General features: G+C 74.8%; 41 protein-coding genes (2 of these 41 only partly in view). 24 read left to right on the top strand and 17 right to left on the bottom strand.

Features of this window, described 5'->3' with window-relative positions; all coding sequences use genetic code 11:
• On the top strand, positions 1 to 60 hold the 3' end of the coding sequence (locus ACPCK6_RS01900) for an NUDIX hydrolase (RefSeq protein ID WP_396881660.1). Its footprint begins 453 nt before the window's first position; the window shows 60 of its 513 coding nt (coding positions 454-513); the start codon falls outside the window, past its left edge; the stop codon is at positions 58 to 60.
• Positions 61 to 103: 43 nt separating this feature from the next.
• Positions 104 to 1,318: a hypothetical protein gene (locus tag ACPCK6_RS01895; RefSeq protein ID WP_423480161.1), complete on the top strand. Its 1,215-nt coding sequence runs from the start codon at positions 104 to 106 to the stop codon at positions 1,316 to 1,318.
• Here ACPCK6_RS01895 and ACPCK6_RS01890 read toward each other — a convergent pair.
• The 11 genes from ACPCK6_RS01890 to ACPCK6_RS01840 all read right to left on the bottom strand — a co-directional run bounded on the left by ACPCK6_RS01890 (position 1,264) and on the right by ACPCK6_RS01840 (position 31,367).
• Complete coding sequence (locus ACPCK6_RS01890; protein ID WP_423480160.1) at positions 1,264 to 2,916, bottom strand: DUF885 domain-containing protein; 1,653 nt, start codon at positions 2,914 to 2,916, stop codon at positions 1,264 to 1,266. The two genes, ACPCK6_RS01895 and ACPCK6_RS01890, sit on opposite strands and share 55 nt — an antisense overlap.
• Positions 2,917 to 3,011: 95 nt before the next feature.
• Positions 3,012 to 8,498 (bottom strand): non-ribosomal peptide synthetase/MFS transporter, encoded by a 5,487-nt coding sequence (locus tag ACPCK6_RS01885; RefSeq protein ID WP_423480159.1) that lies wholly within the window; start codon positions 8,496 to 8,498, stop codon positions 3,012 to 3,014.
• Complete coding sequence (locus ACPCK6_RS01880) at positions 8,498 to 11,623, bottom strand: non-ribosomal peptide synthetase (RefSeq protein ID WP_423480158.1); 3,126 nt, start codon at positions 11,621 to 11,623, stop codon at positions 8,498 to 8,500. The genes ACPCK6_RS01885 and ACPCK6_RS01880 overlap by 1 nt, the downstream gene beginning before the upstream one ends.
• Entirely contained in the window at positions 11,620 to 11,808 is a 189-nt protein-coding gene (locus tag ACPCK6_RS01875; RefSeq protein ID WP_135239827.1) for an MbtH family protein, read from the bottom strand. Before ACPCK6_RS01875 ends, ACPCK6_RS01880 begins: the two co-directional genes overlap by 4 nt.
• A gap of 1 nt (position 11,809) precedes the next feature.
• Positions 11,810 to 12,763 (bottom strand): TauD/TfdA family dioxygenase, encoded by a 954-nt coding sequence (locus tag ACPCK6_RS01870; RefSeq protein ID WP_396881655.1) that lies wholly within the window; start codon positions 12,761 to 12,763, stop codon positions 11,810 to 11,812.
• Positions 12,764 to 12,796: 33 nt separating this feature from the next.
• Entirely contained in the window at positions 12,797 to 18,241 is a 5,445-nt protein-coding gene (locus tag ACPCK6_RS01865; RefSeq protein WP_396881654.1) for a type I polyketide synthase, read from the bottom strand.
• A gap of 29 nt (positions 18,242 to 18,270) precedes the next feature.
• On the bottom strand, positions 18,271 to 21,774 hold the full coding sequence (locus ACPCK6_RS01860) for a non-ribosomal peptide synthetase (RefSeq protein WP_423480157.1): 3,504 nt from the start codon (positions 21,772 to 21,774) through the stop codon (positions 18,271 to 18,273).
• The gene (locus tag ACPCK6_RS01855; RefSeq protein ID WP_423480156.1) at positions 21,771 to 24,074 is read right to left on the bottom strand and encodes a lantibiotic dehydratase; all 2,304 of its coding nucleotides are present in this window, start codon (positions 24,072 to 24,074) and stop codon (positions 21,771 to 21,773) included. Before ACPCK6_RS01855 ends, ACPCK6_RS01860 begins: the two co-directional genes overlap by 4 nt.
• A complete protein-coding gene (locus ACPCK6_RS01850) occupies positions 24,071 to 27,181 on the bottom strand; it encodes a thioesterase domain-containing protein (protein ID WP_423480155.1) in 3,111 nt (1,036 codons plus the stop codon). Before ACPCK6_RS01850 ends, ACPCK6_RS01855 begins: the two co-directional genes overlap by 4 nt.
• Entirely contained in the window at positions 27,178 to 30,645 is a 3,468-nt protein-coding gene (locus ACPCK6_RS01845) for an AMP-binding protein (protein ID WP_423480154.1), read from the bottom strand. Before ACPCK6_RS01845 ends, ACPCK6_RS01850 begins: the two co-directional genes overlap by 4 nt.
• 329 nt (positions 30,646 to 30,974) lie before the next feature.
• Complete coding sequence (locus ACPCK6_RS01840) at positions 30,975 to 31,367, bottom strand: DUF2267 domain-containing protein (protein WP_423480153.1); 393 nt, start codon at positions 31,365 to 31,367, stop codon at positions 30,975 to 30,977.
• A 137-nt stretch (positions 31,368 to 31,504) separates the two neighbouring features.
• On the opposite strand from ACPCK6_RS01840, the gene ACPCK6_RS01835 reads away from it, so the two are divergent.
• Together ACPCK6_RS01835 and ACPCK6_RS01830 are read left to right on the top strand one after the other, a co-directional pair.
• Positions 31,505 to 33,619 (top strand): molybdopterin-containing oxidoreductase family protein, encoded by a 2,115-nt coding sequence (locus ACPCK6_RS01835; RefSeq protein WP_423480152.1) that lies wholly within the window; start codon positions 31,505 to 31,507, stop codon positions 33,617 to 33,619.
• 94 nt (positions 33,620 to 33,713) lie between these two features.
• On the top strand, positions 33,714 to 34,418 hold the full coding sequence (locus ACPCK6_RS01830; protein WP_423480151.1) for a CBS domain-containing protein: 705 nt from the start codon (positions 33,714 to 33,716) through the stop codon (positions 34,416 to 34,418).
• 47 nt (positions 34,419 to 34,465) lie between these two features.
• On the opposite strand, the gene ACPCK6_RS01825 is transcribed toward ACPCK6_RS01830, so the two are convergent.
• The 3 genes from ACPCK6_RS01825 to ACPCK6_RS01815 are packed head-to-tail and all read right to left on the bottom strand — an operon-like array spanning position 34,466 to position 37,655.
• Positions 34,466 to 35,803: an MGH1-like glycoside hydrolase domain-containing protein gene (locus ACPCK6_RS01825; protein ID WP_423480150.1), complete on the bottom strand. Its 1,338-nt coding sequence runs from the start codon at positions 35,801 to 35,803 to the stop codon at positions 34,466 to 34,468.
• Positions 35,800 to 36,618, bottom strand: coding sequence for a sugar phosphate isomerase/epimerase family protein (locus tag ACPCK6_RS01820; RefSeq protein ID WP_396881643.1), 819 nt, complete (start codon positions 36,616 to 36,618; stop codon positions 35,800 to 35,802). The genes ACPCK6_RS01825 and ACPCK6_RS01820 overlap by 4 nt, the downstream gene beginning before the upstream one ends.
• Positions 36,618 to 37,655: a zinc-binding dehydrogenase gene (locus ACPCK6_RS01815; protein ID WP_396881642.1), complete on the bottom strand. Its 1,038-nt coding sequence runs from the start codon at positions 37,653 to 37,655 to the stop codon at positions 36,618 to 36,620. Before ACPCK6_RS01815 ends, ACPCK6_RS01820 begins: the two co-directional genes overlap by 1 nt.
• A 121-nt stretch (positions 37,656 to 37,776) precedes the next feature.
• Here ACPCK6_RS01815 and ACPCK6_RS01810 point away from each other — a divergent pair, with 121 nt between their 5' ends.
• Genes ACPCK6_RS01810 through ACPCK6_RS01790 form a run of 5 tightly spaced genes read left to right on the top strand, consistent with a single transcriptional unit; the run spans position 37,777 to position 42,253 of the window.
• A complete protein-coding gene (locus ACPCK6_RS01810) occupies positions 37,777 to 39,168 on the top strand; it encodes an ABC transporter substrate-binding protein (protein ID WP_423480149.1) in 1,392 nt (463 codons plus the stop codon).
• Positions 39,165 to 40,124: a carbohydrate ABC transporter permease gene (locus ACPCK6_RS01805; protein ID WP_423480148.1), complete on the top strand. Its 960-nt coding sequence runs from the start codon at positions 39,165 to 39,167 to the stop codon at positions 40,122 to 40,124. The genes ACPCK6_RS01810 and ACPCK6_RS01805 overlap by 4 nt, the downstream gene beginning before the upstream one ends.
• Positions 40,124 to 40,990: a carbohydrate ABC transporter permease gene (locus tag ACPCK6_RS01800; RefSeq protein WP_013285935.1), complete on the top strand. Its 867-nt coding sequence runs from the start codon at positions 40,124 to 40,126 to the stop codon at positions 40,988 to 40,990. The genes ACPCK6_RS01805 and ACPCK6_RS01800 overlap by 1 nt, the downstream gene beginning before the upstream one ends.
• Positions 40,991 to 41,012: 22 nt before the next feature.
• Entirely contained in the window at positions 41,013 to 41,615 is a 603-nt protein-coding gene (locus ACPCK6_RS01795) for a phosphatase PAP2 family protein (protein WP_423480147.1), read from the top strand.
• 32 nt (positions 41,616 to 41,647) lie between these two features.
• A complete protein-coding gene (locus ACPCK6_RS01790) occupies positions 41,648 to 42,253 on the top strand; it encodes a class I SAM-dependent methyltransferase (RefSeq protein ID WP_423480146.1) in 606 nt (201 codons plus the stop codon).
• A 57-nt stretch (positions 42,254 to 42,310) separates the two neighbouring features.
• On the opposite strand, the gene eccB is transcribed toward ACPCK6_RS01790, so the two are convergent.
• Positions 42,311 to 43,702: a type VII secretion protein EccB gene (eccB, locus tag ACPCK6_RS01785; protein ID WP_423480145.1), complete on the bottom strand. Its 1,392-nt coding sequence runs from the start codon at positions 43,700 to 43,702 to the stop codon at positions 42,311 to 42,313.
• Positions 43,703 to 43,960: 258 nt separating this feature from the next.
• Between eccB and trxA the strand changes: the two genes are divergently transcribed.
• From trxA to ACPCK6_RS01710, 15 genes are all read left to right on the top strand, one after another.
• Positions 43,961 to 44,311, top strand: coding sequence for a thioredoxin (gene trxA / locus ACPCK6_RS01780; RefSeq protein WP_128137484.1), 351 nt, complete (start codon positions 43,961 to 43,963; stop codon positions 44,309 to 44,311).
• 53 nt (positions 44,312 to 44,364) lie between these two features.
• Positions 44,365 to 44,634, top strand: coding sequence for a metal-sensitive transcriptional regulator (locus tag ACPCK6_RS01775; RefSeq protein WP_013285930.1), 270 nt, complete (start codon positions 44,365 to 44,367; stop codon positions 44,632 to 44,634).
• A gap of 172 nt (positions 44,635 to 44,806) precedes the next feature.
• Positions 44,807 to 46,207, top strand: coding sequence for a rhodanese-like domain-containing protein (locus tag ACPCK6_RS01770; protein ID WP_423480144.1), 1,401 nt, complete (start codon positions 44,807 to 44,809; stop codon positions 46,205 to 46,207).
• A gap of 86 nt (positions 46,208 to 46,293) precedes the next feature.
• A complete protein-coding gene (locus ACPCK6_RS01765; protein ID WP_135239808.1) occupies positions 46,294 to 46,878 on the top strand; it encodes a rhodanese-like domain-containing protein in 585 nt (194 codons plus the stop codon).
• Complete coding sequence (locus ACPCK6_RS01760) at positions 46,875 to 47,771, top strand: sulfite exporter TauE/SafE family protein (RefSeq protein ID WP_318333797.1); 897 nt, start codon at positions 46,875 to 46,877, stop codon at positions 47,769 to 47,771. Before ACPCK6_RS01765 ends, ACPCK6_RS01760 begins: the two co-directional genes overlap by 4 nt.
• Entirely contained in the window at positions 47,710 to 48,318 is a 609-nt protein-coding gene (locus tag ACPCK6_RS01755; RefSeq protein WP_423480143.1) for a class I SAM-dependent methyltransferase, read from the top strand. The genes ACPCK6_RS01760 and ACPCK6_RS01755 overlap by 62 nt, the downstream gene beginning before the upstream one ends.
• 82 nt (positions 48,319 to 48,400) lie before the next feature.
• Complete coding sequence (locus tag ACPCK6_RS01750; protein WP_396881634.1) at positions 48,401 to 49,111, top strand: polyamine aminopropyltransferase; 711 nt, start codon at positions 48,401 to 48,403, stop codon at positions 49,109 to 49,111.
• A gap of 72 nt (positions 49,112 to 49,183) precedes the next feature.
• Entirely contained in the window at positions 49,184 to 49,363 is a 180-nt protein-coding gene (locus ACPCK6_RS01745; protein ID WP_318333794.1) for a hypothetical protein, read from the top strand.
• Positions 49,364 to 49,463: 100 nt separating this feature from the next.
• Positions 49,464 to 51,143 carry a long-chain-fatty-acid--CoA ligase gene (locus ACPCK6_RS01740; RefSeq protein ID WP_396881633.1) on the top strand — a complete coding sequence of 560 codons (1,680 nt, stop codon included), beginning with the start codon at positions 49,464 to 49,466 and terminating at the stop codon, positions 51,141 to 51,143.
• A gap of 87 nt (positions 51,144 to 51,230) precedes the next feature.
• The gene (locus ACPCK6_RS01735) at positions 51,231 to 51,410 is read left to right on the top strand and encodes a hypothetical protein (RefSeq protein ID WP_423480142.1); all 180 of its coding nucleotides are present in this window, start codon (positions 51,231 to 51,233) and stop codon (positions 51,408 to 51,410) included.
• A 67-nt stretch (positions 51,411 to 51,477) separates the two neighbouring features.
• Entirely contained in the window at positions 51,478 to 52,569 is a 1,092-nt protein-coding gene (locus ACPCK6_RS01730) for a DNA glycosylase AlkZ-like family protein (protein WP_396881632.1), read from the top strand.
• 15 nt (positions 52,570 to 52,584) lie between these two features.
• Positions 52,585 to 53,139 (top strand): P-loop nucleotide/nucleoside kinase family protein, encoded by a 555-nt coding sequence (locus ACPCK6_RS01725; protein ID WP_396881631.1) that lies wholly within the window; start codon positions 52,585 to 52,587, stop codon positions 53,137 to 53,139.
• Positions 53,136 to 53,906, top strand: coding sequence for a maleylpyruvate isomerase N-terminal domain-containing protein (locus ACPCK6_RS01720; RefSeq protein ID WP_423480141.1), 771 nt, complete (start codon positions 53,136 to 53,138; stop codon positions 53,904 to 53,906). The genes ACPCK6_RS01725 and ACPCK6_RS01720 overlap by 4 nt, the downstream gene beginning before the upstream one ends.
• Before the next feature lie 32 nt (positions 53,907 to 53,938).
• Entirely contained in the window at positions 53,939 to 54,706 is a 768-nt protein-coding gene (locus tag ACPCK6_RS01715) for a class I SAM-dependent methyltransferase (RefSeq protein ID WP_423480140.1), read from the top strand.
• A gap of 253 nt (positions 54,707 to 54,959) precedes the next feature.
• Positions 54,960 to 56,423: a PepSY-associated TM helix domain-containing protein gene (locus tag ACPCK6_RS01710; RefSeq protein WP_423480139.1), complete on the top strand. Its 1,464-nt coding sequence runs from the start codon at positions 54,960 to 54,962 to the stop codon at positions 56,421 to 56,423.
• 141 nt (positions 56,424 to 56,564) lie between these two features.
• On the opposite strand, the gene ACPCK6_RS01705 is transcribed toward ACPCK6_RS01710, so the two are convergent.
• Both ACPCK6_RS01705 and ACPCK6_RS01700 read right to left on the bottom strand, forming a co-directional pair.
• On the bottom strand, positions 56,565 to 57,209 hold the full coding sequence (locus ACPCK6_RS01705; RefSeq protein ID WP_423480138.1) for an alpha/beta fold hydrolase: 645 nt from the start codon (positions 57,207 to 57,209) through the stop codon (positions 56,565 to 56,567).
• 39 nt (positions 57,210 to 57,248) lie between these two features.
• Positions 57,249 to 57,671: the end of a DUF1152 domain-containing protein gene (locus tag ACPCK6_RS01700; RefSeq protein ID WP_396881625.1), read on the bottom strand. The gene runs 552 nt beyond the window's last position; the window shows 423 of its 975 coding nt (coding positions 553-975); its start codon lies off the right edge, out of view — the gene reads right to left on this strand; its stop codon occupies positions 57,249 to 57,251.

The raw sequence follows: 57,671 nt of genomic DNA, 5'->3' as shown, positions 1-57,671 counted from the left end.
CTGCTGCCCGCGTTCCTGGCCGGGACGGAGATCGACGAGCCGTTCGAACTGTGGTCCTGACGCGGGGCGTGCCGGGGAGCGCGCCGGCGGGCAGAGTGGAGCCGTGACTCCACTGCGCGCACCCCTGGCCCGTTACGCCGAGCGGCTGCACCGCGCCGCCGGTGACACCCACCATGTCGCCTCGCCGCTGGGCGCCTGGCTGCTGCTGGCGCTGACCGGCCCGGCCGCCACCGGCGACGCCCGCGCGGCGCTCGCCGAGGCGCTCGACGCCGACCCGGACGACGCCGCCGCCGAGGCCCGGGCACTGCTCGCCGCGCCGCACCCGATGGTCGCCGCCGCCACCGCGCTGTGGGAACGCACCCCGGCCGCCGAGCTGGCCGCGTGGCGGGCCGCCCTGCCGGAGGACACCGAACGCGGTCCGCTGCCCGACCAGGCGGCGCTGGACGCCTGGGCCCGGGAGCGTACCGGCGGGCTGATCGACCGCTTCCCGGTCGACGTCGCCCCGGACACCCTGCTGATCCTGGCCAGCGCGCTCGCGACCCGGGTGTCGTGGGCCGACCCGTTCGACACCGCCCCGGGTACGGAGCTGGGCGCGGGCAGCGCCTGGTCCGGCCGGCTGAACCGGGTGCTGCGGACGCCGCCGGTCGGGCACCGTTGCTGGGTGGCGGCCACCGACCGGGCCGGTGACGTGGCGGTGCACGCGGTGCCGGCCCGCACCGGCGACGACGGCGCGGGGATGCTCGTGGTGTCGGTGGCCGCCGCGCCCGAGGTGCCGGCGACCGACGTGCTGGCCGCCGCGCAGGAGCTGGCGAGCGCCGCCGCGCTCGTCCCGGACTCCATGCCGGGCTGCCGGTCGCTGTTCGACCTGCCGCTGGGCGAGACGCCGCTGTGGGCGCTGCGGGAGGAGCCGACCCGCACGTACGCCGCAGACGGCCGGGAGGAACGCGCCACTGCGGTGCTGCCGTGCTGGTCGGCGCGCAGCCGGCACGACCTGACCGCGCCCGGGTTCGGCTTCGACGCGGCGGCGCGGGCGCTCGGCGAACTGCTGGGCCTGGCCGGGCCGGAGTTCGCCGCCGCGCAGTCGGCGGTGGCCAGGTTCGGTCGCTACGGCTTCGAGGCGGCCGCGGTGACCGCGTTCGGCCGGGCGACGGCGCTACCGCCGGAGGGGATCGCGCGCGTCGCCGAGCTGCGGTTCGGTCACCCGTACGCGGTGGTCGCGGTGACCACCGACCCGGCCGGCGGCCCGTGGCACGCGCTGCCCGTCTACTCCGCCTGGGTGGCCGACCCGGAGGAACTGCCCGCCGGCGAGGCCGGGTAGGCGGCGAGCGCGCTGCTGAGCTGGTCCAGGCCCAACGAGCCGAGTTCCAACGCCCGGTTGTGGAACGCGCGCCGGTCGCCGGGGAACGCCGCGCGGCCGTCCCGCCACACCCGCTCCCCCACCTTGTAGGTCAGCGCCTGCCCGGGCCGGCCCAGGTAGCGGGCCAGTTCCAGTGGCGCGTACGGGCCCTGGTGGCAGCGGTCGCGCAGCAGCTCCAGCGCGGCGTCCGGCGTCCACGGCTCGCCGCCGCCGGAGGGCGTCGGCAGCTTCAGGTGCAGGCCGATGTCGAGCACCACCCGGGCCGCCCGCAGCAGCTGCATGAACAGGTGTCCCAGCCGGGCGCCCGGCTGCTCGTAGAGTCCGAGTTCGTCCATGAACCGCTCGGCGTACAGGGCCCAGCCCTCCTGGGCGGCGGAGAGCCCGCCGAGCAGGTTCAGCCGCTGCCCGGGGCCGCCCCGGCACGCCTCCGAGCCGAGGTGCAGGTGGTGGCCGGGGACGCCCTCGTGGTACGCGGTGCTGTACGCCCACCAGGTGGAGAAGTGCTCCTGCCCGTCGGGCAGCAGCCACGAGACCCGGCCCGGCCGGGTCAGGTCCCGCGACGGCGCGATGTAGGCGGTGCCGCCCGACGTGGTGACCCGTGACTCGATGCGCCGTAGCGGCGCGGGGATGTCGAAGTGGACGCCGTGCATCCGCTCGGTGGTGGCCTCCAGCAGCTCCTGGAGCCAGCCGGCGAACTCGTCCCGGCCGCGCAGCACGCCCGGCGCGTCGGGGCGGTCGAGCCGTTCCCGCACCTCGGGCACGGTGCCGCCGAGGGTTCTCGCCTCGGCGGCCAGTTCCGCCTCGATGGCGGTGAACTCGTCCCAGCCCCACGCGTACAGCTCGCGCAGGTCCGGTTCCGCGCCGAGGAAGGCCCGCACCCACAGGGCGTACCGCTGTGGACCGAACGCCTCGTCGTCGTGCGCCCGGGGCGCCAGGTCCGCGGTGAGCGTCGCGGCGAACCTCCGGTACGCCTCCCGCGCGCCCTGCGCCGCCGCCTGCAACGAGGCGCGCTGCGGGCCGTCGCCGTACCGCCGCACCAGGGCGAGGTCGTCGTCGAGCCAGGTGCGGCAGCGCCGCGTCACCAGCTCCACCTGACGCCGGGCCGGCAGGTGACCGCGCGCGGCGGCGAGCAGCAGGCTCCGGGCGTACCCGTCGAGTGTGGCCGGGATCGCGGCCTGGCGCGCGCCGACGCGGGCCCAGCCGTCCTCGGAGGCCGCGCGCCCGGCGTCGCGGCCCGGCACCGCCGACTCGACGCACTGCCGGATGAGCTGGAGCGGGCCGGTGGCCGCGGCGTGTAGTTCCCGCAGGTTCTCCCCGGCGTCGTGGAAGGCGATCCGGGCGCGCAGCCGTTCGGCGAGGTGTTCGTGCAGCGGGGTCGTGGCGGGAAGCGCCTCGATCCGGCGCAGGGCGCGGGCGGCGAGGTCGGCGCGGGCCTGGTGACCGTCCGGGCTGTAGTCGGTGAGCCCGTCGACGTCCTGCTCACCGGCCTCGACCACGGCGGCGCACGGATCGAGGCGCCCCATCTCCCGCAGCAGCGCGTCGGTGACGTCCTCGCTCATCGCACCGATGCTAGCCCCGGCGATCAAGGAGTTCGTGCCGGTCGGAAGGCCCGGAACGGACACGAACTCCTTGATCAACCGGAGGGTAGGCGGGGTCAGACCGAGGCGAGTTCCTTCTTCTCGGCCTTGGCGGCCAGGCGCTTCTCGCGCTCCTGGGCACCGATCAGATCGTCCGGCAGGGAGTCCTCCACCTCCAGGTCGAACCGGCGCAGCAGCCGGATCGCGAAACCGCCGAGCGTGATGAGGATCAGCGCCGCGCCGAAGCAGATGTACGCGAAACCGATGCCCCGCCCCGGTCCGGTGCCGATCACCGCGCCCACCGAACCGGCGAGCGCCCCACCGGGTGCGAGCATCGGCTCGAACAGCGCGGTGGCGCCCGGCGCGAGCAGCGCGAACCCGATCGGCAGCGTCGACCAGGAGATGGTCTGGTTCAGGCTGAACACCCGGCCGTGGAAGCGCTGCGGCACCTTCACCTGGACGATCGTCGCGTAGATCGACTGCGCGGTGGTCATCGACATGGCCAGCCAGCAGAAGCCGACGCAGATCATCGCCACCGACGCGTCCAGGCCGATCAGCACGCAGCCGATCGCGGTGCCCAGGTTGCCGATCAGCACGCCGATCATGCGGCGCTTGCGCGGGCCGCCCCACAGCGACATGAGCACGCCGCCGAGCACCGCGCCGACCGCCTCGGCCAGCGCCACCTGCGCCACCTGGGTCGGGCTGCCGAACGACAGCACCAGCGGCGTGATGAGCACCAGCGCGGGCGCCAGGAAGATGTTGCCCAGCGCGAAGTAGCCGAGCATCAGCCGGAACCCGCGGTGCCGCCACGAGTAGCGCATGCCGTTGGCGATGGCCACCAGCAGGCGTTCCCGGGGCCGCCAGCCCAGCGCGTCCGGGAAGCGGACCACGGCGAGGGTGAGCACCGCGAACACGTAGCTGGCCACGTCGACCAGCAGGATGCCCTTGAGCTCGATGGTGGCGAGCAGGCCGGCCGCGAACGCCGGCATGAGCAGCGTGGCCACACCGGTGGAGAGCTGGGTGATGCCCATGGCGTGCCCGAGGTAGCGCTTGGGCACCAGCTGCGGCACCGCCGACTGGAACGCGATCCGCTGGAACGAACCGGCCACCGAACTCAGCGCCACCAGCATGTAGATGTGCCAGAGCACCAGGTTGTCGGTCCACAGCAGCGTCGCCAGCACGAGCTGGACGGACCCGGCGAAGCAGCTCGCCGTCATCATGATCCGCCGCCGGCTGACCCGGTCGACCAGGGCGCCGGCCACCGGCAGCATGAGCACGCCGCAGATCAGCGCCAGCGCCCAGAGCAGGCCGAGGTTCGCCACCGAGCCGGTGCGGTTGAACAGCCAGATCGGCAGCGCGAACGCGGTCAGCGCGGAACCGGTGCTGGAGATGAGCTGGCCGGTCGTGATGGCCATGAACCGGCCCATGCTCGGCTTGACCGTCTTGGTGGGCTTGCGGTCCTCCCCCACCCGCAGCGTGTCGGCCACCACCCAGCCGGCGTCCTCGCCCCGGGCCTCCGGCGTCAGCGCGCTGACGTCACCGGCGACCACCGCCGGGTGCACCTGTGTGACGATCTCGGCCAGTTCCTCGGCCCGGTACTTGAGGAAGAAGTGCCCGGCCTGGTCGAGGACGACGAGGCCGAGCGTGTCGCTGAGGAACTGCCACTCGGCGTACCGCTCGCGGTAGTAGTCGGTCACCGGGTCCTCGGAGCCGACCACCGAGATGATCGGCGTCCGGAGCTTCGCCGCCTGCTGGTCCAGCAGCCGGGTGAAGTACTCCTCCGAGGCGCGGGAGTCGGCCCGCATGTTGCTGATGATCCGGTCGGCCTGCTCCGGGTCCAGCTCGTCGGTGTCCACACCCATCGACTTGAGCCAGCTCGCGGAGTGCCTGTTGCTGCTGAGCCGCTCGAGGCGGTCGCGGAGCGCCGCGATCACGCCCTTCGGGCGGGCGAACGGGAACATGGCGCCGATGTAGACGGCCTCCAGGTTCCGGCCGGCCGCCTCGACCTTGCGGGCCACGTCGGCGAGGATGGCGCTGCCCACGCCGCAGTGGCCGTACAGGGCGATCGGTCCCTCGACCCGCTCCAGGATCTCGTCGGCGACTCGGCTGGTCAGCTCGTCGAACGGCAGCGCGTCCTCGCTCAGACCCACGTCGTGGCCGGGGATCGCCAGCGACCACAGCCCGTACCCGGCCGGCAGCGCGTCGGCCAGCGGCTGGTAGACGATGGCGCTGCCGCCGCCGTACGGGACGCAGACGTACGTCAGCACCCGCCTGCCCGCCGGGATCGGCTTGGTCAGCTCGTAGAGCAGCCGGCGCGGCCCCTCCTGCGTGGCGTCACCGGAGATGAACGCGGCGAGGTCCCGGATGGTGCGCTGCTGGAACAGGTCCATCACGCCGACCGCCCGGCCGCCGAGCTCCGCCTTGCGGATCTTCGCGACCACCTGGGTGGCGAGCATCGAGTGCCCGCCCAGGTCGAAGAAGTCGTCGTCGATGCCGAGCGTGTCCACGCCCAGCACCTCGGACCAGATCGCGGCGAGCGCCCGCTCGGTGTCGTCACGCGGCTCGACGAGCGCCACCGACGCCTCGCGGGTGACCACCGGCGCTGGTAGCGCCTTGCGGTCCAGCTTGCCGTTCGGGGTCAGCGGCAGCGCGTCGAGCGTGACGAACGCGGCCGGCACCATGTATTCGGGCAGCGTGTCCTTCAGCGCCGCCTTCAGCGCGGCGTGCTCGGCCTCCCCCACCAGGTACGCGGTGAGCCGCTTGTCGCCCGGGCTGTCCTCGCGGACGATCACCGTGGCCTCGGTGACGCCCGGCTGCTCGCGCAGCGCGCTCTCGATCTCGCCCAGCTCGATGCGCAGACCACGCAGCTTGACCTGGTGGTCGATGCGGCCGAGGAACTCGATCACCCCGGCGCCGTCCGGGCCGACGACCCAGCGGGCCAGGTCACCGGTGCGGTAGAGGCGGGCACCCGGCTCGACGGAGAACGGGTCGGGGACGAACTTCTCCGCGGTCAGCGCCGGTCGGCGGTGGTAGCCGCGGGCCAGCCCGACACCGCCGATGTGCAGCTCCCCGGCCACCCCGACCGGGCACTGCGCGCCGGACGGGTCGAGCACGTGCAGCCGCAGGTTGGCGATCGGCGCGCCGATCGGCACGCTTGTCACCTGCGCCAGCCGGTCCGGCTCGCACGCCCAGGCGGTCACGTCGATGGCCGCCTCGGTCGGGCCGTACAGGTTGTGCAGGCCGCACCAGGGCAGCCTTGCGGTGAAGTCGGCCGCCGACGCCAGTGGCAGCTCCTCGCCGGAACAGATCACCCGGCGCAGCGCGGTGGCCGCCTCCACGCCGTCCTCGGCGAGGAAGACGGTCAGCATCGACGGGACGAAGTGGGCGGTGGTGATCCGCTCGGACACCAGCAGGTCACGCAGGTAACCGGCGTCCTTGTGGCCGCCCGGCTCGGCCAGCACCAGGCGGGCGCCGGTGCGCAGCGGCCAGAAGAACTCCCACACCGACACGTCGAAGCTCGCCGGGGTCTTCTGGAGCACCGCGTCGTCGGCGCCGAGGCCGTACGTCTTCTGCATCCAGTCGAGCCGGTTGACGATGCCCCGGTGCGTGTTCGGCACGCCCTTCGGGCGGCCGGTGGACCCGGAGGTGTAGATGACGTACGCCAGGTTCTCCGGCCCGGCGGCCGGCGTGGGGTCGGACTCGGGCTGACCGCTCCACACGGTGGCGTCGTCCAGTTCGAGCACGGTGGCGCCGGTGTCGGGCAGCACGTCGCGCAGGTGCGACTGGACGAGCACCACCGGCGCGTCCGCGTCGCCGACCATGAACGCGAGCCGGTCGGCCGGGTACTCCGGGTCCAGCGGCAGGTACGCGCCGCCGGCCTTGAGCACGCCGAGCAGGCCGGCGACCAGCTCCACCGACCGCTCCGCGCAGACCCCGACCAGGGTCTCCGGGCCGACGCCGGCCGCGCGCAGCCGGTGCGCGACGCGGTTGGCCTGCGCGTTCAGCTCGGCGTACGTGCGGCTGAGCCCGTCGATGGTGACCGCGACCGCGTCCGGGGTGGCGGCGGCGCGCTCCTCGATCGGGCCGTGCAGCGTCTCGGCGCGCGGGAAGTCGGCGGTGGTGTCGTTCCAGGCGGCCAGCAGATCCCGCTCGGCGGCGGGCAGCAGCGGCAGCCGCGACACCGGGGTGTCCGGCGCGGCGACGACCGCGTCCAGCAAGGTGGTCCAGCGCTGCGCCATCCGCTCCACCGTGGCCCGGTCGAACAGGTCGGTGTTGAAGACCAGCTTGCCCCAGAGGCCGTCGACGGTCTCCACCGCGTGCAGCTCGAAGTCGAACCGGGTGGCCTGCAACTCCATCGGGGTCCAGGAGAACGTGACCTCGTCGGTGCGGGACACGCCGGTGAACCGGCCCATCTCGTAGTTCTGCAGCACGAACATGGCCTGGAACACCGGGGAGCGGCTGACGTCGCGCGGCAGGCCCAGCTCGTGGACCACCTTGGCGAACGGCACCTCGGCGTGCTCGAACCCGTCGAGCACGGTACGGCGGGTGCGCTCCAGCAGCTCGGCGAACGTCGGGTCGTCGGCCAGGTCGGCGCGCAGCGGCAGCATGTTGATGAACATGCCGACCACGTTCTCCAGCTCCGGCGCGGACCGGCCGGCCACCGACGCGCCGATGGCGAAGTCGTCCTGGCCGGCGTGCCGGGCCAGCAGCACCTGGTACGCGGCGAGCAGCGTCATGAACAGCGTGCCGCCGCTGTCCCGGGTGAGCGTGTTGAGCGCCTCGGTGGCGGCCGGGTCGAGCTGGAACTCGACGAAGTCACCCCGGTAGGTCTGGGTGGCCGGGCGGGGCCGGTCCAGCGGCAGCTCCAGCGGGGTGATCCCGGCCAGTCGCTGCTTCCAGTAGTCGACGTGCGCCCGCGCCTGCGGGCCGTCCAGCTCCTGGGCCTCCCAGACGGCGAAGTCGCCGTACTGGATCGGCAGGGCGGGCGGCTCGCCGCCCCGGTAGAGCGTGATCAGGTCGCGCAGCAGCACGTCCACCGACCAGCCGTCGCCGACGATGTGGTGCTGGGCCAGGAACAGCACGTGGTCGTCGGCGGCGAGCCGGATCAGCAGGGCCCGCAGCAGCGGCCCGTTGGCCAGGTCGAACGGCTCGGCCGCCGCCGCGTCGACGAGCGCCTGCGCGGCCGCCTCGTCGGACGCCTCCACCACTGTCAGCGGCACGTCGGCGGTGTCCGCGACGACCACTGTGGGACGACCGTCGGCGTCGGCCGGGAAGCGGGTGCGCTGCGACTCGTGCCGGTCCGCGAGCCCGGTCAGGGCGGCGCGCAGCGCGTCCACGTCGAGTGGTCCGCGTACCCGCAGCGGAACCGCGATGTGGTATGCCGCCTCGCCCGGGGCGAGCTGGTCCATGAACCAGACCCGCTCCTGGGCGTAGGACAGCGGCACCTGGGCGCCGGACGGGCGGGGGGTGATCCGGGCCGCGGGGGCGGCCTGGCGGGCGCGTAGCCGTTTGGCGATCAGCGCCTGCCGGGCCGCCTCGCGGGCCGGATCCTTCAGGTCCGTCATCAGTTGGTTCCCTCTTCCGCCGCGAGCAGCGCGGCGACCTCGGTGTCGGAGAGCCCGTCGAGTTCGGCGGCGATCCGCTGTTCGATCTGGGCGGCCAGGTCCGCCACCACGGGGCTGCTGAACAGCGCCCGCATGGGCAGGTCGACGTCCACCTCGGCGCGGATGCGGGCCATCGCCCGCATGCCGCGCAGCGAGTTGCCGCCGAGGGCGAAGAAGTCGTCGTGGGCACCGACCTTCTCCACCCGGAGGATCTCGGCGTACACCTCGGCGACCAGGGCCTCGGCCTCGGTGCGGGGCGCGACGTAGCTGTCCTGCGCCGCCTCGGTCGTCGCCGGGGCGGGCAGCGCGGCACGGTCCAGCTTGCCGTTCGGCGTCAGCGGCAGCGCGTCCAGCCGGACCAGGGCGGCCGGCACCAGGTGCGCGGGCAGCTCACGGGCCAGTTCGGCGCGGACCGAGTCCTCGTGGGCCGGACCCACCAGGTAGCCGACGAGCATCGGCTCGCCGCCGTCGGTGCGGACCGCCGCGGCGGCGGCGCGCACGTCCGGGTGGGCCAGCAGCGCGGCCTCCACCTCGCCCAGCTCGATCCGCATGCCGCGCACCTTGACCTGGTCGTCGCGACGGCCCAGGTAGTCCAGCGTCCCGTCGGCACGCCAGCGGGCCAGGTCGCCGGTGGCGTACATGCGGGCGCCGGGCGGACCGTACGGGCAGGGCAGGAAGCGCTCGGCGGTCAGGGCGGGCCGGTCGTGGTAGCCGCGCGCGAGCTGGGTGCCGGTGACGTACAGTTCCCCCACCACGCCCGGCGGCACCGGCCGCAGCGCGCCGTCGAGCAGCAGCGCCCGCGTGTTCCAGGTGGGCGTGCCGATCGGCACCGGACCGGCCGGGACCGGCTCGCCGGGAGCGATCCGGGCCGCGACGCAGCCCACCGTGGCCTCCGTCGGGCCGTACTCGTTGATCACTGCTACGTCGGGGTGTGCGGCCCGCCAGGCGGCGAGCTGCTCCCCGGTCAGCGCCTCGCCGCCGATCACCAGGTCGGCCGTCGGCGACAGCTCGCCGTCGAGCAGCGGCAGGTGGCTCGGCGTGACCTTGAGGAAGGCGGGCCGGCCACCGGCGCGGGCGGCGGGCTCGTCGATCGCGGCGAGCCGTACCGTGCCGCCGGCGGTGAGCGTGCCGAGCAGGCCGGTCACGGTCAGGTCGAACGACACCGGCGAGTGCAGCAGCGCCACCCCGGCCAGCCCCGGGTAGGTGGCGCGGGCCCAGGCCAGGTACGCGGTCACCGCCCGGTGCTCGACCACCACGCCCTTCGGGCGGCCGGTGGAGCCGGAGGTGTAGAGCACGTACGCCGGGTGCTCCGGGCGCAGCGGCGCGACCCGGTCGGCGTCGGTGAGGTCGTCGCCGGACTGGTCGGAGCCGATCTCGCCGTCGAGCACCAGCGCGTCACCGGGCACCAGGGCGGCGGTGTCCGGCGCGGTCACCACCAGCGCGGGCGCGGCGTCGGCCAGGAGGTACGCGATCCGGCCGGCCGGGTACGCGGTGTCCACCGGCACGTACGCGGCACCGGCCTTGAGCACCGCCAGCATCGCCACGACCAGGTCGCAGGAGCGGGGCAGCGCCAGCGCCACCCGGGTCTCCGGGCCGGCGCCGCGCGCCACCAGCAGCCGGGCCAGCCGGTTCGCGGCGGTGTTCAGCTCGCCGTAGCGCAGCGTCACACCGTCGCAGACCAGCGCCGCCGCGTCCGGGGTGGCGGCGGCCTGCCGCTGCACCTCGTCGACCACGGTGGTCACCGGCACGTCGCGGGCGGTGTCGTTCCAGGTGCCGAGCACCTGCTCCCGTTCGGTGTCGGTGAGCAGCGGCAACGCGCCGACCGTACGCTCCGGCTCGGCGACGGCGGCGGCGAGCAGCCGGACGTAGCGGCGGACCACCGTCTCTGCCGTGGCCCGGTCGAACAGCTCGGTGCGGTAGACCAGGCGGCAGTCGCCGGTGGTGATGTCGAAGGCCAGGTCGTCCTTGGTGGTGCCCAGCTCCACCGGGTCGAGACCGGAGTCCGGGATCCAGTTCAGCGCGGTCTGGAAGATCGGCTGGACCGACGGGTCACGCTGCGGGTCGACCGCCTCGACGATCTTCTGGAACGGCGTCTGCCCGTGCTCCATCGCGTCGATCAGGCCGTTGCGGACCCGGCCCAGCAACGCCGCGAACGTCGGGTCGCCGGAGACGTCGCAGCGCAGCGCCACCGGGTTGACGAACATGCCGATCAGCGGCGTCAGCTCCGGGTTGTCCCGGCCCGCGGTGGAGACGCCGACCACCACGTCGGCGTCGCCGGAGATCCGTGACAGCAGCGCCGCGAAACCGGCGAGCAGCACCATGTACGGCGTGGCCTGCGCGCCGGTGGCCAGCACGCCGACGCGGTCCAGCAGCCCGTCGGGCAGCGTGAAGCGCACCTCGTCACCGGCGAAGCCGAGCTGGGCCGGGCGGGGCCGGTCCAGCGGCAGGCCGGTGACCGGCGGCGCGCCGGCCAGGTGACCGGTCCAGAACGCGAGCTGACGGTCCAGTTCCGCACCGGTGAGCTGCTGACGCTGCCAGACCGCGAAGTCCGCGTACTGGATGGGCAGCTCGGGCACGGCGGGCTCGGCGCCGGTGCGCGCGGCCTCGCAGAACGCGACCAGCTCGGCGTGGAACAGCACCGCCGAGTGGCTGTCGAAGACGGCGTGGTGCACCACGAACGCCAGCGCCAGCCCCTCCTCCATCCGGATCAGCCGGGCCCGCCACAGCGGCGCCGCGTCCAGCGGGATCGGCGTGCGGGCCATCTCGCCGCGGATGCGCTCGAACTCGGCCCGCTGCTCACCGGCCGGCAGGTGGGTGATGTCGGTGACGGGCAGCGGCGCCGGCTCGTGGGCGCGTACGACCTGCACCAGCGCGCCGTCGTCGGTCCGCAGGCGGGTACGCAGTGCCTCGTGCCGGGCGATGACCCGGTTGACCACGTCGGCGGCCGTGTCGGCGTCCACGTCGGCCGGGAACAGCCACGGGAAGGACACGTTGAACACCGGCGACCCGGCGTCGAGCTGGTTGGCCATCCACACCCGCTCCTGGGCGTACGAGGCCGGGAAGGTCCACTCCTGGCTCGTGCTCATGAGAGGGCCTCGCGCACGGAGCGGGGACGCATGTCGGTCCAGACCTCGTCGACGTGGGCCAGGCACTCCTCGCGCGTCCCGGCGAAGCCGGTGTCGTGCCAGCCGGCGGGCAGGTCCCGGTCGGCCGACCAGATCGAGTACTGCTCCTCGTCGTTGCGGACGACCAGGAATCGGGGTTCGGCCATGTCAGTTCGCTCCTGCGGTCTCGGGGGTGTACGGCTCGGCCATCGCCACGGCGATCTTGCGGGGACCGGTGAACGGTTCCCGGCCGTGCGCGGCGGTCATGTTGTCCACCACCAGCACGTCGTCGCGCTGGTAGTCGAAGCGGACGGTGGCGGCCCGGTAGGCGGCGCGCAGGTGGTCCATGACGTCGGCGGGGATCTCGCCGCCGTCGCCGTAGTAGGTGTTCGACGGCAGCCCGTCCGCGCCGAACATGGCCAGCAGCCCCTCCTGGTAGTCGGTCGGCAGGGTGCTGAGGTGGAAGAAGGTGGCGTGGTTGAACCAGCGCGGGGTGTCCGAGCCGGGCCGGTGGTGCACCACGTCGCGGACCGCGCGGGTACGCAGGCCGTCCTTGCCGACCCACTCCACGGTGATGCCGTTGTCCGCCGCGTACGCCTCGACCTCGGCGCGGCTCTCGGTGTTGAACACCTCCTGCCAGCGGGTGCCGAAGTCGCCGTGGAAGTTGCGCACGAGCATCCAGCGGCGGCGGATGAACTCCTCGCGGACCGCCGGGTCGATCAGCTCGTACACCCGGCGCACGTCGGCCAGCGGCGTGGCGCCCTGGCTGTCCGGCGGCGTGACGCAGTAGAAGAACAGCGTCAGCGGCCAGCGCGCCTGGTACGAGTTCTCGTTGTGCAGGAAGATCTCCTCGTCCGGCGGGTAGTCGGTCGAGGTGTAGACCCGGCCCTTGATGGAGTGCCGGGGCGAGGAGCGCTCGGTGTAGGTCAGCGGCTCGCCGGCGAGTGCGCGGACGGCCTGGTCGAAGCCGTCCACGCCGCCCACGTCGAAGCCGCGGAACAGCAGCCCGCCGCTGGTGACGAGGGTGTCCCGCAGCTCGGCGCGCCGCGCCGCGATCAGGTCGGTCAGCGCCCGGCCGTCGCTCTCGACGACCACCGGCAGCGTCGTGGTTGTCTCGCTCATGGTGCGGTGTCTCCTGGTTCTGGAGTCGGGGTGTCAGCCGCGGGGCAGCCGCGGGATGGCCGGGATCGCCGCCGGGGCGGCCGGTGCGTCGGCGGGCGTCTCCGCGCGCAGCTCCTCGATCCGGGCGGCCAGGCCGGCCACCGTGGGGGTCTCGAAGAGGCTGCGCATCGGCAGCCGTACGCCTGTCGCCTTGCGCATGGCGGCGATGAGCTGCACGGCCACCAGCGAGTTGCCGCCGAGGGCGAAGAAGTCGTCGTCCACGCCGACGTCGGTGACGCCGAGGCCGTCGCGCCACACCTGGGCGATCGTCTTCTCCAGCTCGGTGCCGGGCGCCGCCGAGCCGCCACCGGTGGCCGCCGTGCCGGCCGGCGCGTCGGTCTCCTCGGCGAGGCTGTCGGTGGTGACCCGGGCCGCGCGGCGCCGGATGTCGGCGACGGTGCGGGTGGTGATCACCACCTGGGCGCCGAGACCGGCGGCAAGGCTACGGCGGAACGCCTCCGCGCCGTCGACGGGGCGGATGTCCTCGGTGACCGGCGCCGCGGCGTCGTCCGCCGCCGGGGACTCGGCCAGGTTGCCGGTGACCGCGTCCTGGTCGACCCGGCGCAGCACGAAGTCGCTGATCGCGACCAGCTCCCGCCCGTCCGGGTCGCGCAGCGACAGGTCGGCGGCGACCACCTCGTCGGTGGCGGCGGGCCGGTGCCGCAGGTGACTGTGGAACGTCGCCGGCAGTGCGCCGCGCACCACGATCCGGCCGTACGACAGCGGCAGGTAGGTGCCGGCGCCCTGGCCGCGGCCGAACGCGGTGGCCACGTCCAGCAGCGCCGGGTGCATGCCCCAGGAGGGCAGGTCACCGACCGCGGCGGCGGGTGCCTGCACCCGGGCCAGCTCCTCGCCGTCGGCGAGGTGGTGCTCGGCCAGCGCCGCCCAGCGCGGCCCGAACGTGAGCATGCTGGTGCGTCCCCGGCCGAACGAGGCGTCGTCGTCGACCCGCCGCCCCGCCACCGCGGGCACGGCGGCCGGCGGGGCCGCGTCGGTGGTCCACCCGGCGGTGCCGCGGACGTGGGTGCGCGCCTGGCCGGCGGCGAGGCTGGCGACGGTGAAGTCGGTGCCGTCCTCGGCCGGGGTCAGCTCGACCCGGTACTGGGCCACGGTGCCGTCCGGCACCGAGAACGGCTCCAGGAACACCACGTCCCGCAGTTCCACCGCGGCGTCGGGCCCCGGCGCGGGCAGCGCGGCGACCACCGCGGCGCGCACCGACTCCAGGTGGGCGGTGCCCGGCACCACCGGCACCCCGCCGATCCGGTGCTCGTCGAGCAGCCAGTGGGTGTCCGCCGAGACCAGGCCGTGCAGCACCGTCCCGTCCGGCCCGGCCACCATCGTGGTGAGCACCGGGTGGGCGACCGCCGTGGTGACGGTGTCCCGCCCGGCGGCCCGGAACGCGGCCGGCGCGGCGGTCTCCACCGCCATGCCGACCTCGGCCCAGCCGCCCCAGTTCTGCGACACCACAGGCGCGCGGAACCCCGTGCCGGAGCGCGCGAACGCGTCCAGGAAGTTGTTCGCCGCGCAGTAGTCGACCTGGCCGAACCCGCCGATCACCGCGGTGATCGAGGAGCAGAGCACGACGAAGTCCAGCGGCAGGTCGCCGAAGACCCGGGCCAGCGCCAGGGTGCCGGCCAGCTTCGGGGCCAGCACGCGCCGCGCCTCGTCGCGGTCCTTCACCTCGGCCATGCCGCCGCCGGGCAGACCGGCGGCGTGCACGATGCCGTCCAGCCCGCCGAACCGGCGCTCCGCCTCGTCGCGGACCCGGCGCAGGTCGTCCGCGTCGGTGACGTCGGCGGCGAGCACCAGCACCTCGGCGCCCGCGGCCTCCATCCGGCGGATCGCCGCGATGGCCCGCCCGGCCCGGTCGGCGCCGCCGTGGACCGCCAGGTGCGCGTCCCACTCGTCCCGCTCGGGCAGCCCGGAACGGGCCAGCAGCACCAGCTTGGCGCGGGCCCGGCGGGCGAAGTCCTCGGCGAGGGTGACGCCGATGCCGCCGAGACCGCCGGTGATCAGGTAGCGGCCCTCCTCGCGCAGCACGCCCGGCTCGTCCTCGGCGTCCACTGTGACCTGCTCGTAGCCGGCCAGCCAGCGGCGGTCGCCGCGCAGCGCCACCTCCGGGTGCTCGGCGTCGACGGGGCTGCGCAGCTCGGCCACCAGGGCGGCGACGCCACGCGCGGCCGGGTCGGTGTCGAGCAGCCGCACGGTCAGGCCGGGCAGCTCCGCCGGGAGCACCCGGGCCAGGCCGGCCAGCGTGGCGTGCTCCGGGCGGGTCAGGTCGTCGCCGCGGACGTCGCCGATGCCGGCGGTGACCAGGTCCAGGCGGACGCCCGCCTCGTCGGCCGTCACACCGGCGCCGGCCAGGGCCTGCACCAGGTGCAGCGCGCCGAAGAAGCCGCGCTCCTGCGCCGCCCAGGCGGCCGCCGCGTCGGTGCCGGCGGGGTCGCCGTCGAGCGCGAACGCGTGCACGATCCGCCGGGGCAGGTCGGCGCCGAGCGCGGCGACCAGTTCCTCGGCGTCGGCGCGTACGCCGGGGCGCAGCCGGAAACCGTTGGCGGTGGCGGTGAACGCCTCGCCGGCGCGTACCTCGACCGGGTCGTCGCCGGCGGCGCGCAACGCGGCCACGAGCGCGTCGCCGCGCGGACCGTCGGCCAGCACCAGGCAGCGGCCCAGCGGCTCGGCGGTGCGGGCCGGCGCGGCCTGCCGCCACACCGGCACCGCGAACCACTCCGGCAGCGGGCGGGGGCCGGTCTCGACCGGTGCCGCCGCCAGCTCCTGCTCCGGGTCCGGGTCGATCCAGTAGCGGCGCCGCTCAAACGGGTACGTGGGCAGCGGCACCCGCCGCGCGTGCGGGTCGGCCGGGACGTTCACCGGCACCCCGGCGCACCACAGCGCGCCGGCCGTGCCGAGCAGCGCGGCCAGGTCACCGGTCTGCTCGCCCGGGCCGGGCAGGCTGCCCAGCGGGGTCAGCGCGCGCTGCGCCTCACCGGCCTTCGCGACCTGCATCCGGGCCAGGTTGGCCAGCTGCCGGCCGGGGCCGCACTCGACGAGCGCCCAGGTGCCCTCGGCGAGCAGCGTCGCCACGCACGCGCCGAAGCGGACCGGGCGGCGCAGGTGCGCGGCCCAGTACGCCGGGTCGGTGGCCTGCGCCTCGGTGATCCAGGTGCCCGTCACGTTGGAGACGAACGGCACCGCCGGGGCGCGCAGCGGCACGGTGGCCATCAGCGCGGTGAACTCGTCCAGGATCGGGTCCATCATCGGCGAGTGGAACGCGTGCGAGGTGCGCAGCATCTTCGACTTGTTCTTGCCGCCGAGGCTCGCCGCGAACTCCTCCACGAGCGCCGTCTCACCGGCGACCACGCAGGTGCCGGGGCCGTTGACAGTCGCCACCGACAGGCCCTCGGGAAGCTTGCCGGTCACCTCCGACTCGTCGAGCGTGACCGCCAGCATCGAACCGGCGGGCAGGGCGTGCATGAGCCGGCCCCGGGCGGCCACCACGCGCAGCGCGTCGGCGAGGTCGAGCACCCCGGCCACCGTCGCGGCCACGTACTCGCCGATGGAGTGGCCGATCATCGCGGCCGGGGTGACCCCGGCGGCCCGCCAGGCGGCGGCGAGGGCGTACTCGACGGTGAACAGGGCGGGCTGGGTGTAGCGGGTCTGCGTGAGCTTGTCCGCCGCCTCCGGGTCGCGGCCCAGGATCAGGTCGCGGATGTCCAGGCCCAGCTCGGGGCGGAGCAACTCGGCGCACTCGTCGACGGCGGCGGCGTACGCGCTGTCCTGCGCGTACAGCTCGGCGCCCATCCCGGCGTACTGCGAGCCCTGACCGCTGAACAGGAACGCCACCCGGGGCGCGGCACCCTCGGCGACACCCCGGTGGCCCTTGCGCCGCTCGCGCAGCGCGGCGGCGGCGGACGCCGGGTCACCGGCGACCACGGCGGCGCGGTGGGCGTACACCTGGCGGCCGACGCGCAGCGTGTGCGCCACGTCGGCGAGCGCCACGTCGCTGCCGCTCTCCAGGTGGCCGGCGAGCCGCCGCACGGCGGTGTCCAGCGCGGTCGCGGTCTTCGCCGACACCTGGAGCAGCTGCGCCGGGCGGGACGGCGGCTCGTGCCGGCCGGCGGCCGGGGCCTCCTCCAGCACCACGTGCGCGTTGGTGCCGCCGATGCCGAAGGAGCTGACGCCGGCGCGGCGCGGTCCGCCGTCGGTGTCCCACTTGGTCAGCGTGTTCGCCACGTAGAACGGGGTGTCGGCGAAGTCGATGGCCGGGTTCGGCGTCTCGTAGTTGATGGTCGGCGGGATCAGCCCGTGCTCCATCGCCAGCACCGTCTTGATCACGCTGACGATGCCGGAGGGCTGGCTGAGGTGGCCGATGTTCGACTTCACCGAGCCGATACCGCACCAGCCGCGCTCGTCGGTGTCCTTGGTGTACACGGCGGACAGCGCGGCGACCTCGATCGGGTCGCCCAGCGCGGTGCCGGTGCCGTGCGCCTCGACGTAGCTGATGCTGCGCGGGTCGACGCCGGCCAGCTCGACGGCCTGGGCGACGGCCTCCATCTGCCCGTCGATGCTGGGGGCGGTGAAGCCGACCTTCCCGGCGCCGTCGTTGTTGATGGCGTTGCCGAGCACTACCGCGCGGATGGTGTCGCCGTCGGCGATCGCGTCGGACAGCCGCTTGAGCAGCGTCACGCCGACGCCGCTGCCCCACACCGTGCCGTTCGCTCCGGCGTCGAACGGCCGGCACCGCCCGTCCGGCGAGGTGAAGCCGTCCATGCCGAGGTAGCCGACGTGCGGCAGCTCGATGTTGACGCCGCCGGCCAGGGCCATGTCGCACTCGCCGTTGCGCAACGCCTCGCAGGCCAGGTGGAACGCGACGAGCGAGGTGGAGCAGGCGGTGTGCACGGTCATGCTGGGCCCGCGCAGGTCCAGCCGGTACGACACGTTCGTGGCCACGTAGTTCGGCGAGTTGCCGGTGGCGAGCGAGACCGCGCCGTGCGGGTTCCCGCCGACGCGCTTGTTGCGGTACACGTTGCGGTGCAGGTACGTGTTGCCGCCGGTGCCGGCGTACACGCCGACCGCGCCGTCGTAGCGGCCCGGGTCGTAGCCGGCGTTCTGCAGGGCGGTGTAGCAGGTCTCCAGGAACAGCCGGTGCTGCGGGTCGGTGATCTCGGCCTCGCGGGCGGTCATCCCGAACAGGCCGGCGTCGAACTCGTCGTAGCCGTCCACCAGCGGGGCACGGTTGACCCAGCCCGGGTCGTCGACCTCCTGCGGCTGGGCGCCGCGGGCGAGCTGCTCCTCGCGGGTCAGTTCGGTCGTCGACTCCACGCCGTCGACCAGGTTGCGCCAGAACTCGTCGACGTCGGCCGCGCCGGGCAGGCGGGCGGCGAGCCCGACGATGGCGATGGGCTCGACGCCGTCGTCGGCCGGAATGTCGTTCTGCATGGGGGTTCCTTCATTCACAAGGGATCGCGTCACGGGTGAGGTCGGCGAGGTGGCGGGGTACGGCGGGCACGTCCCCGCCGGGCGGCGGCGCGCATCGCGGCGCGGGCCAGTTCCGGCCGGTCGGCGGCCCCGTCGAGGCTGGCGGCGAGCGCCCGCACGGTCGGGTGTCGGAACAGGTCGAGCATGGTGATCGAGCGGCCGGTGGCCTCGGTGAGGCGGGCGTGCACGGCGGCCAGGGCCATCGAGTGGCCGCCGATGTCGAAGAAGTTGTCGCTCACGCCGACCGCGTCGCGGCCGAGCACGTCCCGCCAGATCCCGGCGATCAGCTCCTCGGTCGCGGTGAGCGCGTCCGACCCGGCGGGCAGCGGCGCGCGGGCCGGTTCGGCGGTGGCGACGCTCATCGCGCCGAGCGCCGCGACGCGTACCGCCGGGCGGGGCAGCTCGGGCGCCACCTCGGCGGCCGGGACGTCCGGGTCGGCGGCGAGCGCGCCGACCAGGGCGGCCAGGTCGGCCAGGAGCGCGTCGATCCGCTCACCGGTGAACAGGTCCGGGTTGTGCACCACCTCGACGCCGGCCCGCCCGTCGCGCTCCACCACGTAGACGGTCAGGTCGAACGGCGACCCGGGCTTGGGCACCGGCACCGGCTCGACGGCCAGGCCGGTCAGCTCCAGCCGGGGCGCGACGAAGTTGAGCACGTTGAACAACACCTGCACCAGCGGGGCGCGGGAGGTGTCCCGGCCCACGCCGAGCGCCTCGACGATGCGTTCCAGTGGCGCGCCCGGGTGGGCGGTGACCTCGTGCAGTTCGGCGGCGGCCCGGTCGACCTGCTCGGCGAAGCTCGCGCCGCCGGAGCGGACCCGCACCGGCACGGTGTCGATGAAGAACCCGATCACCTCGTCGAACGCGGCCAGCCTCCGGTCCGCGACGATCGCGCCGAGCACGTGCTCGTCGCCGCCGGTGACCCGCCGCAGCAGCTCGCCGAACGCGGCCAGCAGCACCGCCGCGACAGTGGTGCCGCGCCGGGCGGCCAGGTCGCGTACGGCCCGGTCGGCGGTCTCGTCCAGCCGCACCGCGGCCTCCGCGCCGGCGTACGTCTGCACGGCCGGGCGGGGACGGTCGCGGGGCAGGTCCAGCACCGTGGGCGCGCCGGCCAGGTGCGCGGCCCACCAGGCCAGGTCCGTCTCGCCCCGGCGCCGGTCCCGGTCGGCGCGCCACACCGCGTAGTCGGCGTACGTGGCGGGCAGCGGCGGGCGGCCCGGCACGGACCGGCCGAGCGCGCGGGCGTACGCGAGCGCCAGCTCGTCGTAGAGCAGCGCCTCGGACCAGCCGTCGAAGACCGCGTGGTGCACGGTCACCGCGAGCACGTGTTCCTCGGCGGCGAGCCGGTACACGGTCACCTGCCAGGGCGGGCCGGTGGCCAGGTCGAACGCGTGCCCGGCGCCGGCCGCGAGCATGCCGGCCAGTTCGGCGTCCGGGTCGGCGGCCCCGGTCAGGTCGACCACCGGCACCGCCACGTCGGTGGGTTCCTCGCGGACCGCGTACGGCACGCCGCTGTTCTGCGGGATGCGCCAGCGCAGCACGTCGTGCCGTTCCGCGACGGCCCGCAGCGCGGCACCGAGCGCGGTGACGTCCAGCGGCCCGCGCAGCCGGTGCGCGACGGCGATGTTGTACGGCGCGCTGGACGGGGCGAGCTGGTCCATGAACCACAGCCGCCGCTGCGGCGGGGACAGCGTCGGCGGGTTTCCGGTGGTGAGCCCGTCGGCGTCGGCGGGGTCGGCGGCGCGGACCCGGTCGACGAGCGCGGCGAACGTGCGGTCGGCGAAGAGCACCCGCGTGTCCACCTGCCGGCCCAGTTCCGCGCGCAGCGCGGCGACCAGGCGCATCGCGGCGATGGAGTTGCCGCCGGCGGCGAGGAAGTCGCTGTCCGGGGCGGGCGCGGCGCCGAGCAGCCGGGTCCAGACGCGCCGGACCGCCGCCGTCACCGGGTCGTCGTCGGCGGACGCGTCGGCCACGGCGGCCGGGCCGGCTGCGGCCAGTTCGCGCAGCGCCGGCCGGTCCAGCTTGCCGGTGGTGGCGCTGACCGGCAGTGCGTCCAGCCGCATCGTCCGGGCCGGCAGCATCGCGGTGGTCAGCCGCGTCGCCGCGTACGCCCGCAGCTCGTCGTCGTCCGGCGCGCCGGCCGGGGTGAGGAACGCGATCAGCTCGGTGCCGGCCGGGCCGGGCACCGCCTCCACCGCGACGCGCTCGACGCCCGGGCAGGCGGCCAGCACCGTCTCGATCTCGCCCAGCTCGATGCGCTGGCCGCGCACCTTCACCTGCCGGTCGGCGCGGCCGAGGTAGACGATCCGGCCGTCCGGGCCCTGCCGGACCAGGTCACCGGTGCGGTAGAGCCGCTCGCCGGGTGCCTCGCCGAACGGGTCGGGCACGAACCGCTCGGCGGTCAGGCCGGGCCGGTTCAGGTATCCGTCGGCCAGGCCGGGCCCGCCGATCAGCAGCTCGCCGGTCTCCCCCGCCGGCACCGGACGCAGGTCGGCGTCGACGACGTATGCCCGGTGGTTCGGCAGCGGCCGGCCGATCGGCATCGGGTCGGTGTCGGCCGGGGTGAGGTCGCAGGTGACCGCCAGCACGGTGGTCTCGGTGGGGCCGTAGCCGTTGAGGAACCGGCGGCCCGGCGCCCAGCGGGCGACCAGTTCGGCCGGGACCGCCTCGCCGCCGCAGAGCAGCACCCGCCACGACGGGAACCCGGCCGGGTCCAGCAGCGACAGCACGGTCGGGGTGATGAAGCCCCAGGTGACCTCGTGCGCGGCGACGAACCGGGCCAGCCGTACCGGGTCGGCCCGGTCGTCGGCGCCGAGCAGCTGCACCGCGCCGCCGAGCGTGAGCGGCACGAACAGGTCCATGGTGGCCGCGTCGAAGCCGAGCGAGGCGATGCCGAGGCTGCGGACCGACGTGTCGGCGCCGGTCAGCGCGCTCACTCCGGTGACGAACTCGACCGCGTTGCGGTGGGTGGTCAGCACGCCCTTGGGGCGGCCGGTGGACCCGGAGGTGAACAGCACGTACGCCGGGTCGCCGGGGCGGGCGGGGCAGGGCAGGAGCGGGGCCGGGCCGGGCAGGCCGAGCGCCGTCACGCCGGGCTCGTCGCCGAACTCGGCCGCCGCCGCGTCGCCGACCACCACGCGGACGCCCGCATCGCGGGCGATCCCGCGCAGCCGGGCCCGGGGGCCGCCCGGCTCCAGCGGCACGTACGCGGCGCCGGCGAGCAGCACGCCGACCACGGTGACCACCAGGTCGGGGGTACGCGCGCCGCACACGCCGACCCGGTCGCCCCGGCCGACGCCGTGCTCGCGCAGCGCGGCGGCCACCCCGGCGGCCCGGTCGACGAGCTGCCGGTAGGTGAGCCGGGTGTCCCACTGGCGCACCGCCACCGCGTCCGGGGCGCGGGCCGCCTGCGCGGTGATCAGGTCGGCCAGGGTGGCGTCCGGCCACGGCAGGTCCGGGCCGTGGACGGCGCTGACGGTCAGGGTGTCGGTCACCGGGTTGCTCCAAGGTGCTCGGCCGGGTCGGTGATCTGGAGGCGCAGTTCGCTGACGTAGCCGCGGCCCCGGGCGTCGGGCACCCACGCGTCGGTGGGTGCGGGCAGCAGTTCGGAGACCACCACCGGCACGTCCGGGCCGGTGCGCAGCGCGGCGTCGACCATCGCGCACAGCGACTGCGCGTACAGCGGGCCGGTCAGGTCCACGTAGCAGGGTTTGATCTCGGTGCCGACCTTGACGAAGACCCGCTCGGGCAGGCCGGTCTCGGCGCGCCAGCGGCGTACCGCCAGGTAGCGGGCGGTTTCGTCGGCGTGGCCGCCCAGCCCGCACGCCCCGGCCGTGGTGCGCCAGGTACGCCGGGCCACGACCAGCCGGTCGATGGTGATGCGGGGCGTGTACGCGGCGGCGCCGAGCAGCTTGAACGCGTCGAGCAGCAGCGAGCCGAGCAGCGTGGCGAACACCTCCATCAGCGGCCAGCGGGCGCCGTCGGGGAAGACCGCGGTGAGCTGGTCGCCGGTGCGTTCGACCAGCACGGCGGTGGCCGGGACGAGGCGGTCCACGTCGGCGCCGTGCGCGGTGTCGATGCCGAGCTGGCGGTCCGCCGGGCCGGTCAGCGCGTACGTGGTGCGGGTGGTACGACGGGGGAAGCTGTCCGGCCAGAGCACCCGCAGCCGGACCGGGCCCAGGTCGGCGTCCAGGTCGGCGCGCAGCGCGGCCGGGTCGGGGTGGAACGGGCTGAGCACCGCGCTGTCGAACGCCACCGAGGCCGGGTGCAGCTCACCGAGCACCAGCAGGAAGTCGCCGCGCTCGACGGCCTCCGGCGAGGCGGCGCTGAGCTGCACGTCCGGGTTGTGCAGCCGGGCCGACGGCCAGCCGGGCCGCGTCGCCGGGAACAACTCCCGGGCCCGCTCGGTCAGGTCCGCGGCGCGCAGCCGCAGTTCCGCCTGCCCCTCGGGCAGGTCGGCCAGGCCGAACAGCTCGGCCCAGCGCGCGGTGAGCTTGGCGCCGGCCCGGCCGATCGGGCCGTCGGGGGCGACGAGCGTGCCCTGGGCCAGCAGCCACAGGTCGGCCAGCCGCACCGGGCCGTCGGCGGCCAGTTCCTCGTGCAGCTCGGTGAAGAGTTCGCCGCAGCGGGAGGCCACCTCGCCGGTGAACCAGCGGGCGGTACGCAGCACCACCGCCATCGGCTCGGCGAGCGCGTCGAGCACCGCCGACCCGATGCGGAACTCCAGGTCGCGGGCGGTCTCCTCGTAGCAGACGGTGCGGGCGGCGTACATCTGCCCGCTGTGCCGGGTGGCCGGGCGCCCGGTGACGGCGGTGAACTCGGCGTTGAGCGCGGCGAGCGCGGCGCCGAGCCGGTCCGGGTCACCGGCTGCGGCGGCCACCTCGTCGCGGGCGGCGCGCAGCCGGCCGAACTCGGCCGCCGTGGCGGCGCGGACCGGCTCGTCGCCGATCGCGGCGATCCGCGCTTCGAGCACCCGCTCGGCGTCCGGCGCGATCGGCAGGTTCGCGCCCCAGCTGAGCTGGCCGCGCTCGACCCAGCGGTCGAGCAGCAGGTAGACGTCGTCGGCGCCGTGCACCTCGCCGGCGTCGCACAGCCGCTGCGCCAGTTCCGCGGCGGGCGTCCGCCCGTCGCAGGCGCCGAGCACCAGCGCCTCGACCGGGGTCAGCGCGATCGGCGGGTGCAGCGGCCAGCGCAGTTCCCGCCCGGCGACGGTCAGGTGCGGTTGCAGGGCGGGCGCCCACCAGCGGCGCACCGCGAGGTCGTCGGCGAGCCGGTCGGCGTATGCGATGAGCGCCCACGCCTCGAAGTACACCCGCCGCCGGTGCACCAGCGCGTCGCCGGGCGTGGTGTGCACGCCGGGCCGGGTGGCGTCGAACGTACCCCAGCAGACCGGACCGAAGAAGCCGATGGTCTCGGCCTTGCCGCAGTAGCGCTGCCAGTAGCGCAGCAGGCTCAGCTCGCGCTTGCGGCGGCGCACGTTGCGGACCTGCGGGTCGGTGCGCAGCAGCCCGTCCAGCGCGATCAGCATGTCCGGGTTCTGCCATGTCACCGCCTCGCGCAGCAGCGGGTCGGCGGCCAGCTCACCGGCTACCGCGGAGGACTCGGCGAACGCATCGGCCAGCGCCTTGCCGAACACCTCGGTGCCGGTGTCGCCGGCGAGCAGCGCGTCCGCGGCGGCGGCGCAGTCCGGCGCGGCGAACCGGTCCAGCCCGGCGGCCGGGAAGCCGGCGGTACGCAGCACCACGTCCCGCCACACCGACCAGCCGGTGTCGCGCAGGGGCAGCAGGTGGCTCACCGGTGGTCCTCCCGCCCGGCGTCGGTGATGTGCAGGCGCAGCTCGCTGAAGTAGCGGCGGCCCGCCCCGTCGGGCACCCACGCCTGCTCCGGCGCGGGCAGCATCTCGCTGACCGTGAACGACACGTCGTCGCCGCCGTCGACCCGGGCGGCGCGCACCATCGCGCACAGCGTGGTGGCGAACGCCGGTGCGGACAGGTCCACGAAGCACGGCTTGGTCTCGGTGCCGAACTTGACGTACACCTGCTCGGGCAGGCCGAGGCGGCGCCGCCAGTCCCGGACGGCGAGGAAGCGGTCCCGTTCGCCGTTCGGGACCGCGAGGCCGCTCTCGCCGACTGTGGTCCGCCACGTCTGGCGGGCCAGCACCAGCCGGTCCACGGTGATCCGGGGCGTGTACGGCGCGGCGGCGACCAGCTTGAACCCGTCCACGGCGTGCGCGCTGAACGGCTCGGCGAAGATCTCGGCGAGCGGCCAGCGCTGCCCGTCCGAGGCGGTGGCGACCAGCTCGCCGTCCACCTCGTCGACGACCAGGTCGACTGTGGGCAGCACGCGGGCCGGGTCGGCGCCGGGCGCGTCGAGGAACGCCAGGTGCCTGTCGGTCGGTCCGGTCAGCGACTCGGCGGTGCGGCTGGTCCGCCGCGGCCAGTCGGCCGGGAACAGCAGCCGGACGCGCCGCTGCCCGAGGTCCGCGGCGAGCGCGTCGCGCAGCCGTTCCACGTCCGGGTGCGACGGGGTGAACACCGCGCAGTCGAACGACGACCAGGCGGCGTGCAGCTCGCCGAGCACCACCGTGTAGTCGCCGCGCCGCAGCGCGTCCGCGTCGGTGGCGCAGATCTGCAGGTCGGGGCTGTGGATGGCGGCGTTGGACCACTCCGGACCGTCGCCGGGGAACACCGCGTCGATCCGGCCGGCCAGGTCGGCGGCGCGCAGCCGTACGTCGGTGGTGCCGGCGGGCAACGTGTCCAGGCCGAACAGTCCGGCCCAGCGGGCGGCGAAGTCCGCCGCCACCACGTCGACCGGCCGTTCCCCGTCGCCCCAGAACATCCCCTGGGCCAGGAACCACAGGTCGGCCAGCGGCACCGGGGCGGCGGACTCGGCGCGCAGTTCCTCGTACAGGCCGCGCAGCACGTCCAGGTAGGCGCGGGCGAGCGCGTTGGCCAGCCAGCGGGCGGCGCGCAGCAGCACGTCCAGCGGGGCGGCCAGTCCGGCCAGCAGCGGCGCGCCGAACACCACGTCGAGGTCGCGGGCGCTGTCCTCGTAGCAGACCGTGCGGCCGGCGTACATCTGCCCGGCCCGCCGTACCGCGGGCACGCCGGTCAGCTCGGTGAACGTGGCGTCGAGCGCGTCCAGGGCGGTCCGCAGCCGGTCCGCGTCACCGGCCGCGGCGGCGACGTCGTCGCGGGCGGCGCACAGCCGGTCGAACCCGGCGCGGGCGGCGGCGCGGGCCGGCTCGTCGCCGATCGCGTCGATCCGGCCGGCCAGCACCCGCTCGGCGTCCGGGCTCACCGGCAGGGCCGCGTCCCAGGTGATCAGTTCCCGCTCGACCAGCCGGTCGAGCAGCGCGTATCCGTCCTCCGGGCGGCGCAGCCCGATCGCCGGGTCGGCGACCAGGTCGGTGGCGGCGCGCCGGCCGTCGGCCGCGCGCAGCAGCGCGGCCTCCACCGGGGTCAGCGTCAGCGCCGGCCGGCCGGGCCGCAGCACGTCGCGGTCCCGGACCGCCAGGTGGGCCCGCAGCATCGGCGGCCACCACCGGCGCACCGCCAGGTCCGCGCCGATCCGATCGGCGTACGCGGACAGCGCCCACGACTCGAACCACACCCAGCGCCGCCGGGTCAGGCTCTCGCCGGGGTTGACCCGGGCAACCTCCGGCTGCGCGGGATCGACTGTGACCCAGCAGCTGGGGCCGAAGAAGCCGACGGTCTCGTTCTTGCCGCAGTAGCGCTGCCAGTACTTCAGCAGCCCCCGCTCCCGGTCGCGGCGGCGTACGTTGCGGGCCGCGTCGGCGCCGCCGCGCACCAGCCCGTCGAACGCCACCAGCGCGCCCCGGTTCTGCCAGGTGACCGCCTCGCGCAGCAGCGGGTCGGCGGCCAGCTCACTGAACCGCTGCGCACCGGCGCGCAGCGCCTCCTCGAACTCCTTGGTGAACCGGTCCTCACCGGCGCCGGTGGCCAGCAGCTCGTCGGCCGCGGCGGCGGCCCGGGGCGCGGCGAACAGCTCCAGCCCGTCGGCCGGGAACCCGGTGGTCCGCAGCACCGCGTCGCGCCACACCGACCAGCCGGTGTCGCCGAGCGGAACCCGGTGCGCGGCGCCGGCGGTCCCGCGGCCGGCGGCGCGCACCGGGTCCGGACCCGCGTCCGGCGTGCCGGGGCGGGTGTCGGTGGGCGCGGCGGTCAGGTCGGCCCGGATCAGCGCGGCCAGCTCGGTCAGCCGGTCGTGCAGGAAGAAGTGCCCGCCGTCCAGCTCGTGCAGGGTGAACCCGGCAGCGGTGTGCTCGGCCCAGGCGGCACTCTGGTCCCGGCTGACCGCCCGGTCGGTGCGGCCGGCGAACACGACGATCGGCACCGGCAGCGGCTCGCCCGGGATGTGGCGGTAGTCGTCGACCCGGCCGAAGTCGGCGCGCAGCAGCGGCAGCAGCAGCTCCACCAGCTCCGGGTGGTCGAGCAGCTCGGCGGGCAGGCCGCCGCCCTCGCCGAGGCGACGCAGCAGCTCGTCGTCGCCGGCCCGGGACAGCCCGTCGAACGGGCCGGGCGTGGCGACGTGCGGGGCGCGGGCGCCGCCGACGTAGAGCCGCAGCGGCAGCGGGCGGCCGGTACGGCGCAGCTCGCGGACCACGTCGAAGCCGAGCCGCCCGCCCATCGAGTGGCCGTAGATCGCGTACGGGCGGTCGGCGCGGGAGGCGATGGCGTCGGCCACCTCGGCGACGCTGAAGCGCGGGTCCTCGGTGATCCGGTTCTCCCGGCCGGGCAGTTGCACCGGCACCACGTCGACGCTCGCACCGAACTCGGCCGCCCAGCGCCGGAACGCGCTGGCGCCCGCTCCGGCGTAGGGCAGGCAGAACAACCGCACCGGCGCCTCGGGTCGGCTTCCGGCGGAGACGAACCAGTTCACCGCGGACCTTTCTGCACGGGGTCGATCCAGTGCCGGCGGCGCTGGAACGGGTAGGTGGGCAGTCCGGTGCGCCGGACCGTGCCCTCGGGGTGCAGCGCGTGCCAGTCGACGTCGCGCCCGGCGACCCACTCGGCTGCCGTCTCGCGCAGCGGCCCGCCGTCACCGGCGATGCGGGCGCCGGTGTCCAGCAGCACGTCCAGCGCGGACAGCGCGGCCGGCAGGTCGGCGGCGACCACCGCCGCCCGGTGGGCGAACGCCCGCCGGCCCAGCGCCAGCGTGGCGGCCACGTCGGACAACGCCGGGGCGGCCCCGGCCAGGTGGCCGCGCAGGCGGGCCAGCGCGGCCCGCAGCGCCGCCGGGGTACGCGCGGAGACCGGCAGCAGCCACGGTCCCTCGCCGGGCGGGTCGGCCGGGTCGGCGGGCGGCGGCTGTTCCACCACGACGTGCGCGTTGGTGCCGCCCAGGCCGAACGCGCTGACCCCGGCGACCCGGCGCGCGTCGTCCGGCCAGTCCCGCGCCTTGGTGGGCACGTAGAACGGTCCGGCGGCCAGGTCGATCTCCGGGTGCGGGCGGGTGAAGTGCAGGTTCGGCGGGATCACCCCGTGCCGGACGGCCAGCACCGTCTTGATCAGCCCGGCGATGCCGGCCGCGGCGTCGAGGTGACCGATGTTGGTCTTCACCGAGCCGAGCGCTGTGGACTCGGCGGGCGCGGCGCCCGCGTACACCTCGTGCAGCGCCGCGACCTCGATGGCGTCGCCCAGTGGCGTACCGCTGCCGTGGCCCTCGACGAAGCGGACCTCGCCGGGCGCGACCTCGGCGGTGGCGAGCGCGCCGGCGACGGCGGCGGCCTGTCCGGCCGGGCCGGGCACGGCGAAGCCGGCCCGGTCCGGGCCGTCGTTGGTGACCGCCCAGCCGGGCAGGATCGCGTAGATGCGATCGCCGTCGGCCTGCGCGTCGGCGAGCCGGCGCAACGCCACCACGCCCGCGCCCGAGCCGAACCCGGAGCCGGCGGCGCCCTCGTCGTAGGCGCGGCACCGGCCGTCGGGCGACGCGAGCCCGCCCGGCGTGGCCCGGTGCCGGGGCCACATCACCGTGGACCCACCGGCCAGCGCCAGGTCGCACTGGTAGTCGGCGAGGCTCTGCGCGGCCACGCACACCGCGACGAGCGAGCTGGAACAGGCGCTCTGCACGGCCATCGCCGGGCCGGTCAGGCCGAGCCGGTAGGCCACCTGACCGGGCAGGTGGTCGGTGAACTGGCGGCCGACGAGCCGGGCCTCCCAGTCGTCCGGGTCGACGTCACCGACCACCGCCGGGTTGTCCATCAGGTGGAACAGGAAGTAGCGGTTGGCCGAGGTGGCGGCGTAGACGCCGACCAGCCCGGGGAAGCGCTCCGGGTCGTGCCCGGCGTCCTCCAGCGCCTCCCAGGCGGTCTCCAGGAACAGCCGGTGCTGCGGGTCGGTACGGGCCGCCTCGTCGGCGGCGAAGCCGAAGAACTCGGCGTCGAAGTCGGCCACCCCGTCGAGCCGGCCGGCGGCGCGGACGTGCCGGGGGTCGGCGCGCAGGCCGGGACCGACGCCGAGCGCGGCCAGCTCCTCGTCGGTGTGGTCGTGCACCGAGTCGACGCCGGTGCACAGGTTCCACCAGAACGTCGCCACGTCGGGCGCGCCGGGGAACCGCCCGGCGACGCCGACCACGGCGATCTCGTCGCCGGTGTACTCGCGGGCGGCGCGCACCGGCGCGGCGGGGGCGGGCAGCACCGGGGCGCGGACCGCCTCGGGCGGGGCGTCCAGCAGCGCCGCCTGGGCGGCGACGGTCGGGTGGTCGAACAGGCGCAGCATCGGCAGGCGTACGCCGAACCGCTCGGCGAGGCGCTGCTGCACCTGGCCCAGCAGCAGCGACTGCCCGCCGACGTCGAAGAAGCTGGCGGTGCGGGCGACCGCGTCGCGGCCGAGCACCGCGCACCAGATGTCGTGCACGGCGCGTTCGGTGTCGGTGGCCGGTGCCTCCTCGGCCGGCACCTCGGTCACCGGGCCGGGCAGCGCCCGTTCGTCGACCTTGCCGGTGACGGTGAGCGGGAACTCGTCGACCACCACGACCGCGCGGGGCACGGCGTAGTCGGGTAGCGCGGCGGTCAGCGCCGCGTGCAGCGCCGCCGGGTCCGGGCGGGCGCCGGCCGGGCGGGCGTACGCGAGCAGTTCGCCGTCGCGCACGATGGCGCGGACGCCCGCGACGCCGGGCTGGGCGGACAGCACGGCTTCGATCTCGGTCAGCTCGACCCGGTGGCCGCGCACCTTGACCTGCCGGTCGAGCCGGCCGAGGCAGACCAGTTCCCCATCGGGCAGCAGCCGGCCCAGGTCACCGGTGCGGTACGACCGCAGCCCGTCGGCGTCGACGCCGAACCGGTCGCTGTCCTGGTTGAGGTAGCCGGGGGCGAGGTGGCGGCTGCGGACCACGATCTCGCCGGTGTCCGGGGCGAGGTCCAGCCGGTAGCCGGGGAACGCGACGCCCACCGGCAGCGGCCCGCGGGCATCCGGGTCCACCTCGGACAGCGGCTGCACGTGCCGGGCGGCGAACGTCATCTCGGTCGCGCCGTAGCCGTTGACGAGCACGCACTCGGGGGCGAACCGGTCCCGGCCGCGGGCCGCGTCGGCCCAGGTGGCCTGTTCGCCGCCGAGCAGCACCGCCCGCACCGTGGGCAGCGGGCGCGCGCCGAGCGTGTCGAGCAGGAAGCGGTAGACGGTGGGCGTGCAGTGCAGCACCGTGGCGCGGTGCCGGTCGAGCTGCTCGACGGCGTACGCGAGCCCGTGGCGGCGCAGGTCGACCGGGACGACGGCGGCGCCGGTGAGCAGCGCCGGGTAGAGGTCGGGGATGGCGGCGTCGAAGCTGAACGACGCGAGCAGGCTGAGCCGGTCGTCGGGGCCGACACCGAGCGCGGCGATCTGGTTGTCGACGACGTGGGCGAGGTTGCGGTGGGTCTGCCCGACCGCCTTGGGCACGCCGGTGGAGCCGGAGGTGAACAGCACGTACGCGAGCGCGTCCGGGTCGGCGGGGGCCGGGCGCAGCGCCGCCGGCGGCACCTCGTCCAGCGGGACGACCGGGCGCTCGCCGGCCAGTGTGGAGGCGAGGTCGCGGTGCTCGGCGGCGCAGGCCACGGCGGTGACGCCGGCGGCGTCGACCATGTGGCGCAGCCGGGCGACCGGGAAGCCCGGATCCAGCGGCACGTACGCGCATCCGGTCGCGAGGGCGCCGAGCATCGCCGCCACGGTCGGTGCACCGTGTGCGGTGAGCAGCGCGATCCGGTCTCCGGCGCGCAGGCCCGCGGCGGCGAACACGGCAGCGTGCCCGCCGGCCGCCTCGGCCAGCTCGGTGTAGGTGACCTCGTGGGTCTCACCGAGAAGTGCCGGACGTCCGCCGTGTACCGCCGAGATCGCGCCGAAACGATTGATGATCATCGTCTCCGCCATGTCAGGATGCGGGTCGCGCTCCACAGAGGGCAGGCAGGCAGCAATCGACGAATGTGATCATTGATCCCCCCCAGGACTTCACATTGGAAGCAGAATATGGCTCGATTCCTGCGCCGGAAGAGCGGCGATGAGGCTCGAGCCGAAGAGGGGACGGCACCTTGGAACCTCGGACGGAGGAATTCGTCCGATCATCCCTCTAGCGCGTAGACGATTTACAGCGTAGGTGACCAGCAACAAGTTATTTTACGGTGAAAATACTTCCAGGCCGTGGAATCTTCACCGCAGACGGCCTCGGTGCCGCAGCTCGACCCGGGTCGCGGGGAGCCTGCTCAGACATCGTACGGCGGCCGTGGAATGGGGTCCACCATGGCGTCGAAGCCCTTCGGGAGCTGCGCGACCAGGTCGTGAAACTCCCCCACCGTCACCGTGTCGCGCAACGTGGCGAGCACCGCCACGGCGCCCACCTCGGCGACCGCCGGGTCCACCGCCGCGCGTTCGGCCACGCGGTACAGGAAGTCGACAGCGCCACCCGTGGTGGCGGTCCCGCCGGGCGCCAGATAGCCGCCCACGTCGTCCGGCAGCTGCGCGGCCAGGTCCGTCGCCTCGTCCGCGGTGATCCGGTCGGCGAGGGTCTGCAACACGGCACGGGAGACGGTCGCGGCCTCGTCGGCAGGCAACTCGGCCCGCCGCGCCACCGCCTCGACGAACAGGGGGAACCGCATCCCACCCCTCCCCTCGCCGCCGGCGGGCACCACGCCCACCCCGCTCGGCCCCGGCGGGTACCCGCCCCCGCCCCGGTCAAACGCCCCCGGCCACGACGAGCGGCGGGAGTACCACGAACCGGGGGTAGCATCCGCCCATGGCCCCCGTCACCACCCACCCCGGTGCCTGCCCGCTGGACTGCCCGGACACCTGCGTCTGGCAGCTCACGGTGGAGGACGGCCGGGCCGTCGCGCTGCGCGGCGACCGCGACCACCCGTTCACCAGGGGCGCGCTCTGCGGCAAGGTGAACCGCTACCTGGACGCGGTGAACGGGCCGGACCGGCTCACCACGCCCTGGGTCCGCACCGGCCCGAAGGGCGCCGGCCGGGTCGCGTACCGGCCGGCGAGCTGGGACGAGGCAGTCGACCGGGTCGCCGCCGGGCTACGGACGAGCATCGAGCGGGACGGCCCGGAGTCGGTTCTGCCCTACTACTTCGCCGGCACGATGGGCCTGGTCCAGGGCTGGACCATGGGGCCCCGGCTCTTCGCCCACCTGGGCGCGTCCCGGCTGGACACCACCATCTGCACGGCGGCGGCACGGGCGGCGCTGCGCTCGCTCTACGGCGCCTCGGTCGGCTTCGAACCGGAGACGATCGTCGAGGCGGACCTGATCGTCCTCTGGGGCGCCAACCCGCTCGTCACCAACCTGCACCTGTGGCCGTTCGTGCAGCAGGCCCGCGAGCGCGGCGCGTACGTGGTGACGATCGACCCGCTGCGCACCGAGACGGCGGCCCGCAGCGACGAGCACGTCGCGCCGCTACCCGGCACCGACGCGGCGCTCGCGCTCGGGCTGATGCGGCACGTCCGCGACGCCGGGGCGGCCGACGAGGAGTGGCTGGCCGCGCACACCACCGGCTGGCCGGAGCTGCGCGCTCGGCTCGACGACTGGCCGGTGGAGCGGGCCGCCGCCGAGTGCGGCCTGCCCGCCGGGACGATCCGCCGCCTCGGCGACCGGGTCGCCACCACCCGGCCGACAGCGGTACGGGTCGGGCTGGGCCTGCAACGCCACCACGGCGCCGGGCAGGCGATCCGGGCCATCTGCGCGTTGCCGCTGGTCACCGGCGACTTCCGGTACCCCGGAGGCGGGGCGCTCGTCACCACCAGCGGCCATCACCCGGTCGACAACGGCCCGGCGATCCGGCCGGCCGGCATGCCCGCCCCGCCGGCCCGGTCGCTGAACATGAGCCGGCTGGCCGCCGTGCTCACCGGGGAGGCCGACCCGCCCGTCACCTCGCTCGTGGTGTTCGACGCCAACCCGGCGGCGACCGCACCGGACCAGGCCCGGCTGCTGACCGGGCTCGGCCGCGCCGACCTGTTCACCGTGGTGCTGGAGCAGCGCTGGACCGACACATGCGACTACGCCGACGTGGTGCTCCCGGCCACCATGCAGCCCGAGCACCTGGACCTCCAGACGTCCTACGGGCACCACTACACGACGCTGAACCTGCCGGTCACCCGCGCGCCGGGCGAGGCGCTGCCGAACACCGAGATCTTCCGGCGGATCGCCGCCGCGCTCGGGATCGACCACCCGGCGTTCTCCGACAGCGACGAGGACCTGGCACGGCAGTTGCTGGCCGACGCCCCGATCACGTACGAGGAGTTGCGCGAGCGCACGTACGCCCGGCTCACCGGTGTGCCGGTGGGTTCCGCGCCGTACGCCGAGGGCGGTTTCCCCACAGCGGACGGGCGGGCCCGGCTGCACGATCCGGCGCTCGCCGCGCTCGGCGTGGACCCGCTGCCCGGGTACACGCCACCGGCCGAGGCGGCCGACCCGGAGCTGGCCCGCCGGTTCCCGCTGACGCTACTCACCCCGGCCAACCGCTACCTGATGAACTCCACGTTCGCGTCGCTGCCGTGGCACGCCCGCCGCGCCGGGCCGCCCCGGGTGCACCTGCACCCGGCCGACGCGACGGCGCGCGGGCTCGCCGACGGCGACGCGGTACGCGTGCACAACGACAGGGGCGCGTTCCTCGCCGCGGTGGCGGTGGACGAGGCGGCCCGGCCGGGGTGCGCGTTCACGTACAAGGCGTACTGGGCGCGGCGCAGCCCGGGGCGGTCCACCGTCAACGCTCTCACCGGCGTCCGGGACACCGACCTGGGCGAGGCGCCGACGTTCCACGACTGCCGGGTGGAGGTCGAGCCGGTGCCGGCCGGCCTGCTGACCGCCGAGCCGCCCCTCGACGAGGTGGCGGAGCCCGTCGCGGCGGGGTGATTCGGGACCTCCGGCCCCCTGACCTGGTCTTTGCGCCCCTGCTCCGGCCCGTCGCCGCCGCCTAGCGTCGGAGGCGGACACAGGGAGGTTCGCCATGCGTACGTGGCAGGTGCAGGACGTGATGACCAGGGACGTGGCGTCGGTACGGGAGGGCACGGAGTACCGGGAGATCGTCGACGTGCTGACCGACCGGCACGTCACGGCGGCACCGGTGGTGGACGAGACCCGCCGGGTGCTGGGCGTGGTGTCCGAGGCGGACCTGATGTACAAGGTGGAGTTCCTGGGACGGCCCCGGGAGCGGCGGATCCTGCCGGACCGGCACCGCCGCGAGGCGCGGGCGAAGGCCGGCGCGACGCTGGCCGCCGACCTGATGACCGCTCCCCCGGTCACCATCACGCCGGACGCCACGATCGTGGAGGCGGCCCGGTTGATGGACGCACGCGGCGTGAAGCGGCTGCCGGTGGTGAACGACCTCGGCCGGCTGGTCGGCATCGTCACCCGCGGCGACCTGCTCAAGGTGCACCTGCGCCCGGACGCCGGCATCCGGCGGGACGTGGTCGAGGAGGTGCTGTGGCGCAGCCTCGGCGTCCGCGACGGCGTGGTGGACGTGACAGTCGGCAGGGGCGTGGTGACGCTCACCGGCCAGGTGGAGCGCCGGTCCACCGCGCAGCTCGCGGTCCGGCTGGCGCGGCAGGTCAGCGGCGTGGTCGAGGTGGTCGACGCGCTCGGCTACGCGATCGACGACGCGCCGATGTCGGCGCTGCGCATCGGCGGCGGCACCCCGGCCGGCATCGCCTGATGCCTGGACGGCCCGGTGGGCGCCGGCGTACCCGGCGCCCACCGCCGTCACTCCTGGGCGAGCGCGTCCAGCACCAGCGCGGCGGTCCAGCTGAACGCCGGTGAGCCGAGTCCGGCGCCGGTGTCCGGGTGGAAGTACTCGTGGCAGCCGGCCCGGTCGACCAGGTCGAGCAGCGACTCGCGCAGCCCGGCGGCCAGGTCGGCCCGGCGGTGGGTACGTAGTCCCTGCCAGAGCAACCAGCCGGTGTTGATCCAGCTCGGGCCGCGCCAGTAGCGCAACGGCTCGAAGTCCGGCGCGGTGCGGTCGTACGTGGGCACCGGCCGGTCCATCCGGGCGGCCAGCCCGAAGCGCGGCGAGCACGCCTCGGCCAGCAGCGCCGACACCTGCGCGGCGGGCAGCTCCGGCAGCGCCAGCGGCATCAGCCCGAGTACGGTCCGGGCCGGCACGAGCCGGTCCGCGCGCACGTCGCGGGGACGGAACGTGCCGGCCACCGGATCCCAGAGGCGGGTGACGAGCGCCTCGGTGATCCGGGCGCCCCGGTCGCGGTGCGGTCCCGGGTCGGCGCCGATCACCGTGGCGATGCGCGCGAGGGCGTACTCGGAGACGCCGAGCGCGGCGTTCACCAGTGGGCACTCCACCAGGAACGGGTGCCGCCCGAGTAGTCCCTCGTCCCGGTAACGGCCGGCCCGGTAGCTCTCCACCAGCGCGACGTAGCGCGCGTAGTCCAGGTCGGTGGGGCGCTGCGCCGCGTCGGCGTGCGCGGTGTCGTGCCGCCGGTACGCGCGCATCACCGCCTCGTCGGCCGGCACCCCTGCGAGCGGCGAGTCCCAGGCGGGGCTGTTGTCCAGCCCGGACTCCCACGGGTGCACGATCGACGCCAGCCCGCCGCCTCCGGCGTCGCGCCGCCCGGTCAGGTAGCGCTGCTGCGCGACCAGCCTCGGGTAGAGCCGCCGCAGCGCGGCCACCGACGCCTCGCCGGGCGCGCGGCGGTGCACCAGCCAGGCGGCCGGGGCGTGCACCGGTGGCTGGACGATGCCGGAGGTGGCCCGGGCCGGCGAGCCGTCGGCGCGGGCCGAGTCCCAGAACTGCGGCCCGGGGAAGTACGGCCCGGCGCGCGAGGCCGGGTTGAACACGATGTGCGGCACCCGCCCGTCGACCCACTGCGCGGCGAACAGCGTGCGCAGCTCCCGCCAGGCCCGGTCCGGGCGGACGTGGGCCAGGCCGATCGCGATGAACGCCGAGTCCCAGCTCCACTGGTGCGGGTAGAGCGTGCGGGAGGGGACGGTGTGGTCGTGTTCCCAGTTGGCGTCCAGGGTGGCCAGGGCGAGGCGGCGCAGCCGGGCGTGGCGGTCGGCGTCGGCGCGTACTCCGGTGGTCAGCGTCATGCGGCGGCCCGCCGGGGACGGGCCTGGGCCAGCGCTGTGGCGGCCTGGCGCAGCGCGGCGACCGGCTCGCCGCGCAGCCGGCACTCCAGCGCCAGCCAGCCGGTGTAGCCGATCGCGTCGAGCGTGGCCAGCAGCGCGCCCCAGTCCAGGTGCCCGGCGCCGGGCTGGTGCCGGTTGGAGTCGCTGACCTGGACGTGCCCGAGGTACGGCGCGGCGGCGCGCAGCGCGGCGTGCGGGTCGTCCTCCTCGATGTTCATGTGGTAGGTGTCGGCGGCGACCCGCAGCGCCGGTGACCCGACCGCGCGGCACAGCTCGACGGCCTGGTCGAGCCGGTTGACCATGTGGTCCTCGTACCGGTTGAGCGGTTCCAGGAACACGGTGACCCCCTCGGCGCGGGCGTGCCCGGCCAGCTCGCCTAGGGCGTCGACGAGCACCCGCCGGTCGTCGTCGGCCGAGCGTGGCGGGTCGAACGGGGGCAGCCGGCGGGAGAACATGCCCCACGCGGCAGGGGTCATCGCGCCGACGCCGCCCAGCTCGGCGATCACCGAGAGCTGGGACCGCAGGTTGTCCACCGCGTCGCGGGACCGGCCCGGGTCGAAGTCGCCGATGAAGTGGTCCATCTCGACGCAGACGGTCGGCATGACCACGCCGGCGGCGCGGGCGCGGCGCAGCTCCGGCAGCCGCCGGGCCAGGGCGAGGTCGCCCCGCCCGCGCAGCTCGATGCCCTGGTAGCCGAGGGAGACGGCGAGGGCGTACTTCCGGGTCAGGTCGGTGCCGGGAAGCAACTGCTCCTGGCACGAGAGCGGAATGTCCATCAGAACCTCAGCACCACTTGGAGGACGTCATCGTCACCGCGGTCGAGCAACGCCAGGGCGTCGGCCACCGCGCCCGCGTCGACGACGTGGCTCACCAGCGGCAGCGGGTCGACGCTGCCCTCGGCCACCAGATCCATGAAGGTGTGTGCGATCCGCGTCCCGGACCACCGGCCGGCCGTGCCGGGTGCCGGGTCCGGCCCGGAGACCTGGGCGGCCACGAGCTGGATCCGGTTGTGGTGGAACTCCTCGCCGAGTTCCAGCCCATGGGCGTACCCCTGGTAGAAGCCGGCCGCGACGACGCGGCCGGCGTGCGCGGTGGCGCGGATCGCCTCGTGCAGCGCCGGGTACGCCCCGGACAGCTCCAGGCAGACGTCGGCGCCCCGGCCGTCGGTGGCGGCCCGCAGCGCGGCGGCGGGCGAGTCGGCGGCGGCGTCGACCACCCGGCGCGCGCCGAGCCGCACGGCGTGCGCGAGCCGGCCCGGCATCCGGTCGACGGCGACGACGCGGGCGCCGGAGAGCGCGGCCAGGCGCGTGCCGAGCAGCCCGATCACGCCCTGCCCGAACACACCCACCCAGTCGCCCAGGTGCAGGTCACCGGCGAGCACGGCGGTCAGCGCGATGGCGCCGGGCCGGGCGAACACGGCGGCGAGCGGGTCGAGGCCCGGTGGCAGCGGATGCACGGCCGTCGCGGGGAGCACGGCGTCGGCGCGGTGCCCCCAGATGCCCCAGACGAGCTGGCCGGGCCGCCGCCCGGCCACGTCGGGCGCGACCTCGACGATCTCGCCGACCTCCTCGTAACCGAAACCCACCACCGGGTACGCGGGCGCGGCCTGGCGGGGCACGAACATGCGGGCGCCGGCGTCCCAGTCCTTGCGCAGGCGCGGGTTGCTGCCCCGGTAGAGCGTCAGCTCGGTGCCGGCGGAGATGCCCGAGTAGCGGGTGCGGACGCGGACCTGGCCTGGACCGAGCCGGTCCGTGGGGCAGGGCTCCAGGCGTACGTGCCGGGGCCCGGCCAGAGAGACAACCCAGTTGCTCATGGCGTCGCTCCGAGGGAAGTGCCGACCCCGAGTCTAACCCAAAAAATGGGCATATGTGATTAGATTGATGAATCGATGGGTATTAGCGGCAGGCCGTACTCTTTCGAGAGGAGTGCCACCGATGTCATCACCCTCCACGCGGCGGCTCGCCATCAGCCTGATCCTGGCACTGGCCGGGACCGGCGTGGCCGCATGCAGCGACGACGGGCAGAAATCCGACAGCTCGCAGATCACCGTCTGGAGCCTGGAAGACGTGGCGGACCGCGTCGCCGCCACCAAGACGATCATCGCCGACTACACCGCCAAGACCGGCGTCAAGGTCAACCTGGTCACCGTCAACGAGGACCAGTTCCCGTCCCTGATCGCCTCCAGCGCCGCCGCCGGCGACCTGCCCGACGTGGTCGGCTCGGTCTCGCTGGCCGGGGTGCGCACGCTGTCCGCGAACGAGCTCCTCGACACGGACGCCAACGGCGCGGTGGTCGACCGGCTCGGCCGGGACACGTTCACGCCCCGCGCGCTGGAACTCACCAGCGACGGCGGCACGCAGCTCGCCGTACCGAGCGACGGGTGGGGCCAGCTGCTCGTCTACCGCAAGGACCTGTTCGCCGCCGCCGGCCTGCCGGCGCCCGACACGTACGAGAAGATCGCCGCCGCGGCGGCGAAGCTGAACACCGGCGGCGTCGCCGGCATCACCGCGGCCACCTCCCCCGGCGACGTGTTCACCCAGCAGACGTTCGAGCACCTGGCGCTGGCGAACGACTGCCGGCTCACCGACGACTCCGGCAAAGTCACGCTCGACTCCCCCGCGTGCGTCGAGGCGTTCCGCTTCTACGGCGACCTGATGCGGAACAACTCGGTCAAGGGCGCCCAGGACGTCGACACCACCCGGGCCACCTACTTCGCCGGCAAGGCGGCCATGCTGATCTGGTCGCCGTTCATCCTCGACGAGCTGGCCGGGTTGCGCGCCGACGCCCGGCCCACCTGCCCGCAGTGCCAGTCCGACCCGGCCTGGCTCGCCAAGAACAGCGGCTTCGTCACCGCGATCAAGGGCCCGAACGGCACCGAACCCGCCCAGTACGGCGAGGTCAGCTCCTGGGCCGTGCTCGACGGCGCGGCCGACCCGGCGAAGTCGTTCGTGGAGTACATGCTCTCCGACGGCTACCCGCGCTGGTTCGGCATGTCCCCCGAGGGGCGCTTCCCGGTGCGTACCGGCACGCGAGAGGACGAGCAGAAGTTCCGGACCGCCTGGAACACCAGCCCGGCCGGCGTGGACACCAAGAAGCCGCTGTCCGAGGTGTACGGCGAGGACGTGCTCGCCACCCTGCGGAAGAGTCCGGACACGTTCCAGCGCTGGGGCCTGACCGAGAACCAGGGCAAACTCGTCGGCGCCATCCTCGGTGAACTGCCCGTGCCCAAGGCGCTCGCCGACGTCGTCGGCGGCAGGTCCGACGCCCGCGCCGCCGCCGAACGCGCCCGCAAGGACGTCGAGGCGATAGCCAAGGGCGTCAATTGACCACCACCGCGCCGGAGGCCGGCCGCTCCCCCGCGCCGGAGCGAGCCCGCCGACCCGGCCGACGCCCGCTGACGCTGCGCCGCCGCGAGTCCCGCGCCGGGCTCGCGCTTGTCACCCCGACCCTGCTCGTCGTGGTCGCGGTGATCGGCATACCCATCGTCTGGACGGTGGTGCTGGCCTTCCAGCGGGTACGCCTGGCGACGCTGCGCAAGACCGGCCTGTTCGGCGAGCTGACCCTGGACAACATCGACCGGGTGCTGCACACGCCCGGGTTCGCCGACACGCTCTGGACCACTGTGCTCTACAGCGTCGGCGGCACCGCCGGCTCGATCGTGGTGGGCCTGGTGGCGGCGCTCGCCGTACGCGGGCCGTTCCGCGGCCGCACGCTGGTCCGCGCGTCGATGCTGCTGCCGTACGTGGCGCCGGTGGTCGCCATGACGTTCGTCTGGCAGGTGATGCTGGACCCGCAGCTCGGCATCGTCAACGACTGGGGGCGGCGCTTCCTCGGCTGGGATCAGCCGGTGCCGTTCCTGTCCCAGGACTCCACCGCGCTGTGGACGGTCATCGCGTTCGAGGCGTGGCGCTACTTCCCGTTCGCGTTCCTGTTCCTGCTGGCCCGGCTCCAGGCGGTGCCCGGTGAGCTGGAGGAGGCCGCCCGGGTCGACGGGGCCACACCTACCCAGCGGTTCCGGCACATCCTGCTGCCGCAGCTCATGCCGGTGATCGCGTTGATCGGCGTGCTCCGCTTCATCATGACGTTCAACAAGTTCGACGACGTCTACCTGCTCACCGGCGGCGCCGCCGGCACCGAGGTGGTGAGCGTCCGGGTCTACCAGTTCCTCACCGCCCGCACCGACATCGGGGCGGCCGCCGCCCAGGCCGTCGTCCTGGCCGTGGTGCTGCTCGTGTTCGTGGCGATCTACCTGCGCTTCTTCGGCGCGCGACGGGAGGCGTGATGGACCGGGACCGGATCGAGACGGTCAGCCTGCGCTGGCTGCGCCGGCTGGTGATCGCCGGGTTCCTGGTGGTCACGTTGCTGCCGTTCTGGTACATGCTGGTGCTGTCGGTACGCCCGATCGAACGCCTGCTGCTCGAACCCGGCTCGCTCTGGGTGCCGTTCGGCGAGCTGACCGTCGCCACGTACGCCGAGGTGCTGAAGTCCGTCTCCGACGGCGGCCAGGGCTTCCTCACGTTCATCCGCAACAGCGGCCTGGTGGCGCTCGCCGCCACCGCGCTCACCCTGGTGATCGCCATCCCCGGCGCGTACGCGGTGTCCCGCCTGCGGTTCTTCGGCCGCCGCCAGGTCAGCGCGCTGTTCCTGGCGGTCTACCTGTTCCCGTCCATCGTCATCGCGATCCCGCTGTTCGTGGTCTTCACCCGAGCCGGGCTGCGCGGGTCGCTGACCGGCCTGGTGCTCGTCTACATCTCGCAGACGCTGCCGGTGTCGGTCTACATGCTGAAGAACTACTTCGAGACGATCCCGGTCAGCCTGGAGGAGTCAGCGGCGATCGACGGAGCCGGCCGGCTCGGCATCATCCGCCGGGTCAGCCTGCCCCTCGCGGCCCCGTCGGTGATGGCCGTCGCGCTGTACGACTTCATGATCGCGTGGAACGAGTACCTGTTCGCGCTGCTGTTCCTGGTCGACCGGCCGGACCGGTGGACCGTGTCGCTGGGCCTGTCGCTGCTCGCCGACGGCGTCGAGGTGCCCAAGACCGTGCTGATGGCCGGCTCGGTCATCCTCACGCTGCCGATCGTGGTGCTGTTCTTCGCCGGGGAACGCCTGCTCACCGAGGGACTCACCAGCGGGGCCGAGAAGGGCTGAGCGTCCGTGCCAGGATGATCGGGTGCGAGCATCACGGGAGCCCCGGGCCGGCGCGCGGGCGGCCCGGCTGCTCACCGAGGCGCTCGCCCCGACCGTCCTGGTCACGGCGCTGCCGCTGATCGCCGCCGCCCGGGTCAGCCGCTCGGCGGGCCAGTTCCTGCTCTGGGGCGGCATCGCGCTCACGTTCTGCGCCGTCATCCCGATCGCCGTACTCGTGCACGGCGTCCGCCGCGGGCGCCTCACCGACCGGCACGTCGGCGACCGCACGCAGCGGGCCCGGCCGCTGTCGATCGGGCTGGCCTCGGTCGCGGCCGGGTTGCTGCTGCTGGTGGCGGTCCGCGCGCCGGCCGGACTGTTCGCCGTGATCGTGGTGGTCTTCGTGGTCGGCGCGGCCTGCGCGCTGGTGAACCACTGGTGGAAGCTGAGCATCCACGCGGCGGTAGCCGCCGCCACCGTCGCCGTGCTGGTGCCGCTGGCCGGCCCGGCAGCGCACCTGGGCTGGGTGCTCGTCGCGGCCGTCGGCTGGTCCCGGGTACGGCTCGGCGACCACACCTGGCCGCAGGTGCTGGCCGGCATCGCGCTCGGCGGGCCGCTCGCCGCCGGCACGTTCCTGGCGCTCGCCTGACCCGCCGCCACAAGATCAGTTACGGTGGCCTCATGGGCAAGCCGACCCGCTGGGTGACCGACACGAAGCCCGGCCACTCGCAGTGGTACGTGGACCGGTTCCGTCAGCTCGCCGCCGAGGGCGCCGACCTGTCCGGTGAGGCGCGGCTGCTCGACGCGCTCGTGCCGCCGGGCGCGCGCGTGCTGGACGCCGGCTGCGGGACCGGCCGGGTCGCCGCCGCGCTCGCCGCGCGCGGGCACGACGCCGTGGGCGTGGACGCCGACCCGACGCTGGTCGAGGCGGCCCGCGCCGACCACCCCGGTCCCCGCTTCCTGGTCGCCGACCTGGCCGAGCTGGACCTGGCCGCGCAGGGTGAGGCCGAGCCGTTCGACGCCGCCGTGCTGGCCGGCAACGTGATGGTCTTCGTCGCCCCCGGCACCGAACGCGACGTGCTGGCCCGCGTCGCCGCGCACGTGCGCCCGGACGGCGTGGTCGTGGTCGGCTTCGCCACCGACCGCGGCTACCCGGTGGCGGACCTGGACGCCGACGCGGTCGCCGCCGGGCTGCGCCCCGAGCACCGCTTCGCCACCTGGGATCTGCGGCCGTGGCGCGACGACGCCGACTTCGCGGTGAGCGTGCTGCGCCGCCCCGCCGGCTGATCGCCGTTCTTTCCGGCCCGGCCCGCGCCCGGTGCGTTCGAGCCGGCCGCCCGGCGCTCAGGCGGGTGCGGCCACCGTGCGGGCGGCCTCCGGGTCGAGCGGGCTGCCCGCCGGCAGCAGGTCCACCAGGCCCGCAGGCAGCCGCCCCGGGCGCACGCCCGCGTACCCGAGCATGCCCGGCACGTCGGCGCCGGTCAGCGCGTACCGCCGGCCCAGGTCGGTGACCACGCAGATCGCGCCGCCGGTCGCGCCCGGCGCGGGCACCGCCTCCACCAGCGCGCCGCGGCCCGGCTCGACCACGACCGCGTCGGCGAGCCCGGCCCGGCCGCCCGCCCGCGCGGCGGCGGCCGGGTCCGGCGCGGCGACGCCGAGGCGCAGGTCGCGTACGCCGGTGTCGTCGCCGGCCCGCGCGCAGAGCGCGCCCTCGGCGGCGGCCAGCCGGGGCGGTACGGCGGGCGGCGCGGCCGGCCCACCCGGCACCAGACCGGGCAGCTTCGGCAGTGCGGCGAACCGGCCGAGCGTGATCGGTTCCGGCTCCCGCTGGCCGGTGCGGGCCAGCAGCAACGCGGCCTGTAACTCGGTGATCGCTGCCAGCCCGCCGCGCTGGGCGACCGCGTACTGCCGGCCGCCACCGGAGTTGCGCACCAGGTAGACGTCGCCCACCGCCGCGCCGGTGACCCGCTCGGACGGCTCACCGAGGTCGTCCACCGGCGGCGGGGCCAGGTCGGCGCCGGCGGGGAGCGTGTTCAGCAGCGCCGCCGCCACCGGCACCGCCCGTTCCCGGGTGGCGGCGAGCGCGGCGAGCACCCGGTCGGTGTCGCGCAGCAGGTAGCGCCGGTCGTGCCAGAGCAGGTGCAGGCCGCCGTCCGGGTGGCGGGCGAGCAGGCCCTGGTCGCCGAGCGGCCGGCCACCGGTGGCTTCCCGCCCGATCAGCAGCACCGAGCGGGCCTCGCCGCGCACGGCCTCCCCGCGCCCCGTGTCGTCACCCGGTACCGAGCAGAGCGTCCAGGCGTCGCGGACGAGCCGGTTCGGCGCGGGCAGCGAGTCCGGCGCGTCGGCGATGCCCAGCGGCAGGCCGCGTGGCACTCCCTCGATGGCCCGGCGGCCGACCAGCACCGTCTTCGGCTGCTCCGCCCCGATGATCAGCAGCGCGGAGGCGTAGTTGAGCACCGGGTGCAGCTTGTCGTCGCGGTAGACGAAACGCGCGCCCGACTCCTTCTCCACGATCACCGCGCCGGTCTCGCGCCACGAGTCACCGCCGCCGGTGAACAGGCCGTAGAGGGCGACGCCGCCGAGCGCGATCGCCGCGACCAGGACGCTGGCCAGACCGGCGCCGGCCAGCCGGCGGAACGGGGACTGCGGCGGGTCCGTCTCCCGCATGACGAGCGCGGCGACCGCCCGCTGGACGGTGAACTGGTACGAGTGCAGCTGGTCCTGCCGCGACGCCATCGTGTCCCTTCCCGCCGGGATGGTCGGCGCACAGGATAAGCGCTCCGTCGATGCCCCGGCGACCCTGCGTGTCCCTCACCGCCCCTTCGTCGGTCCCCCGATCCGCCGGTACGCCGAAGTGGTTGCATCCCACCCACCCGGACCCCACCACTTCCCCGACCTGGAGTCGATCACGGCGCACCGGCCGCAGCACCACCTGGAATGGATACCCCCGGGGGTGTGTTACACATGACGGAACCCGAACCGACGGAGGTACTGATGGCCAGCGTGGCGTTGACCACCACCGACTTCGCAGAGACGGTCAACCGGGACGGCATCGTCCTTGTCGACTTCTGGGCCGGCTGGTGCGGCCCCTGCCGGGCGTTCGCGCCGGTCTACGAGAAGTCCAGCGAGCAACACCCGGACATCGTCTTCGGCAAGGTCGACACCGAGGCCGAGCCGGCCCTGGCGGCCGCCGCCCAGATCCGGTCGATCCCGACACTGATGGCGTTCCGGGACGGCGTGCTGGTGTTCGCCCAGCCGGGCGCCCTGCCGACGGCCGGGCTGGAGGAGCTGATCCGGGCCGTGCGCGACCTCGACATGGACGAGGTTCGGACCAAGACCGCCTGACGAGTGGCGGTACGGGTACCCCCTGGGGTATCTTCGAGCGCAGGAGGTACGACGTGAATCTTCGACCGGAGATGACAGGCGAGGCGCTGACCCGGCTCAAGCGGGCCCGGGGGCAGCTCAACGCCGTCATCGAGATGATGGAGAACGGCGAGGACTGCCGCGCCGCGCTGACTCAGCTCGCCGCGGTCTCCAAGGCCATCGACCGGGCCGGCTTCAAGATCATCGCCTCCGGCATGCGCTACTGCGACGCCGCCCGCCAGGCGGGCGAGGAGCCGGAGATGACCGAGGAGGAGCTGGAGAAGCTCTTCCTGTCCCTCGCCTGACGGCTCCCCAGCCTGACAGCTCCCCTGGCCTGACGGCACCCGCCTGACCGGCCGAGCCCCGCCCGCGCCGTGTGACCGCGACGCGGGCGGGTAAACACCTGCCTGGAGAACCCAGGCCGCAGACTGTCCCATGCATACCCCCGGGGGTATATAGGCAATGAGAGGAAACGGCATGACTCTCGACGTGTCCGTCATCGCGACCTCCTCGCTCGGCGACCGCAGCTACCTCGCCTCCGACGGCCGGGTGGCGATCGTGGTCGACCCGCAGCGCGACATCGACCGCGTCCTGTACCTGGCCGGCGCCAAGGGCGTACGGATCACGCACGTGGTCGAGACGCACATCCACAACGACTACGTCTCCGGCGGCCTGGAGCTGGCCCGGATCACCGGCGCGCAGTACCTGGTGGCTGCCGCCGACACGGTCGAGTTCGACCGGACCCCGGCCGCCGACGGCGACACCGTGCCGGTGTCGGACACCATGCGGCTGCGGGTGATCGGCACCCCGGGGCACACCTTCCACCACCTGTCGTACGCGCTCGACGAGGCCACCGACGGCGGCTGGGCGGCGGCCGGTGTGTTCACCGGCGGCTCGCTGCTGTTCGGCACCACAGGCCGCACCGACCTGCTCGGCCAGCAGTACGCCCACGAGCTGGCGCACCACCAGTACGCCTCGGCGCGCAAGCTGGCCGACCTGCTGCCCGACGGCGCGCAGGTCTGGCCCACGCACGGCTTCGGCAGCTTCTGCTCGGCCAGCCAGGCCGACGCCCCCGAGTCGACGATCGGCCGGGAGAAGGAGGCCAATCCGGTGCTGCGGCTGGCCGCCGACCAGTTCGTCACCGAGACGCTGGCCGGGCTGGACGCCTACCCGGCGTACTACGCGCACATGGGCGTCGCCAACGCCGCCGGTCCCGCCCCGGTCGACCTCACCCCGGTGGCCCGCGCCGACGCCGGCGAGCTGCGCCGTCGTATCGCCGCCGGCGAGTGGGTGGTCGACCTGCGCCACCGCAAGGCGTACGCGGCCTCGCACCTGGCCGGCACCGTCAGCCTCGGCTTGGACGGGCCGATGTCGACGTGGCTCGGCTGGCTGATCGACTGGGGCGTGCCGATCACGTTCCTGGCGCAGACCCCGGAGCAGGTCGCCGACGCCCAGCGGGAACTGGTCCGCATCGGCATCGACCGCCCGGCCGCCCAGGCCACCGGCGAGCCCGAGCAGTGGACCACGGACCCGTCGCAGCTGCGGGAGATGGCGGTGGCCGACTTCGACGCGCTCGCCGCCGCGCAGGCCGGGAGGACCCCGGCCGGGCTGCCCGCGCCGCAGGTCGTCCTCGACGTGCGGATGACGAACGAGTGGAAGGCCGGGCACATCGACGGTGCGGTGCACGTGCCGCTGCCGGACGTGCCGAAGCGGCTCGCCGACATCCCCGCCGGGACGGTGTGGGTGCACTGCGGCTCCGGCTACCGGGCCACCGCCGCCGCGTCCCTGCTCGCCAACGCCGGCCGTGACGTGGTGCTGATCGACGACTCGTACGCCCGGGCCGAGGCGGCCGGCGTACGCATGGCGCCCGCCGCCTGACCTCTCCCCGAGCCCCCGGCCGGCGTGTCCCTACGCCGGCCGGCGCCCGACACTGCCCGAAAACACCCGCTGAAGGAGACCGAAGCATGACCACGACCACCCCCACCACCATCGACGCGGCGACGCTGCGCGAGCTGATCGCCGCCGGCCGTACGCCCCGAATGCTCGACGTGCGCACGCCCGGTGAGTTCGAGGCCGCGCACATCCCCGGCGCGTACAACGTGCCGCTGGACCTGCTCCGGGAGCACCGCGCGGAGCTGCGCAGCCACCTGGACGAGGACGTGGTGCTGATCTGCCGCTCCGGCGTCCGGGCCGGCCAGGCCGGTCAGGCGCTCGGCACCGTCGGCCTGCCCAACGTGAAGGTGCTCGACGGCGGCATGCTGGCCTGGCAGGCCACGAACGCCCCGGTCAACCAGGGCCGGCCGCGCTGGGACCTGGAGCGCCAGGTACGCCTCGTCGCCGGCTCGATCGTGCTCGCCGCCGTCCTCGGTTCGGTGTTCGTGCCCGGCCTGAAGTGGGTCGCCGCGTTCATCGGCGCGGGTCTCACGTTCGCCGCGCTCACAAACACCTGTGCCATGGGCATGCTGCTGAGCAAGCTGCCGTACAACCGCGGCGCGAGCTGCGACCTGGACACGATCGTGGGGCAGTTGCGTGACGGGAGCCGCAAGTGACGACTCTCGTCCTGACGCTGGCCGGCGCGGTGCTGATCGGCGTGACGCTGGGCCTGCTCGGCGGCGGCGGGTCGATCCTCGCCGTACCGCTGCTGGTCTACGTCGCCGATCTGCCCGCCAAGGAGGCGATCGCCACCTCGCTGCTGGTCGTCGGCGTGACCAGTGCCGTCGGCGTACTGCCGCACGCCCGGGCGAACCGGGTCCGCTGGCGTACCGGGCTCATCTTCGGTGTGGCCGGCATGACCGGCGCGTACGCGGGCGGCCGGCTGGCCGAGTTCGTCCCGGCCGGCGTCCTGCTGACCGGGTTCGCGCTGATGATGCTCGCCACCGCGGTCGCGATGCTGCGGGGCCGCCGGTCCGCCGAGGGCCGCCCGGTGCCGCACGAGCTGCCGATGCTGCGGGTGGTCGGGGACGGTGTGGTCGTCGGCCTGGTCACCGGCCTGGTCGGCGCCGGCGGCGGCTTCCTGGTCGTACCCGCTCTGGCCCTGCTGGGCGGGTTGCCGATGCCGGTAGCCGTCGGCACCTCGCTGGTCGTCATCGCGATGAAGTCGTTCGCCGGTCTGGCCGGCTACCTGTCCAGCGTGCAGATCCACTGGGGTCTGGCCGCCGGGGTCACCGCCGCCGCCGTCGTCGGCAGCCTGCTCGGTGGCCGGCTCGCCGGGCGGATCCCGGCCGACCTGCTGCGCCGGGGGTTCGGCTGGTTCGTCGTGGTGATGGGCGTGTTCGTGCTCGCGCAGCAGTTGCCGCCGGTATGGGGACTCGCCGTGGGAGCGCTTGCCGTGGCCGGTACGGTCACCATGGCGGTGTGGGGCCGCCGGAGGAGGGAACACAGTGGACAGCAGCGCCTGGGACAGCCGGTACGCCGACACGCCCGGACTGGTGTGGAGCGCTGAGCCCAACCGTTTCGTGGTCGAGTCGGTCACCGGGCTGACTCCCGGGTCAGCGCTGGACATCGCCGCCGGCGAGGGCCGCAACGCGGTCTGGCTGGCCGGTCAGGGCTGGCGGGTCAACGCGGTGGACTTCTCCGCGGTGGCCGTCGACCGGGGGCGGGAGCTGGCCGCCGCGCGGGGCGTCACAGTCGACTGGCGGGTCGCGGACGTGACCGCCTACCGGCCGGTGCCGAACAGCTACGACCTGGTGCTGATCAGCTACCTGCACCTGCCCGCGCCGGAGTTCGCCGGGGTGCTCGCCGCGGCGAAGTCCGCGCTGCGCCTCGGCGGCACGCTCGTGGTGGTGGGCCACGACCTGGCAAACCTCTCCGGCGGCGTCGGCGGCCCGCAGGATCCGGACGTGCTGCTCACGCCGGAGTCGGTGGTCGACGGGCTGGCCGGGCTGCGCGTGCAGCGGGCCGAGACGACCCGCCGGCCGGTCCCGGCCACCGACGGCGGGACCGTCGACGCGCTGGACACCGTGGTGGTCGCCACCCGCCCCGCCGGCTGACCGCCGTCCGCCGCCGTTTCGCCGGGCCGGGGCCGGGACCGGCCGGTAGCATCCGGGGACGGATCAGCGGAGAGGACACCGGGTGGGCGCGCGTTTCGAGGAACTGGCCTGGCGGGAGACGCCGATCGGCGCGATCAGCCTGCGGCGGCGCCGTGACCCGGCACTGGACTCCGAGGTGTACGAGGTCAAGCTCGACGACGAGTACCTCATGTCCAGCGCCTTCCCGGTCGCGGAGATCGAACTGGCCCGGCTCGGGCTGGCCCCGCTCACCGGTGACGCGCTGGACGTGGTGGTCGGCGGGCTCGGCCTCGGCTACACCGCGCGTACCGCGCTGGAGGATCCCCGGGTTCGCTCACTGGTGGTGGTCGAGGCGATCGAGGACGTGATCGACTGGCACCGGCGGGATCTACTGCCGTTCGCCGCCGGGCTGGCCACCGATCCGCGTACCCGGTTCGTCCGGGCGGACTTCTTCGCCGCTGTGGCCGGCGACGGTCTCGACCCGGACGAGCCCGGCCGCCGCTTCCACGCGGTGCTGCTGGACGTGGACCACTCCCCCCGCCAGGTGCTGCACCCCAGCCACGCCTCGTTCTACACGGTCGACGGGCTGCGTCGGCTGGCCGCACTGCTGCACCCGGAGGGTGTCTTCGCGCTGTGGTCGAACGACCCGCCGGACCCGGCGTTCCAGCGCACGCTGACCGAGGTGTTCCCGACCTCGGTGGCGCACGTCGTCCGGTTCCCGAACCCGTTGCAGGGCCGGGAGGCGGCGAACACCGTGTACGTGGCCCGGCACTGATCCATCCGGCGGCGCATGGCCGCACGAGCAGCGGGAAAGCGCACGGCCCACCGTACGACGGGAGGCTGGGACATGCGTGCGTTGCTCTGGGTGGTCGGCGTGGTCGCCGGTGTGCTCATCCTGCTCGGGCTGCTGCTGGAGGCGGTCCGCTGGCTCGTCGTCATCGGCGTGATCGCGCTCGCCGCGGTCATCATCTTCGGGATCGTGAAGGGACGGCGGGTGGTGCACCAGCATTCGACCCGCCGCCGCTGACCTGCGGGGGTGTGACCCACCCGGCAACCTACGTGAGCGTAGGTTACCGCCCGGTTAAGTTAGGCTGGGGGCGTCATCCGCGCGACGAGGAGTAACGGCGATGGACGCGACCGCCCAGCGACCCTGGACCCGTAGCTACGCACCCGGGGTGCCCGCCGAGATCGCCGAGCCGGACGGCTCGCTCGTCGACCTGCTCACCGAGGCGGCCGGACGGTTCGGTCCCCGCGTCGCGCTCGACTTCTACGGCGCCACCACCACGTTCACCGAGCTGGCCGACCAGGTGGCCCGCGCCGCCGAGGCGCTGCGCCGGCTCGGCGTCGGCCCGGGCGACCGGGTGGCTCTGGTCCTGCCGAACTGCCCGCAGCACGTGGTCGCGTTCTACGCCGTGCTGCGCCTCGGCGCGGTCGTCGTCGAGCACAACCCGCTCTACACCGCCGACGAGCTGGACCGGCAGCTCACCGACCACGGCGCGACGGTCGCGATCGCCTGGGACAAGGTCGCGCCGCTGGTGGCGGGACGCGGCGCCGTGCGTACCGTGGTGTCGGTCGACCTGACCGCGGCGCTGCCGCGGCTCAAGCGGTGGGCGCTGCGGGTGCCGCTGCCGAAGGTCCGCGCCGCCCGCGCCGCCATGACCGCCCCCGCGCCCGGCGCCCTGCCCTGGTCGGAGCTGGTCGCCGCCGCCGGGCCGCTGCCCGCCGGGCATCCCGCGCCCGAGGCCGGCGACGTGGCGCTGCTCCAGTACACAGGCGGCACCACCGGCGAGCCGAAGGGTGCGGTGCTGACCCACCGCAACCTGCGCGCCAACGCCGCGCAGGGCCGCGCCTGGGTACCGGGCCTGCGCGACGGCGCGGAGACGGTGTACGCGGTGCTGCCGCTGTTCCACGCCTACGGGCTGACGCTCTGCCTGACCTTCGCCGTGAGCATCGGCGCGACGCTGGTGCTGTTCCCCCGCTTCGACGCCGACCAGGTGCTCGACGCGGTCCGCCGCCGCCCGCCGACGTTCCTGCCCGCGGTACCGCCGGTCTACGCGAAGCTGGCCACCGCCGCGCGCGAACGCGGCGTCGACCTCACCTCCATCCGGTACGCGATCTCCGGCGCGATGTCGCTGCCACCGGCCACCGTGGAGCTGTGGGAGCAGGTGACCGGCGGTCTGCTGGTCGAGGGGTACGGCATGACCGAGACGTCCCCGATCACCGTCGGCAACCCGGTCGCGCCGACCCGTCGGCCGGGCACCGTGGGCGTGCCGTTCCCCTCCACCGACGTCCGCATCGTCGACCCCGAGGACCCGAGCCGCGACCGCGCGCCGGGTGAGGCCGGTGAACTGCTGGTCCGCGGGCCGCAGGTGTTCACCGGCTACTGGCACCGGCCCGAGGAGACCGCGAAGGTGCTGCTGCCCGGCGGCTGGATGCGTACCGGCGACATCGTCACCATGGACGCCGACGGCTTCGTGACGGTCGTCGACCGGATCAAGGAACTGATCATCACCGGCGGGTTCAACGTCTACCCGTCCGAGGTGGAGGAGGCGCTGCGCCGCGTCCCGGGCGTACGCGAGGCCGCCGCCGTGGGCATGCCCACCGACGACGGCGAGGAGGTCGTCGCCGCGGTGGTGGTCGACCCGGCGGTGGCCGGCAGCCCGGAGGCGATCCGGACCTCGTGCCGCACCCACCTGGCCGGGTACAAGGTGCCGCGCCGGGTCGTGATCGTCGACGAGCTGCCGTACTCCCAGATCGGCAAGATCCTGCGCCGCGAGGTCCGCGAACGGCTGCTCGCGGCTCGCTGACGCGGGCTGCTCGTTTGCCGGCAGGACGGCGGGGGTAGACGGGCGTCCATGATGGATTCACGGGGCAAGGCAGTCGGTCGTTACGTCATGCGTCTGGTCGGGGGCGTGGCCGTCATCCTCGGCCTGCTCGGCATCTTCGCCACGCTCGCCGACGGCAACCTGGTCGGGATCGTGCTCAGCCTCGTGTTCATCGGCGGCGGGGTGTTCCTGCTCAAGCGCTCCGGCCCCGACCGCCGGACGGACTCCCTACCGGGCGCCGCCCGCTGACGGCGCCCGGCCACGCCGGTCCGCGCTCCGCGCCGGACGTGTCGGTGCCCCCGCCTACGCTGTGACGATGACCGACAGGCGTCAGGTGCTGGCCTTCCGCGTCCGCGCCCAGCAGCTCGACCGGGCGCGGGGCTCGCTCGCCGACACCGCCGTGCTCGACATCGGCGCACAGGACACCGGTCCCGACGGCGGCCGGTGGGCGCTCGCCACGCGCGGCGTCGACGTGACCTCGCTGACCGGCGACGACCTGGTCCTGCTCTGGACCGTACGCGGCGCCCCGCACCTCTACCGCCGCGCCGACGTGGGCGCGGTGGCCGCCGCGGTCGAGCCGTTCTCCGACGCCGACGCGGGCAAGCGCATCTACGACGCGGCGAAGCCGTTGAAGGCGGCGGGCATCGGCATCGTCGCCGCGCTCGACGAGGTGGCCGCGCGGATGCGGGAGATCGTCCGCGAGCCCACGGTCAAGGGCGCGGTCTCCGGCCGCCTGGCCGAGGTGATGCCCGAGCCCTACCTGCGGCACTGCCGGCCGTGCGACGCGATCCACCTCTACGAGATGCCGTTCCGGCTGGCCGCCGTGCGCGCCGGGCTGGAGCTGCGGCTCGACACGTCACCGCCGATCCTGGAACGCATCCGCGGCTTCCGTGCGGCCGCCGCGCCCGGCGACCGGTTCGAGCTCATCCGCGCGTACCTGCGGCTGCTCGGCCCGGCCACGCCCAAGCACGTCGCCGACTACCTCGACGCTCCGGTCAAGGAGGTCAAGGCCCGCTGGCCGCACGACGCGGTCGAGGTGAGCGTCGACGGCGAGACGCGCTGGCTGCTCGCCGCCGACGAGGCGGCGCTGGCGTCGGCGGACGCCACGACGACCCGCCTGCTCGGCCCGTTCGACCTGTTCCTCCAGGCGAAGGACCGGGCGACGCTCGTGCCGGACGCGGCCCGCGCCACGGAGCTGTGGCCGGTGCTGGGCCGCCCCGGCGCCGTGCTGGCCGACGGGGATCTGGCCGGCACCTGGCGGCCCCGCAAGTCCGGCCGGTCGTTCACCGTCGCCGTCCAGCCCTGGCGCAAGCTCACCGGCAGCACCCGCGACGCGGTGGTCGCCGAGGCCGAGCGCCTCGCCGCGTACCGGGGCGTGCCGCTCGCCGGCGTCGACTTCGCGGCGTGATGGCATCATGATCGCGTGATCGTCTGGCTCAACGGCGCGTTCGGTGTCGGCAAGACGACCACCGCGCGGCTGCTCACGAACGCGCTGCCGGATGCGCGGCTGTTCGACCCGGAGTTCCTCGGCTCGATGCTCACCGCGTTCGTCACCCCGCCGACCGGCGACTTCCAGGATCTGCCCCTGTGGCGTCACCTCGTCGTGCAGACGGTCACCGGGCTGGACCGGCACCACGCCGGCGTCTGGATCGTGCCGATGAGCCTGCTCGACCCGGCGTACCGGGCGGAGATCCTCGGCGGCATCCGCGCCGCGGGCGTCGACGTCCGCGAGGTCGTGCTCACGCTCCCCGAGGACCGGTTGCGGGCCCGGATCGACGCCGACCAGGTCGAGTCCGGCGCCCGCGGCTGGCGGCACGACCACGTCGACCGGGCCCTCACCGCGTTCGCGTCGGTGACCGACGCCCGTCTGATCGACGCGTCCGCTCCGCCCGAGCAGGTGGCCGACGCCGTCACCGCGCACGTGCGCGCCGAAACCCGCTGTCGGGCCTCCGGGCACGGTGGTAGACAGCCGGGGTGACCGAACCCCTGACGTTTCCCGATCGGCTGCGGCTGATCGACGACCGGTCGGCCGCGTTCCGGGACGCGGTCGCCGCCGCGCCGGACCTCGACGCGCCGGTGCCGACCTGTCCCGGGTGGACGCTGTTCGACCTGGCCCGGCACATCGGTCAGGGACGCCGCTCCTGGGCGGCCACCGTCGCCGCCGGACCGGAGGCCTCCGGGCGGGCCGCACCCGGCGGTCCGGACGCGCCCCGGGAGCGTACGGCGCTGCGCGACTGGCTGGCCGAGTCCACCGAACGGCTGCTGGCCGCGCTGGGCGACGCCGGACCCGATCGGGGCTGCTGGACGTGGTGGGACACGTCGCAGTCGCCGCAGAATTGCGGCGCCGTCGCCCGGCACCAGCTCCAGGAGATCGCGGTGCACACCTACGACGCCCAGCTCACCGTGGGCGCGCCGCAGCCGCTGCCGGTCGAGGTGGCCCTCGACGGCGTGGCGGACTTCCTGTTCACCTGCTGCGCGACCACTGTGCCGTGGCCGTACGAGCCCGCCGTCCTCGACTACCACCTCACCGAGGGCGAGTGGTGGCGCGTGCGGCTCTCCCCCGACGGCGCACGGGTCACCCGCCTTCCCCTCGGAGGCGATGCGGGCCCGGCCGACACCGCCGCCCGGTCCACCGCCGGTGATCTGGTCCTGGCCTTCTACGGCCGGATACCGCTGGACGCGCTCGCCATGGAGGGCGACCGGCGCGTACTCGACCGGATCGCGGCATGGGACCCGGACGCGTAGCCCGGCGGCCTGAGCGTGGAAGGATGCCCGGTATGCCGGATCGTGCGTTGAGCTTCGGGGCGGCAGCGCGGGCGTACGAGCGGTTCCGGCCCGGCTATCCGGAGGAGCTGGCCGACCTGGTGCTGGCGTACGCGGACCGGCCGGTCCGGACCGCACTGGAGATCGGCGCCGGGACCGGCAAGGCGACCCGGCTGTTCGCGCGGCGCGGCATCGCGGTCACCGCGACCGACCCGGACCCCGCGATGCTCGCCGAACTGCGCCGGCACGTCCCCGCCGACGTGCGGGTCCGGCAGGCCGCGTTCGAGCAGTTGCGCGCCGGCGAACGCCACGACCTGGTGTACGCGGCGGCGGCGCTGCACTGGACCGACCCGGACCGGCGATGGGAGCGGATCGCCGGGCTGCTCGCGTCCGGTGGCGTGTTCGCGTCGTTCGGCGGGCCGCTGCGGATCGCCGACCCGGCGCTGCGCGACGCGGTGGCCGCGGCCCGGTCCGCGTTCCTCGCCGACGACGAGATCCCGTCGCCGGACGGGACGCCACCGGAAGCCGCCATGCAGTGGCCCGGCACCGAGCTGCGCGCGTCCGAGTGGTTCACCGACGTGCGCCAGTCGCAGATCGCGCGGCGGATCACCATCAGCGCCGACGACTACGTCGGTCTCCTGTCGACCGTCTCGGCCTATCTCGAACTGCCGCCACCCGTACGTGAGCAGGTGTTCCGCCGCGTCCGGGACGTGCTGCCCGGCACGGTCGAGGTCACCGCGGATGTCACGGTCCACCTGGCGCGGCGGACGTCGCAGCCCTGATCAACCGGCACCGGATGATCCTCGACGGCACCCTGGCGCGAGTCGGCCCGCCACGACGCCCCTTCGCCGCCGTCGGCACGCGGAGGCGTCCTGGCACCGCGCCGGACGACAACCCGAAGATCTACGCGGACGAGGGAACTTCCTGACACACCTGACCGACTACTCGATCGGGAGACGGCAGCCGGGCAGCCCACGGCTCGACGGGCACGAGCCACCCCGAACCAAAAGCCCATATTTTCGATCGGAGTAGTCGATGTCCGTCACCGAACTGTCCGGCGATCCCGCGCCGGACACCTCCACCGCCGCGCCGTCCGCTCGGCCGGGCCGCCAGCCCACGCCGTTCGCCGCGCTGCTGACCCGGCTGCACTTCTACGCCGGCCTCCTGGTTGCCCCGTTCCTGCTGGTCGCCGCCCTGACCGGCCTGGCGTACACCATCACCCCGCAGCTGGACCAGGCCCTCTACGGCGACCGGCTGACCGTGGCCGCCGTCGGTGACCAGCCGAAGACCCTCGCCCAGCAGGTCACCGCCGCACGGGCGGCGCACCCCGACGGCACCATCGCCGCCGTGGCGCCCGGCACCGGCGACCGGACCACCCAGGTGGTGTTCTCGCTCGAGGAACTCGGCGACAAGCAGCACACCGTCTACGTCGACCCGTACACCGGCGAGGTGACCGGGCAGCTCACCACCTGGTTCGGCTCCACCCCGGCCACCACCTGGCTCGACGACCTGCACCGCAACCTGCACCTCGGCGAGGTCGGCCGGCACTACTCCGAGATCGCCGCCAGCTGGTTGTGGGTTCTCGTTCTCGGCGGGGTAGTCCTGTGGTGGCGCCGCCGCAGCGCCACCCGCGCCCGGACGACACACCTGCTCGTACCGGACCTGACCGCCCGCAAGGGAGTTCGCCGTACCCGGGGCTGGCACGCCACCACGGGTGTCTGGCTCGCGGTCGGCCTGCTGTTTCTCTCTGCCACCGGCTTGACCTGGTCCCGGTACGCCGGCGCGAACTTCAGCACCGGCCTGGACACCCTGCGCGCCGGCACTCCGGAACTCTCCACCTCCGTCGACGGCGTGGCCCCGCCCGCGGGCGGTGGTGAGCATCAGCACGGTGGCGCGGCGACCGGCACGGCGGACAATCCGGCGTCCTACGACAACGTGCTGGCGTCCGCGCGCAGCGCCGGACTCTCGGGACCGGTGGAGATCAGCCCGGCCGCGGAGTCCGGCCTGGCCTGGACCGTCGCCCAGGTCGACAACGCCTGGCCGGTCGCGAAGGACCGAATCGCCGTCGAGCCCACCACCGGCGCGGTCACCGCCCGCAGCGACTTCGCCGACTGGCCGCTGCTCGCGCAGCTCAGCAGCCTCGGCATCCAAGCCCACATGGGAATCCTGTTCGGGCCGATCAACCAGGTCCTTCTCGCCGCGCTCGCTCTCGGTCTGCTCTGCGTCATCGTCTGGGGCTATCGCATGTGGTGGCAGCGCCGCCCCACCCGCGCCGGCCGTCGCGCCCCGCTCGGCTCACCGCCCGCCCGAGGTGGCCTCCGCGGGCTCCCGTGGTGGGCGCTGCTGCTCGGCGTACCGGTCACCCTGGCACTCGGCTGGGCACTGCCCTGGTTCGGCGTCACCCTGCTCGGCTTCCTCGTCGTCGATCTCGTCCTCGGCCTGCTCGCCCGTCGGCGCCGCCGGCCCCTACCCGTCTCACCCGCGCCGGCCGGCAGCTGACCCCGGCGGCTATCCGGCCGTCACCGCCTCGGAGAGACCGGACAGCCGCCGTGAACCCTCAGTCGCGGATCCGCACGGCGCCTCGCCCCTCCCGATCAGCATGTCGTCGGGAGGGGCCGGACGGATCACGGCGAGGCGGGATCAGGACACCAGGTAGGCGGTCAGCCGGTCGGCGAGCGGGCCCGGACGGCTGAGCGCCACCGCGTGGCCGCCGTCGATCTCGTCCGGCACCACGCCGAGCCGGTCGGCGGCCACCCGGCGCTGGAAGTCGGCGGGGAAGAACCGGTCGTCGCGGCCGATCAGCACCCTCGTCGGCACGGCCGGCCAGGTGGGCAGCGGCCACGGCTCGTCCCACTCCGCGCTGACCTGCTCCCGGGCGTGCGCGGGTGCCTCGGCGACGATCTCGGCCGGCACGCCGTTGTAGAACTGCTGCTCCTCGCTGAGCCCGTCCGGCTCGCGGTAGCCGGTGTTGCCCCACCAGTCCCCCGGCTTCTCGCCGGGCCGCGGGATCATCGGCGTGAGCAGGACCAGCAGGCGCACCGGCAGCCGGTCGGCGACCAGCGCTGCGGTGAACGCGCCGTACGAGTGCCCGACCACCACCAGGTCGTCGCGGTCACCGGCGGCGTCGATCACCGCCCGGCCGAACTCGGCGAACCCCGCCGACCGGTCACCGATGGGCAGCTCCGGCACCACCGCGTCGTGACCCCGGGCGGCCAGCTCGGGAACCAGCAGATGCCAGTCCCACGCGCTGCCCCCGCCACCGTGGATGAGCACGAACGTCGTCATGCCCGGACCCTCCCACACCGGTACGACATGCCGTGGCCGTCAGTGCGGATACGCCCGGGGTACCCGGGCGGCCCGCAGCTCGTCGCGGAACGCCTCGATGCGGGTGATGACCTGGCGCCGCCCGATCGTGTTCTCGATCCGGTCGAGGTAGAGGCAGCGGGCGGCGAGCCGGGGCAGGTCGACGGAGAAGTAGATCGCCATGAGGGGGTTGACGAACAGGTCGCCGTGGCCGGTGCGCCGGCTGAACCGTACGTCTCCGAACGCGCCGCCGGTGGCGGCGGCGATCTGCCCCTGGACGATGCTCGGCCGGTGCGGGGTGGCGGCCTGGGCCTGCGCGACCGCCTCGCGGTAGAGCACGGCCTCACGGCTGGAGCCGGGAATGGACAGCGCGCCGAGGTAGCCGCCCTCCCGGTCGAGCGCGGCCAGGTTCTCCAGCACCTCGACGTGGTTGACGCCGTCGTG

Source organism: Micromonospora sp. AB353, from assembly GCF_049538395.1.
Taxonomy (GTDB): Bacteria; Actinomycetota; Actinomycetes; order Mycobacteriales; family Micromonosporaceae; genus Micromonospora; species Micromonospora aurantiaca.
Note: the sequence above shows the minus strand (reverse complement) of the source record. Positions and strands in the feature narration are given on the sequence as shown.

Bases quoted from the DNA above. Each gene is read 5' to 3' on its own strand.
- ACPCK6_RS01890 (WP_423480160.1), bottom strand. From the start codon at position 2,916: ATGAGCGAGGACGTCACCGACGCGCTGCTGCGGGAGATGGGGCGCCTC.
- ACPCK6_RS01885 (WP_423480159.1), bottom strand. From the start codon at position 8,498: ATGACGGACCTGAAGGATCCGGCCCGCGAGGCGGCCCGGCAGGCGCTG.
- ACPCK6_RS01880 (WP_423480158.1), bottom strand. From the start codon at position 11,623: ATGAGCACGAGCCAGGAGTGGACCTTCCCGGCCTCGTACGCCCAGGAG.
- ACPCK6_RS01875 (WP_135239827.1), bottom strand. From the start codon at position 11,808: ATGGCCGAACCCCGATTCCTGGTCGTCCGCAACGACGAGGAGCAGTAC.
- ACPCK6_RS01870 (WP_396881655.1), bottom strand. From the start codon at position 12,763: ATGAGCGAGACAACCACGACGCTGCCGGTGGTCGTCGAGAGCGACGGC.
- ACPCK6_RS01865 (WP_396881654.1), bottom strand. From the start codon at position 18,241: ATGCAGAACGACATTCCGGCCGACGACGGCGTCGAGCCCATCGCCATC.
- ACPCK6_RS01845 (WP_423480154.1), bottom strand. From the start codon at position 30,645: ATGGCGGAGACGATGATCATCAATCGTTTCGGCGCGATCTCGGCGGTA.
- ACPCK6_RS01840 (WP_423480153.1), bottom strand. From the start codon at position 31,367: ATGCGGTTCCCCCTGTTCGTCGAGGCGGTGGCGCGGCGGGCCGAGTTG.
- ACPCK6_RS01835 (WP_423480152.1), top strand. From the start codon at position 31,505: ATGGCCCCCGTCACCACCCACCCCGGTGCCTGCCCGCTGGACTGCCCG.
- ACPCK6_RS01830 (WP_423480151.1), top strand. From the start codon at position 33,714: ATGCGTACGTGGCAGGTGCAGGACGTGATGACCAGGGACGTGGCGTCG.
- ACPCK6_RS01825 (WP_423480150.1), bottom strand. From the start codon at position 35,803: ATGACGCTGACCACCGGAGTACGCGCCGACGCCGACCGCCACGCCCGG.
- ACPCK6_RS01820 (WP_396881643.1), bottom strand. From the start codon at position 36,618: ATGGACATTCCGCTCTCGTGCCAGGAGCAGTTGCTTCCCGGCACCGAC.
- ACPCK6_RS01815 (WP_396881642.1), bottom strand. From the start codon at position 37,655: ATGAGCAACTGGGTTGTCTCTCTGGCCGGGCCCCGGCACGTACGCCTG.
- ACPCK6_RS01810 (WP_423480149.1), top strand. From the start codon at position 37,777: ATGTCATCACCCTCCACGCGGCGGCTCGCCATCAGCCTGATCCTGGCA.
- ACPCK6_RS01800 (WP_013285935.1), top strand. From the start codon at position 40,124: ATGGACCGGGACCGGATCGAGACGGTCAGCCTGCGCTGGCTGCGCCGG.
- ACPCK6_RS01790 (WP_423480146.1), top strand. From the start codon at position 41,648: ATGGGCAAGCCGACCCGCTGGGTGACCGACACGAAGCCCGGCCACTCG.
- eccB (WP_423480145.1), bottom strand. From the start codon at position 43,702: ATGGCGTCGCGGCAGGACCAGCTGCACTCGTACCAGTTCACCGTCCAG.
- trxA (WP_128137484.1), top strand. From the start codon at position 43,961: ATGGCCAGCGTGGCGTTGACCACCACCGACTTCGCAGAGACGGTCAAC.
- ACPCK6_RS01770 (WP_423480144.1), top strand. From the start codon at position 44,807: ATGACTCTCGACGTGTCCGTCATCGCGACCTCCTCGCTCGGCGACCGC.
- ACPCK6_RS01765 (WP_135239808.1), top strand. From the start codon at position 46,294: ATGACCACGACCACCCCCACCACCATCGACGCGGCGACGCTGCGCGAG.
- ACPCK6_RS01745 (WP_318333794.1), top strand. From the start codon at position 49,184: ATGCGTGCGTTGCTCTGGGTGGTCGGCGTGGTCGCCGGTGTGCTCATC.
- ACPCK6_RS01740 (WP_396881633.1), top strand. From the start codon at position 49,464: ATGGACGCGACCGCCCAGCGACCCTGGACCCGTAGCTACGCACCCGGG.
- ACPCK6_RS01735 (WP_423480142.1), top strand. From the start codon at position 51,231: ATGCGTCTGGTCGGGGGCGTGGCCGTCATCCTCGGCCTGCTCGGCATC.
- ACPCK6_RS01730 (WP_396881632.1), top strand. From the start codon at position 51,478: ATGACCGACAGGCGTCAGGTGCTGGCCTTCCGCGTCCGCGCCCAGCAG.
- ACPCK6_RS01715 (WP_423480140.1), top strand. From the start codon at position 53,939: ATGCCGGATCGTGCGTTGAGCTTCGGGGCGGCAGCGCGGGCGTACGAG.
- ACPCK6_RS01710 (WP_423480139.1), top strand. From the start codon at position 54,960: ATGTCCGTCACCGAACTGTCCGGCGATCCCGCGCCGGACACCTCCACC.
- ACPCK6_RS01705 (WP_423480138.1), bottom strand. From the start codon at position 57,209: ATGACGACGTTCGTGCTCATCCACGGTGGCGGGGGCAGCGCGTGGGAC.